The 57106-nt window shown below is 51.2% G+C and carries 58 protein-coding genes, 1 tRNA gene, 1 rRNA gene and 1 pseudogene (1 of these 61 cut by a window edge); 7 read left to right on the top strand and 54 right to left on the bottom strand.

The genetic code is table 11. The features are described 5' to 3' along the window. Positions 1-317, bottom strand: a 16S ribosomal RNA gene (locus tag J0X21_RS06740); the annotation flags it as partial. A gap of 465 nt (positions 318-782) precedes the next feature. Further along, complete coding sequence (locus J0X21_RS06745) at positions 783-1061, bottom strand: DUF1294 domain-containing protein (protein WP_206811430.1); 279 nt, start codon at positions 1059-1061, stop codon at positions 783-785. 469 nt (positions 1062-1530) lie between these two features. On the opposite strand from J0X21_RS06745, the gene J0X21_RS06750 reads away from it, so the two are divergent. Next, complete coding sequence (locus tag J0X21_RS06750; RefSeq protein WP_206811431.1) at positions 1531-2040, top strand: hypothetical protein; 510 nt, start codon at positions 1531-1533, stop codon at positions 2038-2040. A gap of 229 nt (positions 2041-2269) precedes the next feature. Here the strand turns inward: J0X21_RS06750 and J0X21_RS06755 are convergent, their stop codons facing one another. From J0X21_RS06755 to ilvE, 12 genes are all read right to left on the bottom strand, one after another. After that, positions 2270-3523, bottom strand: coding sequence for a glutamate-5-semialdehyde dehydrogenase (locus J0X21_RS06755; protein WP_206811432.1), 1254 nt, complete (start codon positions 3521-3523; stop codon positions 2270-2272). 25 nt (positions 3524-3548) lie between these two features. After that, positions 3549-4676 (bottom strand): glutamate 5-kinase, encoded by a 1128-nt coding sequence (gene proB, locus J0X21_RS06760; protein ID WP_206811433.1) that lies wholly within the window; start codon positions 4674-4676, stop codon positions 3549-3551. Positions 4677-4752: 76 nt separating this feature from the next. Further along, entirely contained in the window at positions 4753-5562 is an 810-nt protein-coding gene (proC, locus tag J0X21_RS06765; RefSeq protein WP_206811434.1) for a pyrroline-5-carboxylate reductase, read from the bottom strand. 411 nt (positions 5563-5973) lie between these two features. After that, complete coding sequence (gene leuB / locus J0X21_RS06770; protein ID WP_206811435.1) at positions 5974-7041, bottom strand: 3-isopropylmalate dehydrogenase; 1068 nt, start codon at positions 7039-7041, stop codon at positions 5974-5976. Then, on the bottom strand, positions 7034-7522 hold the full coding sequence (locus J0X21_RS06775; RefSeq protein ID WP_206811436.1) for a 3-isopropylmalate dehydratase small subunit: 489 nt from the start codon (positions 7520-7522) through the stop codon (positions 7034-7036). Before J0X21_RS06775 ends, leuB begins: the two co-directional genes overlap by 8 nt. Before the next feature lies 1 nt (position 7523). Continuing rightward, positions 7524-8789: a 3-isopropylmalate dehydratase large subunit gene (leuC, locus tag J0X21_RS06780; RefSeq protein WP_206811528.1), complete on the bottom strand. Its 1266-nt coding sequence runs from the start codon at positions 8787-8789 to the stop codon at positions 7524-7526. A gap of 32 nt (positions 8790-8821) precedes the next feature. Further along, the gene (locus J0X21_RS06785) at positions 8822-10339 is read right to left on the bottom strand and encodes a 2-isopropylmalate synthase (RefSeq protein ID WP_206811437.1); all 1518 of its coding nucleotides are present in this window, start codon (positions 10337-10339) and stop codon (positions 8822-8824) included. Between the two features lie 18 nt (positions 10340-10357). Beyond that, positions 10358-11362 carry a ketol-acid reductoisomerase gene (gene ilvC / locus J0X21_RS06790; RefSeq protein ID WP_206811438.1) on the bottom strand — a complete coding sequence of 335 codons (1005 nt, stop codon included), beginning with the start codon at positions 11360-11362 and terminating at the stop codon, positions 10358-10360. Between the two features lie 89 nt (positions 11363-11451). Beyond that, the gene (gene ilvN / locus J0X21_RS06795) at positions 11452-11931 is read right to left on the bottom strand and encodes an acetolactate synthase small subunit (protein ID WP_206811439.1); all 480 of its coding nucleotides are present in this window, start codon (positions 11929-11931) and stop codon (positions 11452-11454) included. 5 nt (positions 11932-11936) lie between these two features. Beyond that, positions 11937-13595 (bottom strand): biosynthetic-type acetolactate synthase large subunit, encoded by a 1659-nt coding sequence (gene ilvB, locus J0X21_RS06800; RefSeq protein WP_328812432.1) that lies wholly within the window; start codon positions 13593-13595, stop codon positions 11937-11939. 2 nt (positions 13596-13597) lie between these two features. Then, positions 13598-15265 carry a dihydroxy-acid dehydratase gene (gene ilvD / locus J0X21_RS06805; protein ID WP_206811440.1) on the bottom strand — a complete coding sequence of 556 codons (1668 nt, stop codon included), beginning with the start codon at positions 15263-15265 and terminating at the stop codon, positions 13598-13600. Between the two features lie 73 nt (positions 15266-15338). Further along, positions 15339-16217 (bottom strand): branched-chain-amino-acid transaminase, encoded by an 879-nt coding sequence (gene ilvE / locus J0X21_RS06810; RefSeq protein WP_206811441.1) that lies wholly within the window; start codon positions 16215-16217, stop codon positions 15339-15341. A gap of 386 nt (positions 16218-16603) precedes the next feature. Between ilvE and J0X21_RS06815 the strand changes: the two genes are divergently transcribed. From J0X21_RS06815 to J0X21_RS16045, 5 genes are all read left to right on the top strand, one after another. Then, positions 16604-17884 carry a homoserine dehydrogenase gene (locus J0X21_RS06815; RefSeq protein WP_236006120.1) on the top strand — a complete coding sequence of 427 codons (1281 nt, stop codon included), beginning with the start codon at positions 16604-16606 and terminating at the stop codon, positions 17882-17884. A 40-nt stretch (positions 17885-17924) separates the two neighbouring features. Then, entirely contained in the window at positions 17925-18836 is a 912-nt protein-coding gene (gene thrB, locus J0X21_RS06820; protein ID WP_206811443.1) for a homoserine kinase, read from the top strand. A 63-nt stretch (positions 18837-18899) separates the two neighbouring features. Next, positions 18900-19361, top strand: coding sequence for a type VII toxin-antitoxin system MntA family adenylyltransferase antitoxin (mntA, locus tag J0X21_RS06825; RefSeq protein WP_206811444.1), 462 nt, complete (start codon positions 18900-18902; stop codon positions 19359-19361). Further along, complete coding sequence (gene hepT / locus J0X21_RS06830; protein WP_206811445.1) at positions 19354-19785, top strand: type VII toxin-antitoxin system HepT family RNase toxin; 432 nt, start codon at positions 19354-19356, stop codon at positions 19783-19785. The genes mntA and hepT overlap by 8 nt, the downstream gene beginning before the upstream one ends. 302 nt (positions 19786-20087) lie before the next feature. Beyond that, positions 20088-20792, top strand: a complete 705-nt coding sequence (locus J0X21_RS16045; RefSeq protein ID WP_328812485.1) for a Fic family protein — start codon at positions 20088-20090, stop codon at positions 20790-20792. Positions 20793-20961: 169 nt separating this feature from the next. Here J0X21_RS16045 and cydC read toward each other — a convergent pair whose 3' ends face one another. The 36 genes and pseudogenes from cydC to J0X21_RS07010 form a co-directional block, all read right to left on the bottom strand. After that, entirely contained in the window at positions 20962-22704 is a 1743-nt protein-coding gene (gene cydC / locus J0X21_RS06840; protein WP_206811447.1) for a thiol reductant ABC exporter subunit CydC, read from the bottom strand. Next, positions 22705-24474, bottom strand: a complete 1770-nt coding sequence (gene cydD / locus J0X21_RS06845; protein WP_206811448.1) for a thiol reductant ABC exporter subunit CydD — start codon at positions 24472-24474, stop codon at positions 22705-22707. It lies immediately after the preceding gene. A gap of 17 nt (positions 24475-24491) precedes the next feature. Continuing rightward, on the bottom strand, positions 24492-25496 hold the full coding sequence (gene cydB, locus J0X21_RS06850; protein WP_206811449.1) for a cytochrome d ubiquinol oxidase subunit II: 1005 nt from the start codon (positions 25494-25496) through the stop codon (positions 24492-24494). Beyond that, positions 25487-26866 carry a cytochrome ubiquinol oxidase subunit I gene (locus J0X21_RS06855; RefSeq protein WP_206811450.1) on the bottom strand — a complete coding sequence of 460 codons (1380 nt, stop codon included), beginning with the start codon at positions 26864-26866 and terminating at the stop codon, positions 25487-25489. The genes cydB and J0X21_RS06855 overlap by 10 nt, the downstream gene beginning before the upstream one ends. Positions 26867-27089: 223 nt before the next feature. After that, positions 27090-27491, bottom strand: a complete 402-nt coding sequence (locus tag J0X21_RS06860; RefSeq protein WP_206811451.1) for an RrF2 family transcriptional regulator — start codon at positions 27489-27491, stop codon at positions 27090-27092. A 127-nt stretch (positions 27492-27618) separates the two neighbouring features. Further along, positions 27619-29094 carry a GGDEF domain-containing protein gene (locus J0X21_RS06865; protein ID WP_206811452.1) on the bottom strand — a complete coding sequence of 492 codons (1476 nt, stop codon included), beginning with the start codon at positions 29092-29094 and terminating at the stop codon, positions 27619-27621. A 117-nt stretch (positions 29095-29211) separates the two neighbouring features. Further along, a complete protein-coding gene (locus J0X21_RS16185; RefSeq protein WP_407947632.1) occupies positions 29212-29400 on the bottom strand; it encodes a helix-turn-helix domain-containing protein in 189 nt (62 codons plus the stop codon). A gap of 218 nt (positions 29401-29618) precedes the next feature. Further along, positions 29619-29888 carry a hypothetical protein gene (locus tag J0X21_RS06875; RefSeq protein WP_206811454.1) on the bottom strand — a complete coding sequence of 90 codons (270 nt, stop codon included), beginning with the start codon at positions 29886-29888 and terminating at the stop codon, positions 29619-29621. 68 nt (positions 29889-29956) lie between these two features. Further along, positions 29957-30118: a hypothetical protein gene (locus J0X21_RS06880; protein WP_206811455.1), complete on the bottom strand. Its 162-nt coding sequence runs from the start codon at positions 30116-30118 to the stop codon at positions 29957-29959. After that, positions 30111-30311, bottom strand: a complete 201-nt coding sequence (locus tag J0X21_RS06885) for a DUF362 domain-containing protein (protein ID WP_206811456.1) — start codon at positions 30309-30311, stop codon at positions 30111-30113. The genes J0X21_RS06880 and J0X21_RS06885 overlap by 8 nt, the downstream gene beginning before the upstream one ends. A 339-nt stretch (positions 30312-30650) precedes the next feature. Then, on the bottom strand, positions 30651-30845 hold the full coding sequence (locus J0X21_RS06890) for an FmdB family zinc ribbon protein (protein WP_206811457.1): 195 nt from the start codon (positions 30843-30845) through the stop codon (positions 30651-30653). 13 nt (positions 30846-30858) lie between these two features. Continuing rightward, positions 30859-32217 carry a radical SAM/SPASM domain-containing protein gene (locus J0X21_RS06895; protein ID WP_206811458.1) on the bottom strand — a complete coding sequence of 453 codons (1359 nt, stop codon included), beginning with the start codon at positions 32215-32217 and terminating at the stop codon, positions 30859-30861. A gap of 351 nt (positions 32218-32568) precedes the next feature. Next, the gene (locus tag J0X21_RS06900) at positions 32569-33210 is read right to left on the bottom strand and encodes a methyltransferase domain-containing protein (protein WP_328812487.1); all 642 of its coding nucleotides are present in this window, start codon (positions 33208-33210) and stop codon (positions 32569-32571) included. Positions 33211-33429: 219 nt separating this feature from the next. Beyond that, positions 33430-34404, bottom strand: coding sequence for an NAD(P)/FAD-dependent oxidoreductase (locus J0X21_RS06905; RefSeq protein ID WP_206811459.1), 975 nt, complete (start codon positions 34402-34404; stop codon positions 33430-33432). A gap of 10 nt (positions 34405-34414) precedes the next feature. Continuing rightward, a complete protein-coding gene (locus J0X21_RS06910) occupies positions 34415-34561 on the bottom strand; it encodes a hypothetical protein (RefSeq protein WP_206811460.1) in 147 nt (48 codons plus the stop codon). A gap of 167 nt (positions 34562-34728) precedes the next feature. Then, positions 34729-35706 (bottom strand): thioredoxin-disulfide reductase, encoded by a 978-nt coding sequence (gene trxB, locus J0X21_RS06915; RefSeq protein ID WP_236006128.1) that lies wholly within the window; start codon positions 35704-35706, stop codon positions 34729-34731. An 18-nt stretch (positions 35707-35724) separates the two neighbouring features. Beyond that, positions 35725-36063 (bottom strand): annotated as a pseudogene (locus tag J0X21_RS15635) (thioredoxin family protein); the annotation flags it as partial. Positions 36064-36306: 243 nt separating this feature from the next. Continuing rightward, a complete protein-coding gene (locus J0X21_RS06920) occupies positions 36307-37173 on the bottom strand; it encodes a CoB--CoM heterodisulfide reductase iron-sulfur subunit B family protein (RefSeq protein WP_206811462.1) in 867 nt (288 codons plus the stop codon). Next, positions 37170-37754 (bottom strand): 4Fe-4S dicluster domain-containing protein, encoded by a 585-nt coding sequence (locus tag J0X21_RS06925; RefSeq protein WP_206811463.1) that lies wholly within the window; start codon positions 37752-37754, stop codon positions 37170-37172. Before J0X21_RS06925 ends, J0X21_RS06920 begins: the two co-directional genes overlap by 4 nt. Then, positions 37726-38139, bottom strand: coding sequence for a 4Fe-4S dicluster domain-containing protein (locus tag J0X21_RS06930; RefSeq protein WP_206811464.1), 414 nt, complete (start codon positions 38137-38139; stop codon positions 37726-37728). Before J0X21_RS06930 ends, J0X21_RS06925 begins: the two co-directional genes overlap by 29 nt. A gap of 69 nt (positions 38140-38208) precedes the next feature. Next, entirely contained in the window at positions 38209-39222 is a 1014-nt protein-coding gene (locus J0X21_RS16050) for a CoB--CoM heterodisulfide reductase iron-sulfur subunit A family protein (protein WP_206811465.1), read from the bottom strand. A gap of 13 nt (positions 39223-39235) precedes the next feature. Then, positions 39236-40165, bottom strand: coding sequence for a CoB--CoM heterodisulfide reductase iron-sulfur subunit B family protein (locus tag J0X21_RS06940; RefSeq protein WP_206811466.1), 930 nt, complete (start codon positions 40163-40165; stop codon positions 39236-39238). Next, complete coding sequence (locus tag J0X21_RS06945; protein WP_206811467.1) at positions 40152-40862, bottom strand: 4Fe-4S dicluster domain-containing protein; 711 nt, start codon at positions 40860-40862, stop codon at positions 40152-40154. The genes J0X21_RS06940 and J0X21_RS06945 overlap by 14 nt, the downstream gene beginning before the upstream one ends. Positions 40863-40874: 12 nt before the next feature. Then, positions 40875-41117, bottom strand: coding sequence for a hypothetical protein (locus J0X21_RS06950; RefSeq protein WP_206811468.1), 243 nt, complete (start codon positions 41115-41117; stop codon positions 40875-40877). A gap of 168 nt (positions 41118-41285) precedes the next feature. After that, positions 41286-41564 carry a hypothetical protein gene (locus J0X21_RS06955; protein ID WP_206811469.1) on the bottom strand — a complete coding sequence of 93 codons (279 nt, stop codon included), beginning with the start codon at positions 41562-41564 and terminating at the stop codon, positions 41286-41288. Positions 41565-41863: 299 nt separating this feature from the next. Continuing rightward, positions 41864-42142 carry a metal-sensitive transcriptional regulator gene (locus J0X21_RS06960; protein ID WP_206811470.1) on the bottom strand — a complete coding sequence of 93 codons (279 nt, stop codon included), beginning with the start codon at positions 42140-42142 and terminating at the stop codon, positions 41864-41866. Positions 42143-42150: 8 nt separating this feature from the next. Further along, positions 42151-42732, bottom strand: coding sequence for a lytic transglycosylase domain-containing protein (locus J0X21_RS06965; RefSeq protein ID WP_206811471.1), 582 nt, complete (start codon positions 42730-42732; stop codon positions 42151-42153). Between the two features lie 96 nt (positions 42733-42828). Next, entirely contained in the window at positions 42829-43440 is a 612-nt protein-coding gene (gene coaE, locus J0X21_RS06970) for a dephospho-CoA kinase (protein WP_206811472.1), read from the bottom strand. A gap of 22 nt (positions 43441-43462) precedes the next feature. Further along, the gene (gene ytaF / locus J0X21_RS06975; RefSeq protein ID WP_206811473.1) at positions 43463-44110 is read right to left on the bottom strand and encodes a sporulation membrane protein YtaF; all 648 of its coding nucleotides are present in this window, start codon (positions 44108-44110) and stop codon (positions 43463-43465) included. A 62-nt stretch (positions 44111-44172) separates the two neighbouring features. Next, positions 44173-46032 (bottom strand): ABC-F family ATP-binding cassette domain-containing protein, encoded by a 1860-nt coding sequence (locus J0X21_RS06980; RefSeq protein WP_206811474.1) that lies wholly within the window; start codon positions 46030-46032, stop codon positions 44173-44175. A gap of 65 nt (positions 46033-46097) precedes the next feature. Continuing rightward, positions 46098-46919, bottom strand: coding sequence for a bifunctional DNA-formamidopyrimidine glycosylase/DNA-(apurinic or apyrimidinic site) lyase (mutM, locus tag J0X21_RS06985; protein WP_206811475.1), 822 nt, complete (start codon positions 46917-46919; stop codon positions 46098-46100). Further along, complete coding sequence (gene polA / locus J0X21_RS06990) at positions 46897-49701, bottom strand: DNA polymerase I (RefSeq protein WP_206811476.1); 2805 nt, start codon at positions 49699-49701, stop codon at positions 46897-46899. Before polA ends, mutM begins: the two co-directional genes overlap by 23 nt. Positions 49702-49920: 219 nt before the next feature. Beyond that, entirely contained in the window at positions 49921-51027 is a 1107-nt protein-coding gene (locus tag J0X21_RS06995) for a BMP family lipoprotein (RefSeq protein WP_206811477.1), read from the bottom strand. A gap of 92 nt (positions 51028-51119) precedes the next feature. Continuing rightward, positions 51120-52067 (bottom strand): ABC transporter permease, encoded by a 948-nt coding sequence (locus tag J0X21_RS07000; RefSeq protein ID WP_206811478.1) that lies wholly within the window; start codon positions 52065-52067, stop codon positions 51120-51122. 2 nt (positions 52068-52069) lie between these two features. Further along, positions 52070-53137 carry an ABC transporter permease gene (locus J0X21_RS07005; RefSeq protein ID WP_206811479.1) on the bottom strand — a complete coding sequence of 356 codons (1068 nt, stop codon included), beginning with the start codon at positions 53135-53137 and terminating at the stop codon, positions 52070-52072. Beyond that, positions 53134-54657 (bottom strand): ABC transporter ATP-binding protein, encoded by a 1524-nt coding sequence (locus J0X21_RS07010; RefSeq protein ID WP_206811480.1) that lies wholly within the window; start codon positions 54655-54657, stop codon positions 53134-53136. The genes J0X21_RS07005 and J0X21_RS07010 overlap by 4 nt, the downstream gene beginning before the upstream one ends. A 161-nt stretch (positions 54658-54818) precedes the next feature. On the opposite strand from J0X21_RS07010, the gene J0X21_RS07015 reads away from it, so the two are divergent. Further along, positions 54819-55049, top strand: a complete 231-nt coding sequence (locus tag J0X21_RS07015) for a DUF378 domain-containing protein (protein WP_206811481.1) — start codon at positions 54819-54821, stop codon at positions 55047-55049. 182 nt (positions 55050-55231) lie between these two features. Here J0X21_RS07015 and J0X21_RS07020 read toward each other — a convergent pair. The 4 genes from J0X21_RS07020 to accD all read right to left on the bottom strand — a co-directional run. Next, positions 55232-55318, bottom strand: a tRNA-Leu gene (locus J0X21_RS07020). 77 nt (positions 55319-55395) lie between these two features. Next, positions 55396-55587, bottom strand: a complete 192-nt coding sequence (locus J0X21_RS07025; RefSeq protein ID WP_206811482.1) for a hypothetical protein — start codon at positions 55585-55587, stop codon at positions 55396-55398. 32 nt (positions 55588-55619) lie between these two features. Next, positions 55620-56585 carry an acetyl-CoA carboxylase carboxyltransferase subunit alpha gene (locus J0X21_RS07030; RefSeq protein ID WP_206811483.1) on the bottom strand — a complete coding sequence of 322 codons (966 nt, stop codon included), beginning with the start codon at positions 56583-56585 and terminating at the stop codon, positions 55620-55622. After that, positions 56569-57106, bottom strand: partial view of an acetyl-CoA carboxylase, carboxyltransferase subunit beta gene (gene accD / locus J0X21_RS07035; RefSeq protein ID WP_206811484.1) — the 3' portion only. The gene runs 371 nt beyond the window's last position; only the last 538 of its 909 coding nucleotides appear in the window; its start codon lies beyond the right edge, outside the window; its stop codon occupies positions 56569-56571. The genes J0X21_RS07030 and accD overlap by 17 nt, the downstream gene beginning before the upstream one ends.

The raw sequence follows: 57106 nt of genomic DNA on the forward strand, positions 1-57106 counted from the left end.
CCACCTTTCCTTAGCTTGAGATGCCTCAAGCTAAGCTCATCCGGTATTAGCCCCCGTTTCCAGGGGTTGTCCCGGTCTTATGGGTAGGTTACCCACGCGTTACTCACCCGTCCGCCACTGCCAACCGAAGTCCGAAGTCCGATGCTCGATGTCCGAATTCAAGTATCTTTTTGGGTCTTAAACTTACCAATTACCCAATATTCTTACTTAATTCGGATTTCGGACCTCGGACTTCGGACATCGATCAGCCGTTCGACTTGCATGTGTTAGGCACGCCGCCAGCGTTCGTCCTGAGCCAGGATCAAACTCTCCGTAAAATTTACGAAGAACACGAGGTTCTGAGTGTCGAATGCGCCAGGACGGCAAGCATTCGACGAGCACTTCCCTCGTATCTCGATGCATTTTAAGAGATTTTGATTCGCTCAAAATCATTTTTCTCAGTTACGGCTGATTGCTCAGCTTTTACTGACGAGTTCCATTGGCGTCTTGTTGTTTAGTTTTCAAAGATCAAACTAATACTTTAAGTTTATCCCCGATTGGGTTTGTCGCCTCAACCGGAGACGAATGTTATCTTACCATCAAGATTATTGAACGTCAATAACTTATTATATTCCTGTTTTGGAAGAAATATTCCATATAATATCTTTCAATAACAACTTGAAACAGATCTTTTAAGTCTTACTTATTAATAAGAACCAATCCTAGAATGCATAAAGCCGAACCGATGATTTTGTTTCCTCCAAAGCCTTCTTTATAGAAAAGCACACCAATTGGAATCAGCATCAGTGCCAGGGCAATTTCCATGTCAAAACGGCCACGGCTACATTCAATGCAATGGCCAAAGGAACACCCACGGTAAACTTCGCATGCTGTGTCTTATGCCGGAACAGCTGCATGCCGAAAAATACTCCTACTCCTCCCATAGCGCATGCAAGACTGAGTAAGGTGCTTTCACGTATGCGCCACCGGTTATGGCGGGCTTTATACTTATCCAGGCCAACCACCGTCATCGTCAATATGTTCCATAGCAAATAGATGCTTATGATCATTTGATATCTCATTTTGAAAGATCACCTATGCTTTTTGCTCGTGCTATTATGCGGGTTCCAACCCAAATGCATGCCGGTATGTCTCAGACAAAATTTCAATCATCCAGAGAGAAATTCACAGCATCATTGATTTGGTCGATCTGCTCGAGGGGTATTGCCTCTTTGACCAAGAATTTATAGAAGTGTTTCAGTCACTGGGAGATATAGAGGTCGCCCTTCTTGTTAAAAGGCTGCCCAAAGATATGATAGGCCAAGACCTCCATCATACCGAGAATGAAAAAGAATGGCATAACAGACTTAGACAATTTTTGGGAGGCATTGATTCCAGCCGAAAAGAAAAGATTATGAAAATGTGTTCATCATTTGCTTAGAACTGGCTCATACTAATATAGGTTAGCCGTGTATCCGCTCAGAGCACAACCCACCTTTTGTATTCCTTATATCCCCTAAAATCAAATGGAAAAAAGGAGCGTGGTTCAGCGTGCAGGGAAAGAAATTGACGATTATCGTGGTTCTGACACTGTCTTTGGCGTTAGGTGCCAGCGGCATCGCTTGGGCGAACTCAAATTCTTCTCCTGACCAAAGCATCAACGACCAGGTAAAAACACACCAGTTTGAACACAAACGCATGCCCAAACATGGTCAGAAAGGAAATTGGAGCGACCTGCAATCTATTTTGGGTGTAGATTCGGCCACCCTTAAACAGGAACTGAAAAGCGGCAAATCTTTAGCCGAAATCGCTCAGGCCAAAGGGATATCGCCAACAGATCTCGCCGCCAAAATGCAAGCTTCAGCCGAAGCGAGAATTGAGCAAGCCTTAAAGGACGGTAAGATTACCCCCGAAATGGCTGACAAAATTAAAGCCAACCTCAAAACTCGCATTGAAAAGGCTATTAACTATAAGCATGATCCCAACCAGCAAAAAGGGGAATGCGCCCGGAAGAAAAACGCCTTTGACCAAAGTAAGACCACTGAGCAACCCCGTCAATAATTTACCCAAAGTATACGGCTAACTACTAAAGAAAACTCGGCTTGCGCCCGTTACTGCCGGTGGCAATAACGCACTTGTTTGCCATCGGCGAAGGCGCAAGCCCGTTAGTCCGTGAAGGACTAACGCACTTGTTTAGTTGCACTTATGCCACCAGAGATTTAACTTTCTGATTGGCATGAAGAAACTCCCGCCAGGCGGGAGTTTCTCACTTAATAGTGATTTCACTTCTCTACTTGACGATCTGCCCGTCCCCATAGACCATATACTTCACCGTCGTCAATTCACGCAGGCCCATCGGTCCGCGGGCGTGAAGCTTCTGGGTGCTGATCCCTATCTCCGCGCCAAAGCCAAACCTACCCCCATCAGTAAAGCGGGTCGAGGCGTTGACGTAGACCGCAGCGGCATCGATTTCGCGCAGAAAACGCTGCGCTTTCGAATAATTTTCCGTGATGATGGTCTCGGAATGTTTCGTGCTGTAGCGGTAGATATGATCTAAGGCCTCGTCCAGATCCTTGACTACCTTGACACTGATAATGAGATCCAGGTATTCCGTGGCCCAGTCTTCTTCCGCAGCCTCCCTGGCGTAAGGCAAAATCTCGCGTGTCCTGGCACACCCGCGAATCTCCACTTTGTGCTTGACTAATTCCTCCCCGATTAATGGAAGGAATGCTTGCGCAACCGGTTCATCCACTAATAACGTCTCCAGGGCATTGCACACTCCCGGTTTTTGGGTTTTGGCATTGATGACGATTGGTATGGCTTTGGCAAAATCGGCATCCCGGTCCACATAAGCATGACATACGCCCGTCCCCGTCTCAATCACCGGCACGGTCGCCAGCTGCACGACGGTCTGGATCAGCCCCGCTCCGCCGCGCGGGATAATGACATCGACATACCCGTTCATGCGCATGAGCTGGTTAACCCACTCCCGGTCCGTCTCCATCACCAGTTGAATCGAACCTTGAGGCAGGCCGCTTTGTTCCGCAGCTTCAGCAATCACGCGGGCTAACACTTTATTGCTCTCAATGGCTTCCGACCCGCCGCGCAAGATCACCGCATTCCCGGATTTAAGGCAGAGCGCTGCCGCATCCACCGTGACGTTGGGCCTGGCTTCATAGATCATGGCCACCACGCCTAGAGGCACTCGCGTCTGCTGGATTCTTAATCCATTGGGCCTGGTCCAGAACTCCCCTTCTCCTACAGGGTCAGGCAAAGACACGACTTCCTTTAAAGCTTGGCTCATGTCCTTGATGCCCTCCGGTGTGAGACGCAGGCGGTTAACCAGGCTTTTCTTCAAGCCTTTCTCTTCGGCTGCTTTCACATCCCGGGCATTCGCCTCTAAGATTTCCTGTTCATGTACAAGCAACGCCTCGGCCATTGCGAGCAAAGCTCGATTCTTGCTCTCGGTCCCCGAAAATGCCAGCTTGCGCGCAGCCTGCTTGGCCCGCTCCCCAATTGTTATCAGTTCAGGAAAAAAGTCCATTTCACCTAGCCTCCCTTGAATTTAATCACCGAGCCCCCGGCTCCCCCATGAGAGTCATATTGTCCCGGTGCACCACTTCTTCTCCCTCAAGATCAGAAATAAGATTCAGCATTTGCTCCGAGTGCAGCCCTTTCACCTGTTCCACTTCCGCACTGCTTAATTCTGAGAGCCCGCGCGCAATCTCCTGTCCTTCTTTGTTAATGATCCGCACCAACTCTTTGCGGTCCCAGTTTCCTTCAACCCCTGTAATCCCCTTGGCCAAGAGGCTCTTGCCCTCTTCCGCCAAGGCCCTGACAGCCCCGTCATCTATTATAATGCTTCCTTCAGACAACCCACCGTAGGCAATCCAGCGTTTGCGCCCGATCAGACGGTGCTTGGACGGTACAAAATAGGTCCCGACCGGCTGTTGCCCCTGGAGCAGTCCGGTTAACTCCGGAGTCCGCTCTGAATTCAGCAGAAGCAGTCCAATCCCAAAGCGGGTAGCGATTTCCGCCGCCTTGATCTTGGTAATCATGCCCCCGCTTCCAAGTTGTGAGCCCACACCCCCGGCCATTCCCATCACTTCGGATACATCCTCAACTTCCTCCACCAAACGGGCTGAGGCATCTTTTTTGGGATTTGCCGTGTACAGCCCGTCCACATCCGTGAGAATCACCAGCAGGTCCGCATGAACCAGCCCGGCCACTAACGCGGACAAGCGGTCATTGTCTCCAAAACACAGTTCTTCCACAGCCACGGTGTCATTTTCATTGATAATCGGCACCACATGAAAGCGGAGCAGCCTTTCCAGTGTGTTCTGGGCATTGCGGTAACGTGAGGCATCGGACAAATCCGTACGCGTTATAAGTACCTGAGCACACACCAGTCCATGTTTTTCAAAATGCTGGGCATATTTTTCGATTAAAACTCCCTGGCCCACCGCAGCCGCCGCCTGTTTGCCCGCTACATCACGCGGCCTGGAAGTAAGACCCAATTGTCCCATCCCTGCGGCCACCGCCCCGGAACTGACTAGGACACACTCCACCCCCCGCTTGTTGAACTCTACAATCAGCTCGACAATCTCAACCAAGGCCGCATCATTCAAACCGCCCTGGGGGTGATTAAGACCGCTGCTTCCAATCTTTAGCACAAGCCGTTTAATATCGGACTTCAAACCGGAATACTCCCTTTCCTTAGGAAATTACTTTTGCTTTACTTTAGGAAATTACTTTCTTTACTTCTGAAATCTCCTACCTTGCGTACTCCCTTTCCATTTCCTCGGCCCGTTTAGCCGCGGCGTCTGCGGCCTTGAGCATAATCTCCTCCAAACCGGCTTTTTCAAACACTCGCAAAGCCGCAAATGTCGTGCCGTTGGGCGAGGTCACTTCCTCCCGCAGGCGTGCAGGCGTCTTTCCGCTGGAAGCCATCATTTGCCCAGCTCCGATGATGGTCTGGCGCACCAGAACTTCCGCTTCTTCTTCGGTTAATCCCAGCTCGACTCCCGCCTTCATCAAAAGCTCAGTAAAAAGGTAATAATAGGCCGAACCGCTGCCACTGATCGCAGTTACTGCATTCATCTTGTGCTCTTCCAGCCAGAGCACCTTGCCTACAGTCGCAAATATCCCGGCCGCCGCTTCAGCCTGCTCATCACTGACCAGGCTCCCCTTAGCCATTCCGGTAACGGATTGAAGGACTGCCGTGGCCGTGTTGGGCATGATTCTAACAACCGCCGCCCCCGGCAGGTAGTTTTCAATGACTTGTAAAGAAATGCCCGCAGCCACACTGATAAATAGTTTCCCCTTATAATTAACCATTTGAATCTCGCTTAAAACATCCAAAATGTCTTTCGGCTTCACCGCAATAATGATGATTTCGGATTCCTCAATGACTTGCTCCAGAGTGGCAGGAATTGCACCGTATGTCTGATGCAAAATCTGTAGACGCTCTTGATTAATGTCAGTCATCCTGATTTCAGGGCTCTGGCTGTTCGTCAGTCCTTTCACAACAGCTTCCGCCAGATTGCCCGCTCCAACAAACCCTATTTTTTGCTTCACTTTCATTCCCCCATAATAATTGTCCTACTTAAGCATATTCAATCAAAATAATTTGGACCTACCTAAGAATAAAAACCGGAAAGATGCGGATAGCCAAAAAAGACTTCTCCCATCCTCATAAGGACGAAAGAAGTCTTTCGCGGTACCACCTTAATTGCCACTCAAAAGCGGCCGGCTCACGCCACAGCTTAATCAACCGGTTAAGCGTAGTCTCCCGTTAACGGCGGGAACTCCGTCCGACTCATCATCGGCATCTCACGGCTGGGTTGCGGTCTCACTGCCTGGAAAACTCCCACCATCTGTTTCCCTCTCTGGAAGCAAGAACTACCGCCGGGCCGGTCATTGAATTGTTATTTTGTAGTATTGTAGGTAAGGTATTCTGACTCCTCGTATACTGAATTCTGACTCCTATTTGCTCTATCTGCTGCCTAGTGCCTCCAGCACCTTATCCCCCATCTCGACCGTGCCTAAGACTTTGTCCCCGGGCTGGGCCAGGTCGCCGGTGCGGAAGCCGTCATTCAGGACTTTCTCTACGGCTTGCTCAATGGCCTGCGCTTCTTGCTCCAAGCTAAAGGTGTAGCGAAGCATGAGGGCTCCGGAGAGAATCGTGGCCAGCGGATTGGCCAGGTTCTTGCCCGCGATATCCGGAGCGGAACCGTGGGCTGGCTCATACAAGCCTTTCTGCCCATTGAGGCTGGCAGAGGCCAGCATGCCGATGGAGCCGCCGAGCATGGAAGCCAGGTCCGTAAGAATATCCCCAAACATGTTCTCCGTCACGATGACATCAAATTGTTTGGGATAGCGTACGAGCTGCATCGCGGCATTGTCAACATACATATGGGTGAGCTCGACATCCGGATAGTCCTTGGCAACCTCAAGGGTTACTTCACGCCAGAAGCGGGAAGTTTCAATGACATTGGCCTTGTCAACCGAGCACAGCTTCTTGCTCCGTTTGCGCGCCGTTTCGAAGCCGAAGCGAACAATGCGATTGATTTCATCCTCGTTATAAACCATGACGTCATAGGCCGAGCGCGGGTTGTCCTTGCGGCCTTTTTCCCCGAAATAAAGCCCGCCGGTCAACTCCCGGATCACGACCATATCCACATTTTCGATCACTTCCTGCTTGAGGGTCGAAGCATGAACCAAAGCGGGAAGCATGCGGACCGGGCGAATATTAGCGTAGAGTTCCAAATGTTTTCTTAAGGGTAAAAGAGCGGCTACTTCCGGACGTTGGGCTGTCGGCAGAGTGTCCCATTTCGGTCCCCCAATGGCCCCAAGCAGAACCGCATCCGCCTCAAGGCAAGCCTTGAGTGTTTCATCCGGCAAAGCTTTGCCCACCGCATCAATGGCTGCGCCTCCGACCAAATGCTCTTCAAATTCGAGCTTTACCGGAGAGTCCTTGATTACGGCCTGCACCACCCGCATGGCCTGGGGTACAATTTCACGGCCAATGCCGTCACCGGGTAAAACCACCACTTTAGGCATTCTTCTTCCTCCCCCGCACATATGGTATCAAGCCGCCCGTATTAATCAGCTCCTGCATAAACGGTGGGAAGGGACGGGCTTGAAAACTGGTTTTTTGAGTGAGATTTTCAACTTTGCCGCTCTCAAGATCGACCGTAACCTCGTCCCCGGCATTAATTCCGGCCACCGCTTCCGGGCACTCCAGGATTGGTAGCCCGATATTCAAAGCATTGCGGTAAAAAATCCGGGCATAAGACTCTGCAATCACCACTTTGACCTTGGCGGCCTTGATCGCGATAGGAGCATGCTCCCGGGAAGAGCCGCAGCCGAAGTTTTTCCCAGCGACTAAAATATCTCCCTCCTGCACTTTCTCGGCAAAAGTCACATCTCCGTCTTCCATGCAATGCTTCGCCAAGTGCTCCGGATCAGAATTATTGAGGTAACGGGCTGGGATAATCACATCCGTATCAATATCATGGCCGAATTTCCAAGCTTTACCCATCTTAGACCACCTCCTCAGGATGCGCTATTTGCCCGCGGATTGCGGAAGCAGCAGCCACAGCCGGATTAGCCAGGTAAACTTCGCTTTCCGGATGGCCCATTCTGCCGACAAAATTGCGGTTGGTAGTTGCCAGAGCGCGCTCCCCTTTGGCCAAAATTCCCATGTGTCCGCCGAGGCACGGTCCGCAGGTCGGAGTGCTGACAGCCACTCCGGCTTCGATAAAGGTGTCGATCAACCCTTCGTGCATAGCCTGGCGGTAAATTTCCTGGGTTCCGGGGAACACCAAGGTGCGCACATGCGGATGCACCTTATGGCCGCGCAGAATTTGGGCGGCCATACGCAGGTCTTCCATGCGTCCGTTGGTACAGGAGCCGATCACGACCTGGTCGATCTTGACCCCGCTCGCTTCCTGGACTGATTTCGTATTTTCAGGCAAATGCGGGAACGCCACTTGGAGCGGAATATCGGCGACATCGAATTCAAACACTTGCGCATACTTAGCGTCCGGATCACTGGTATAAACAGTATACGGGCGCTTGGAGCGTCCCTCTAAATAAGCGAACGTCTTCTCATCCGGAGCAATAATCCCGTTTTTGGCCCCGGCTTCAATCGCCATATTGCACATGGTAAAGCGGCCGTCCATGGAGAGGGCGGAAATCCCTTCCCCGGTAAATTCCATGGCTTGGTAGCGGGCGCCGTCCACTCCGATCTTGCCGATTACATATAAGATTAAGTCCTTGCCGCTCACCCACGGTTGGAACTTGGTTCCGTGGAAGACAAATTTAATGGACTCCGGCACCCGGAACCACGCTTCCCCGGTGGCTAATCCCGCCGCCAAGTCTGTGCTCCCGACACCGGTGGCAAATGCGCCCAGGGCACCGTAGGTGCATGTATGGGAATCGGCCCCAATAATCAAATCTCCGGGCAAAGTAAGCCCTTGCTCAGGCAAAAGGCAGTGTTCAATCCCGACCTTGCCCACATCATAGAAGTGCTCAATCTCATGTCGGCGCGCAAACTCACGCACCTGCTTGCTTTGTTCAGCCGAGGCAATGTCCTTATTCGGGGTAAAGTGATCCAGCACCAGGGCCACTTTGCTCCGGTCAAACACACTGTCCACTTCGAACTTGACAAATTCCTTGACCGCGACCGGGGCCGTGACATCATTCGCCAATACCATATCGAGTTTGGCGGTGATGAGCTGCCCAGGCACCACTTCCTCCAGCCCTGCATGTTGTGCCAGAATTTTTTCCGTAATGGTCATGGACATCCCTATCATCTCCCTTCTCCCAAAATCTCTTCTTACTTCGCGAGATCAATCCATCCTCTTTCGATAGCCCGGTTCACAGCCTGGAGATAGGCTTTGACACTGCCTTCAATAATATCCGTACTCACACCCCGGCCCCCGACCAGGTGTTCCCCGAACTGAACCGCAACCGTCACTTCTCCCTGGGCGTCTTCCCCGCCGTCAATCGCCTGCAGGGAGTAGTGCATCAGCTTGCCTTTGGTGCCCAAGACTTTATCGATCGCTTTGAAGGCGGCATCCACCGGACCGTCCCCGCAGGCAGCATCCTTATACTCCTGCTCCCGGTACTTTAGGGCAACCGTAGCCGTAGGCACCATGTTGGTCCCGCTGGACACCTGAAAATAATCCAACACGACTTGCTCCTCAGCCCCTGGTGCTTCCACCAAAGAGAACAAGTCCGCCGTTGTGACTTCCCGTTTCCGTTCAGCCAAGACCTTAAAGCGGTTGAACATCTCCTCGAACTTGCGGTCATCCAGTTCCAGCCCGAGTTCGGCCAAGCGCTGGCGCACCGCGTGGCGGCCTGAGTGTTTGCCCAGAACGATCGAGTCCACATCCAGCCCGATAGAAGCGGGAGACATAATCTCATAGGTCTGGCGCTCTTTTAAGACCCCATCCTGATGGATGCCGGATTCATGGGCAAAGGCATTTTTCCCGACGATCGCTTTATTATGCTGCACCATCATCCCGGTCAAACGGGCGACCAACTGGCTGGTGCGGGCAATCTCGGTCGTGACAATCCCGGTCTCAAACCGGTAGCGGTCACGCCGGGTCTTTAAGGCCATCACCAGTTCTTCAAGCGCAGCATTCCCGGCCCGCTCTCCGATCCCGTTAATCGTACATTCAAGCTGCTGCACCCCGACGTTTAGGGCCGCCAGGGAGTTGGCTACAGCCAGCCCCAAGTCGTTATGGCAGTGGACGCTCACTTTGACTTTTTCAATGCCATCGGTCTTATCCATGACGGCTTTGACAAAAGCGGCGAACTCATCCGGAGTTGCATAACCCACAGTATCCGGAATATTTAAGACCGTGGCCCCCGCCTCAATCACCTTCGAGAAAATCCGGGCCAGAAAGTCCAACTCACTACGCGAGGCGTCTTCCGCACTAAACTCCACATCGCTCACCTTCGACTTAGCCAGGCGCACCGCTTGCACGGCTTGCTCCAAGACTTCCTCAGGCGACTTTTGCAGTTTGGCCCGCATGTGAATGGGGGACGTGGCAATGAAGGTGTGAATGCGCGGATACTCAGCCACCTTAATGGCTTCCCAGGCCCGCTCAATATCCAGCTCCTGGGTGCGGGCAAGGGCGGCGATCCCAACCGTGCGAACCTCTTTGGCAATCCGGCTCACACTTTGGAAATCACCGGGGGAAGCAATGGGAAATCCGGCTTCCAGGACGTTTACCCCCAATTTAGCTAATTGAAAGGCAATCTGCAATTTTTCCTCAACGTTCAGCGCCACGCCCGGAGACTGCTCCCCGTCTCTTAAAGTGGTATCGAAAATCTCTATCCGGCGCATCCTCTACCCCCAACTATTTTAGTCTTCTTTCGGCTTCGGCAGCCAGCTCATCATGCTCCGCAGTTCTTTGCCGACTCTTTCGATGAGTTGGTTTTCTTCCCTACGGGCGACTGCATTAAAGTTCGGGCGGTTGGCTTGGTTTTCCAAAAGCCAGGCTTTGGCAAATTCCCCGTTTTGAATCTCAGCCAGCACTTTCTTCATCTCTTTGCGGGTTTCTTCCGTGATAATGCGTTTACCGGTCACCTGATCCCCGTATTGGGCGGTGTCGGACACAGAATAACGCATGCGGGTGAGCCCGCCTTCATACATCAAATCAACGATTAGTTTCAATTCGTGCAGGCACTCGAAATAAGCGATCTCCGGCTGATACCCGGCTTCCACCAAGGTCTCAAACCCGGCTTTCACCAGTTCGCTGGTGCCGCCGCACAGAACAGCTTGCTCCCCGAAGAGGTCGGTTTCTGTCTCTTCCGCAAAGGTGGTCTCCAGAACCCCGGCACGGGTGGCACCGATTCCTTTAGCATGAGCGAGGGCCATTTCTTTGGCCCGGCCGCTGGCATCTTGATGAACGGCGATCAAAGCCGGAACCCCTGCACCCTCGGTATAAGTGCGGCGTACCAGGTGTCCGGGTCCTTTGGGAGCAACCATGTAAACATCGACATCTTTCGGAGCAACGATTTGTGCAAAATGAATATTAAAGCCGTGGGAGAACACCAGCGCATTGCCGGCGGCCAGATTCGGCTTGATTTCCGCTTCATAAACTGCCGCTTGCCTTTCATCCGGCAGGAGAATCTGAATCACATCCGCTTTGGCAGCAGCGTCAGCCACTGTCATCACTTCAAAGCCTGCTTCCTGAGCCAGAGCCCAGCGCCTGCTTCCCGGACGCAGCCCGATCACGACGTTAAGGCCGGAATCCTTTAAGTTTTGGGCTTGGGCATGCCCTTGGCTACCGTACCCCATCACTGCGATCGTTTTGCCGCTGAAAAGTTCGAGGTTCGCATCGGATTCATAATACATTTTTGCCATTGAAATCCTCATCTCCCTATTTGTAATGCTCTAAGTATAACACGCTTGGGCTTTTAGCCCAAGCCTTCTTACACCAAAAATTAACTCTCTTAGTTGTCCGATCTCGTGATCGCAATTTTGCCGGTGCGCACCAGCTCCATCAGTCCGTACGGGCGGACGGTGCGCACGAAAGCGTCGATTTTTTCCCCGTCTCCGGTCAGCTCGACCGTAATATTGGTGCGGCCCATGTCCACAACCCGGCCCCGGAATACATCCACGGTCTGGAGCACTTCCAGGCGGGTCTCATTATTCACTTTAACCCGGATCAGGGCCAGTTCCCGGTCGACAATCGCTTCTCCGGTGAGATCGGTGACTTTATGCACGACCACCAGCTTATGCAGCTGCTTGCTCACTTGCTCGATCACCTGGTCATCCCCGTCCACCACAATGGTCATGCGGGAAATTCCCGGGTCTTCCGTCTGGCAGACGGACAAGCTTTCGATATTATACGCCCGGCGGGCAAACAACCCGGCGACCCGGGTCAAAACGCCGGGATGGTTTTCGACGAGCACGGCTAACGTATGCAGCATCTTTTCTACCTCCCCAGCATTTCCGTAATTTCTTTGCCCGGCGGCACCATCGGGAGCACATCCTCATCCGGGGAAATCATGAACTCCACCAGCACCGGTCCGCGATAATCCCGGGCTTCGGTCAAGGCCCCTTCCACCTGGGAAACGTCTGTGACCCGAATCCCTTTAAGGCCGTAAGCCTCTGCCACCTTGATAAAGTCCGGGTTGGCGTGCAGCTGGATTTGGCTGAAGCGCTCATCATAGAACATCTTTTGCCACTGGCGGACCATGCCTAAAACCCCGTTGTTCATGAGGGCGATTTTTATCGGAAGCTTATGCTGGATGATGGTCGCCAGCTCTTGAATGGTCATTTGCAGGGAGCCGTCCCCGGTGACTAAAAACACCGTTTTATCCGGCTGCGCGATCTGCGCGCCCACAGAAGCCGGGAGCCCGAAGCCCATCGTCCCTAAGCCTCCGCTCGTGATAAAATGGCGGGGACGAGCCACGGGATAAAACTGAGCCGCCCACATCTGGTGCTGGCCCACATCCGTACAGAGGATCGCATCTTCTCCGGCAATTTTCCCAATCTTTTCAATCACCATTTGCGGGGTTAGACGGTCCGTGTCATACCGGAGCGGATAGTCTTTCTGCCACTGCCTCAGCTGGTTCCACCATTCGGGTTTATCCTGCTTTTGCACCAAGCTCATTAAGTCTTCGAGCACCAGCTTGGCATCGCCCACCAGCGGGATATGGGTGCGCACCACCTTGCCGATTTCTGCCGGGTCCACATCAATGTGCACGATTTTAGCCTTGGTTGCAAACTTATGGCCCAAACCGCTGGTCACCCGGTCATCAAAACGGACACCGACCGCAATCAGCAAGTCACAGTCATCCACCGCATAGTTGGCCGTAACCGTCCCGTGCATCCCGACCATCCCTAGAAGATTCGGGTGCCCCGCAGGCAGGCTCCCAATCCCCATCAAAGTCGTGACTACCGGCAGGGAAGTCGCTTCCACCAGTTCTTTTAAGGCCGTCTGTGCTCCGGAGTTAATCACCCCGCCGCCCGCATACAATACAGGTCTCTGGCTTTGAGCAATGGCCTTGGCGGTTTCCTCAATCTGTCCGGCATTTCCCTTGCCAAACACTTTATAACTCTTCAGTTTCGGCACCGCCGGAGCTGCCACCACATCCCGGGCCGCGAGTACATCCTTGGGCAGGTCGATTAAGACCGGGCCCGGGCGCCCGCTGGCGGCGATATAAAAGGCCTCTTTCACAATCCGCGGCAGCTCACGCGGGTCTCTTACCAAATAAGAATGCTTGGTAATCGGCATGGTAATGCCTGTAATATCCGCTTCCTGGAAGGAATCCGACCCAAGCAAACCGGTTGAAACCTGTCCGGTCAGGACCACGATTGGAACGGAATCCATATAGGCATTGGCGATCCCGGTCACGAGGTTGGTCGCACCCGGTCCGGAGGTGCCAAGGCAGACTCCGACTCGATTGCCGGCCCGGGCATAAGCATCGGCCGCATGCACCGCCCCTTGCTCATGGCGCACCCCGATATGCCGGATCTTGCTGTCCAAGAGCGCGTCATACAAAGCCAAGAGCACGCCTCCGGGATATCCGAAAATCAATTCAACCCCTTCATCCTCCAGGGCTTTAAGCAAAACTTCCGCACCGGTCACGCCTACTCCTCCTTCCCGGATCTAAAGGCCGCACCTTTGGATGCCGACTGCACAAACTGAGCATAGCGGCCCAAATAGCCTTCACGTCTTGTTAGTTCTTTCACACCCTGGCGCCGTTTCTCTTTCTCTGCTTCCGGAAGCAGCCAGTCAATCCGTCCGGCTTTCAGGTCGATTCTCACCGTATCTCCGGTCGCTACATAAGCAATCTCCCCGCCCAAAGCCGCTTCCGGAGAAATATGCCCGATGGACAGCCCGCGGCTGGCTCCTGAAAAGCGCCCGTCTGTCAGGAGGGCTACCGAAGAATCCAGTCCCATTCCGGCGAGCATCGAAGTCGGTCCAAGCATCTCACGCATGCCGGGGCCGCCTTTCGGCCCTTCATACCGGATAATGACCACATCTCCGGCTACGATTTCTCCGTTCTGAATTGCCTGGGTCACAGCCACTTCCCCGTCAAACACCTTGGCCTTTCCTTCAAAGACCAAGTCCTGCGCGGAAAGCGCTCCCTGTTTAATCACTGCCCCCTCGGAAGCCAGGTCGCCAAACAGGATTTTGAGCCCGCCTTGCTTGGAATAAGGTTCAGCGACCGGCTTAATGACACCGGCATCGATCACTTTGGCCTCACTTAAGCGTTCACCCTGGGTCACACCGGACACAGTCAGGGCTGAAGCGTCAAACAGCCCGGCATCGATCAGCTGTTTTAAGACCGCGCTCACCCCACCGGCTTCATGCAGATCCACCAGGTGATGCGGCCCGGCCGGGCTTAACTTGCACACTTGAGGCGTGTGCTCACTGATTTCGTTCACCCGGCTTAAATCCCAGTCAATTCCGCCCTCCTGGGCAATCGCCGGCAAATGCAAAATCGTATTGGTGGAGCAGCCTAAGGCCATATCCAAAGCCACCCCGTTGGCAATTGCTTTAGGGGTGATAATATCCCGCGGCCGGATATTTTGGCGCACCAGCTCCATCACCTGATACCCGGTTTCTTTGGCCAGGATCAGGCGCTCGGAGTAGACGGCCGGAACCGTGCCATTGCCGGGCAGGGCCAAACCTAAAGCTTCGGTCAGGCAGTTCATGGAATTAGCGGTAAACATCCCGGCGCAGGAACCGGCAGTCGGGCAGGCTTTTAGCTCCAGGCTCTTAAGCCAGCTTTCATCCGCCAGGTTGGCGTGGACTTTGCCCACACCTTCAAAGACCGTGCTTAAGCTCACGGCTTTCCCTTCGAATTTCCCGGGAAGCATCGGTCCGCCGCTGACCACAATCGCGGGTAAATTCAGGCGCATCGCCGCCATCAGCATCCCTGGAACAATTTTGTCACAGCTCGGAATTAAGACCAGGGCATCGAGCTGGTGCCCTCTGGCCATCACTTCGATCGAATCGGCAATCAGTTCGCGGCTGGCCAGGGAAAAGTGCATCCCTTCATGGCCCATGGCGATCCCGTCACACACCGCCACCGTGGAAAACTCAAACGGAGTCCCGCCGTTTTCCCGGATGCCTGCTTTCACAGCGTCCGCAATCTGGCGTAAATGCATATGCCCTGGCACCAGCTCGGTGAAGGAATTTACCACCCCGATAAACGGCTTATTAATCTCTCTGTCTGTCAGTCCCAGCGCTTTAAGCAAAGAACGGTGCGGCGCCCGGTCTATGCCCCGTTTTACAGTATCACTGTTCACAGGCTCTCCCTCTCCTCTTTATTTCTACTTTATATGCTTTTCTACTTTGTAAACAAAGTTAGTTCATTTTTGATTAAGCAAAGATTTCCGGACCGTCAATCTTGGTTACTTCCCTAAACTCTGTTAAAAGTTTCTTAAAGACTTCTCCCGGAACTCCCTTGCCAACGATACGTCCATCCATTTTCACGACCGGAATCAGCTCAGCCGCCGTGCCGGTAAGGAAAATCTCATCTGCGGTGTAGAGGTCATGTCGGGTAAAGAGTTCTTCACGCACTTCCATTCCCTGCTTGCGGGCAATCTCTATCACGGTGTTGCGCGTAATTCCTTCGAGAATTCCAACGAAAATCGGAGGAGTATATAAGACTCCATTGCGCACCATGAAGATGTTGTCCCCCGTGCATTCAGCCACATAGCCCTCTTGATTCAGCATAATGGCTTCCATCACTCCGGCCTCTCTCGCTTCGATCTTCGCCAGAATATTATTAAGGTAGTTCAGGGATTTGATGCGCGGGTTCAGGGAATCCGGGTTATTGCGGCGAATGGCCACGGTTTTTACTTCCAGCCCCTCATCGTACATGCTGGGCGGATACAGTTTAATTTGATCGGCGATGCAGAAAGTGGCAGCCTTCGGGCAATTATTGGGGTCTAGGCCCAAATCCCCTTTGCCCCGGGATACAACCAGCCGGATATAGGCATCGCGAAGGTTATTGCGCCTTAAGGTTTCGAGCACGATTTCCTGCATCTCTTCCACCGGCATGCCAATGTCCATGCGGATGGACTGGGCCGACTCGTACAGGCGCTTTAAGTGTTCCGGAAGTTTGAACACCCGCCCGTGATAGGCGCGAATCCCTTCAAAAATTCCATCCCCGTAAAGGAAGCCGTGGTCAAAAATTGATACTTTCGCCTCCTCTTCCGGTACATACGCGCCATTGCAATAGATGATAAGCCCCATAACTAAAAACCCCTTTCCAAAATTTTTGCCCTAACACAAAAACCCAGGCGTAGCTCCGATGAACGTGGAACCTTCCGCATGGGTTTTTTCTACCCACGGTGTAATCCAAACGATTTGGACCCTGTGTTATAATACATCACTTAATTTAAGTCTAGTGTATATGATACAGAATACAGTGTCAACCACTTCTCAGGAAAAAGTTCCAAATCGCTCAAAGCCTTAAATTTCAAAATATGCTAACATATAAAGCTAAATCATACCCATCATACTAAACTCATGCTAAATGACTGCTAACTATGTAACCCTCTTGTCAAAGAACAAGCATCCCTGCTATAATGTCCACTATAAAAAAACATTTGTACACGTCCAAAGGAGCGGAAAAGCAGATGATTAACATCGGAATCTTAGGATTGGGCACGGTTGGAACCGGCGTCATTCAAATTTTACAACAAAATGCCGAAGATATACAAACCCGCACGGAAAGTAAAATCCGGGTGAAAAAAGTGCTGGTCCGCGACCTGACAGCACCGCGCCAGATCAGCGGTGATTTTGAAATGACAGATAACGCTGAAGATATTCTCAGTGACCCGGAAATTGATATTGTGGTGGAAGTGATCGGCGGTATCGAGCCTGCCCGCACGTATATATTAAAAGCCTTAGCCAATCAGAAAAATGTCATCACAGCCAATAAAGACCTATTGGCTGAACACGGTCAGGAACTCCTCACCGCCGCCAAAGAAGCGGGCAAGGATCTGTACTTTGAAGCCAGTGTCGCCGGGGGCATCCCGATTATTGCCGCCCTCAAGCAGTCTTTAGCGGCCAACCGCCTCACGGCCCTCGTGGGCATCATCAACGGCACGACCAACTATATCCTAACCGCCATGTCCGAACAGGGACGGGATTACGCCGAGGTTCTGGCCGAAGCCCAAAAACTTGGCTATGCCGAAGCCAATCCCGCCTCGGATGTGGAAGGCCTGGACGCTGCCCGCAAACTGGCCATTTTGGCTTCAATCGCCTTTAACTCGCGCGTCACCTTAGATGATGTTTATGTAGAAGGAATTTCGAAGATCACCCGCGAAGATATAGAGTACGCCAATGAACTGGGATGCACCATCAAACTCCTGGCTATTGCCAAACACCAGGACGAAGGAATCGAAATGCGCGTGCACCCGGCTATCATCCCCAAAACCCATCCCTTGGCTTCGGTCAACGGGGTTTTCAACGCCATTTTTGTCGTGGGAGACGCCGTCGGGGAAACCATGTTCTACGGGCGCGGGGCCGGTTCCCTGCCCACCGGCAGTGCGGTGGTTTCCGATATCATGCAAGTGGTGCGGAACATTCAATCCAATTCCACTTCCGCCATCAATTGCACCTGTTATCAGGACTTGCCCATCAAGGAAACAGACAGCTTCACTACTGCTTTTTATATCCGGCTGCTGGTTAAAGACGAACCCCGGGTGCTCGCCACCCTCGCTTTGCTCTTTGCGGAAGCGGAAATCAGCTTTGCTTCCATTATCCAAAAACCGCGCGGCCATCAGGAAGCCGAAATCGTCCTAGTCACCCACCCCTGCCGTGAGGGCAAGCTTCAGGAAGCCCTGGAGTCTGTGCGTGCTTACAGCAAAGTCTTAAACGTGCAGAATATGATTCGGTTTGAGGATGGGCGCTAATTCTGACTCCTATTTAGTAATATTTCTGGAGGATTTTATCATGAAAGTCGAGGTACGCGTCCCGGCGACATCTGCAAATTTAGGCCCTGGCTTTGACTGCCTGGGCCTTGCTCTCTCTTTATATAATACCATCACGGTTGAAACCGAGGCATCAGCCAACTCCCTAAAAATCAAGTGTACCGGACCCTATGCCGAAGGCATCACAACCGATGAAAGCAACCTCGTCTGGAAAACCATGCTTCATCTCTGGCACAGCATCAACTTCCCTATTCCATCCGTAACCCTTACCCTAGACATTCACATTCCTCCGGCCCGGGGCTTAGGCAGCAGTTCCACAGCCATCGTCGGGGGTCTTCTCGCCGCCAATGCCGTAGCCGGTAACCTCTTAACCCAGAACGAACTCCTGCAAATGGCCAATGCCTTAGAGGGACACCCGGACAACGTCGCACCCGCGCTCTTTGGGGGAGTGACTCTTTCCGTTCCCACAGAAAACGGGGTTCACACCCGTATTCTCGCTCGCTCACCTAAGCTAACTGCGATTGCTGTGGTTCCGGAAATTCTGGTCAAAACAGAAAAAGCCCGGGCCGTACTCAAACCTGAGGTTTCACGCAAAGATGCCGTTTTTAATATCGCCCATGTCGGCCTCATTGTTGAAGCCTTTCTCACAGAAAACTATGAACTTCTGCACGAAGGGATGCGGGACAAGCTCCATCAGGACCAACGGGCCGCCCTTATTCCTGGCATGCACACGGCCATCGCTGCTGCCCTGGAAGCTGGAGCTTATGGGGCTGCGCTCAGCGGGTCCGGCCCGACTCTCATTGCTCTTAGCCCAGCGGTTCAAGCTTCCCGAATCGCCGCGGGGATGCGGCAATCACTGACTAAAAAAGCCCTTGATGTCAGGGTGTATACTTTGGAAGTCGATGCCAACGGGGCAAGTATTGCCATCCCTTAAACTGCATGTTATTATTATAGGTAATATTTGGTATTAATATTATGCTTTAAAGGATGATCCAAATTGAGATTTGATAACAAACCCCTTAATTTTACTTTAATTAGGGAAAGACTCGATATTCTGCCTCTATCCCTGTCCCACTTCAATCGAAAGATCTCTGCCATCATCCTATTTGGTTCATTAGCCACAGGCAAAGAAACTCCGCTAAGTGATGTAGATCTGGCAGTTTTATACGGAAACCACCTTAACGACAATGAGCTCATTAACACTCACCGTGAAGTTTACAGCATCGTGTCGGATGTACTAGAATCGGATGATATTGATTTAATCAATCTCAACACCGCTCCCCTATCAATGCAGTATGGAGCTATTAAAAGTGCGAAGATCCTCTTACTTAATAACCGTGAAGAATACATCGATTTTTGGGACCGAACAGTTAAGTATTACCTCGATTTCAAACCTCTATTGGACGAGTGCAACCAAACACTTTTGGAAACGCTCACGAGGAGGATCGTTCATGGATGAAAAGCTGGCCTTTCAAATGCGTCAGATTACAAAATACCTCGGACGCTTAAAAGAAGTAGCAAAAACTCCTAAGGAAAAATTTTTGTCTAATTCTCTTCTACAAAGTGCTACAGAGCGTTATCTTCAGCTCTGCATCGAATCGTGTATTAATGTAGGAAACCGTTTAATTTCTATGCTCCAGATTGATCTGCAACTCGATGCTCCCAGAACCTATGCCGATGTATTTCAGGAATTAGAAAGGCATCAGATCACTCAGGGGCTAGAGCCTGCAATGCTCGAAATGACCAAGTTTCGAAACCGATTGGTGCATATATATTGGGACATATCACCGGAGTTTATATACGACATCCTTCAGACTAACCTTAAAGATATTGACCGTTTTCTTGGACAAGTGGCTCAGTATATTTCTAAGAATAAGCATTAATTCGAAAACCTCTCCAATATTTAATTAAGATTACAACACTTCTTAACCCAATGAAATTAATCCCCATACCCCTCCGGACGACTCTTAAGCCATTTCCAAAGCTAGGCCTAAATCATCTGCAAAATTACCTTCGGAAAAGTAATCATTCGAACATTCGAACATTCGAACATTCGAACATTCGAATCATTCGTACCCTTATTGCTCCTGACTTCCCCTATGATAGATAAAAAAGGTAATTTATGGTATAATTTTTCATGGTTCATTAGCCCCTAAGGGAGAAGAATAATAAATATTTGGAAGCGGTGATATACATGTTATTCCATTACGACTATAAAATCCAGACTCCTGCCCTAGAACCAAATAGAAAGCTGGCGCTGTTCCAGGCAAAGAAGATGCTGCCGGAGTATGTATTCGATACGTCGCAGATGGAGAACAATCCGCTAACCTTCCCCGAAGTCCAGACTTTAATGGACGGTATAACCATTGGCGGTCACAAAATAAGCGACGTGCAGCAGGTTCTTAATATCAAGGACAGCTGGCACATGCTCCTGAAGATTGTTGCCAAAGAGGAGTTCCGGGTATCAAAGGAAATGTTCCACGCAGTGAACAACCTGATCGCCAGGGAGGAATCTCTCGAATGGGGAAAGTTCCGCACCGGCTCCGTAGGGATTGCCGGAACGGAAAAGTATAAGTCTCCCGCTTGGCAAGAACTTGACCTCATTTTTGATTCCGAGCTCCCGGTTATCCTGGGCGACTTCCATCCGGTAGAGCAGGCTATACGGTTGTTTCTTTGGGCGGCTTATAATCAGTTCTACTGGGACGGAAACAAGCGCACGGCTCGTCTTATGGCAAGCGGCATTTTGATCAACGCTGGCTACGGCGTGTTTAATATCCGGGTAAAGGACATTTTGGAATTCAACACCTTAATGCTTGGCTACTATGAAACGGCCCAGGCAGACGATATTGTAAAATTTCTGGTTGAAAAGTGCATTCGCTACTATGACTAATCTTCTCCACTTTCGCAACCAAGACGGCCGGGTCACCCGGCCTTATTTCGTCTTCGTGCACCATAATCTCCCGGCCTGTTACCTCACGTGCCTTCTCAATCACTTCCCGCACGGAGTACCCGCTCCCTGTGCCCACATTGAAAATCCCACTTAGCTCGAGCAGATAATTTTATAGCCCTCTTTCCACCATGCGCCGGTAAAGTCCGTTTTTCTGCCATAGTTCCCCGGGTGTGCCCTCTTCAACCACAGAACCTTCCTGTAAAACCAAGATCCGGTCCGTCTCCGGGAGCCCAAGCACATGGTGCGTGATCATGATGATCGTCTTCCCGGCGAAAAGCTCAAATATTTCCTGTAAGACTGCCTTTTCCTGCTCCGCATCAAGACCGGACGTGGCTTCGTCCAAGACCAGAATCGGGGCATCCCTTAACAGCGCCCGGGCAATGGCCAAGCGCTGGCGCTGCCCACCCGAAAGCTTAAATCCCTCTTCCCCCACATAAGTATCATACCCCTCGGGCAGGCCGGCAATGAACTCATGGAGTTTGGCCTTCATCGCCGCCCGTTCCAATTCGGCCTGATCAGCCGTTAGTTTCGCCAAAAGCAGGTTTTCCCGGATCGTGGCGTGAAAGAGGTGGGTGTCCTGACTCACGACACTGAACAACTTCCGCACCTCATCCGGCGCAAACTCGCGTAAATCCTGGCCGTTTAAGGTAATCCTGCCCCGTTCGTAATCCCAGAAGCGGAGAAGCAGATGGACCATGGTGCTCTTCCCCGCTCCACTGGGGCCGATAAGGGCAATTTTGCTCCCCGGCGGCAACGTACAGCTCACATCCGTTAACACCCAGGGTTGCTCAGGGGCATAGCGAAAATAAAGCTCTTCAAACACAAGGCTGGGAGCGCCCCCAAAAGCATTGATTTTTTTCTGCGCGCCAGCCTCAGATTCGGACCCTTGCCGATCGCTTGCTTCCGCTCCCATAATCTCGGCCAGGCGTTCCGCTGCCGCCTTGCTCTCCCGCAAATGCTGGCCCCACCCCGGAAGGGGCAAGACCGCCTCAAAGGCACTCACGGTACCCAACGCGAGCATGGCCACATAAACGCCATTTAGTTTCCCGCTGCCGACGAGCGGTATGGCCACGACCAGAACACTCCACAGGGCCAAATTCATGAGCAGACCGTTCAGCGCTGAACCAAGACCAACATAGCGGGCTCCTCTGGTTTCCAAGTTCAGGATTTCCCGGTTTAAGAGCCTTAACAAAGCCTGTTGCGCTTCCATTTCCCCATAAACGAGCACATCCCCCAGACCGCGGAAAAGTTCAGCCAAACGGCTCTGGTAAGTGCCTTTCAAAGTGACCAGCCGGCGCGCCGTATTTTGCAGCACGAGGTCCACCAGCAACGGCAAACCCAATCCGGCCAAGAGAAAAAAGAAGATGAACACCCCTGCCAGGCTTGGGGCAAAGAAACTCAGGAACAGGGTGTAGACCACGAGCACGGTCAACGCGACCACAGGAGGCAACAGCACGCGTAAAAAGAAATATTGCTCCCGCTCCACGTCGGCAATAATCCGGCTGAACAAATCTCCGCTGTGGTAAGACAGGAGGCGGGCCGGAGCCAACGGTTCAAGTGCCTTGAAAAAGGCCACCCGTAACCGGGCCAAGCTGCGAAACGTAACGTCATGGGAAAAATAGCGTTCTCCGTAACGCCAAAGCCCGCGGCTGATTCCAAAAAAACGCACCCCGACAATGGCCACCATTAAATCAAGGATTGGCGGGTGCAGCGCTGCCCGGGAAATAAGATAAGCGGAGGTGGCCATAAGGCCGATATTACCGGCCACGGTACAGAAGGCAAAAAAGAGCGCCCCTGAAAGGCCCGGCAGGTTCGGCAGCAGAAGCAGGAGCAGGCGCCGTAAAGCCCCCATCTAAATCCCTCCCCTCGCCTCACGGATCAGGCGGTAGTAGAGAGCCTGGCGGGCATAAAGCTCCTGATGCCGGCCCGCTTCCACGATTTTTCCCCGATCAAGAACAAGAATGCGATCCGCCCCCTCGACGGTGGACAAGCGATGCGCGATAACCAAGACCGTGCGTCCCCGGCACAACTGCGCCAGGGCCTCCTCTATCTGCTCTTCAGCAAAAACATCCAACCCTGCCGTGGGTTCATCCAGGATGAGCAGCGGTGCATTTTTAAGAAAGGCCCGGGCCAGAGCGATCCGTTGGGCCTGACCGCCGCTGAGTCTGACCCCCCCCTCTCCCACCACGGTTTCATACCCTTGAGGGAGTCGGGCAATGAACTCCTCAGCCCCGGCCAGGCGCGCTGCCCGCCTGATCTCCTCCTCCCCGCTCGCTCTATCGCCCAAAGCAATGTTAGCCCGCACACTGGCACTGAACAGAGAAGGATGCTGGGCCACCACCGCCACGTGCCGGTACCATTCGTCCCGGGTTAAACCCGCAAGCGGCCTGCCGTTAATCAGGATTTCCCCGTCAGCGGGCTCCGCATATTTAAGCAAAAGGTTTACAACACTCGATTTCCCGGCCCCGCTCGGACCCACCAAGGCAGTCTTCTGCCCGGAACACAGGGAAAAGCTAACTCGATCTAATGCCAGCGGGCCGGGGCCGCCTTGACTCCCGGAACTCTCCCCGGCGTAGGCGAACGTGACCTGGCGGAATTCCACTTCGATCGAGTCAAGCACGAACGGGGGCTCTTCCCTGCCCTTCCCATCGGCCTGAAGCTTCGGCGATACGGATCCGTCCGCCAGGAGGGCGAAGATTTTTTCCGCCGCATTCACCCCGGACATGGCGGTATGAAAGGAACTTCCCAGTTGACGCAAAGGCAGGTATACTTCCGGGATAATCTGCAGCAGGAAAAAGGCGTCCACAAAGGAAAGGCGGTTTTCCACCAAGCGCAAGCCCAGGGAAACCGCCACCAGTGCCGTGCTGATCGTGGCCAAAAATTCCAGAACCAAAGCGGAAAGAAAAGCCACCCGCAAGACGGCCAGCGTCTCAACCCGAAACTCATCACTGATCCGAGCGATAACCCGGCTTTGGTCGCGGCTGCGGCCAAAGAGCTTCAAGGTCGCCAGACCCTTTAAGACATCCAAAAAATGCCCGCTCATCCGGCTGAGCGTCTGCCACTGCTGTTTAGCTTTGTGATCAGCCATTTTACCGATAAGGATCATGAATAAAGGAATCAAAGGAACGGTCACGAGCACGATGATTCCGGAAACATAATCCACCGGAAAGATGAACAGAAGCAGCGTTAAAGGAACAATAGCCGCCAAAGCCAATTGGGGAAGATAACGGGCAAAATATTCTTCGAGCGCGTCCACCCCGGCGGTCAGGAGATTGAGCAATTCCCCTTCCTTTTCCCCGCGCACGTAAAGCGGACCCAGGGAAACCAAACGGCCAAGCAGACGGCTGCGCAGGGAGTCTTTAACCTGAACAGCCGCCCGCACCGCCCACACGGAACTCAACCATTGCCCGAGAGCCCGCACGATCATGAACAAGAGCGCCAGTTTAAGCCAGGGCCACAGCTGTGCCAAATCTTTTCCGGCCAGAAATACTCCGTCAATCGCCAAAGCCAGATACTTTGCCTGGAAAACCGTGCCCAGGCTTACCAGCCAGCCAAAGCCCAGAGCCCAAGCCAAATACCGCGCTACTCCCCTGGCCACCCCCAGCATTCTCTTGTCCAGCATTTTTCCATCCCCCGGTTTTAATAATGAAGATCTTTTTCCGTCACCCGTTTGCGGAACACCCAATAAGTCCAGCCCTGATACAGGAGGACAATCGGCACCATAATCAAGGCCACAATGGTCATGATCTTTAACGTGTAAGGACTGGAAGAAGCGTTATAGATGGTCAGACTCCAGGCCGGGTTCAGGTTGGAGATCATGACTTGGGGGAACAATCCGGCAAAAACGGCGGCGGTGAGCGTCAGGATCGTCCCGGCGTTAAACCCGAAAGCCCAGCCAGCCCGTCCCTGTTTGAGGAACAGATAGGCCAAGAGGAGGGTCAGGAAAGCGAGAACCAGAAAGACCACGGCGACCGGCTTCGTAAACAAAGCGGTTTGGAAGAAGGTCAGAACCGCCAACAGAGCCACCAACAGGATCGTGACCAACCCGGCCGTTGATGCTGCCCCTTGCGCTCTGCGGGCTATATCCCCTTCCGTCTTCAAGGCCAGGTAGAGCGCACCGTGCCAGATGAAGAGAACCAAAAACACCAGCCCGCCCACCAGCGTGTAGGGGGACAAAAGGTCGAAGAACGAGCCGGCATACTGCATTTGGGCGTTAATGGGCACCCCGCGCAACAGATTGGCTACCGCCACACCCCAGAGCAAAGCGGAAAGGAAACTCCCCAAAAAGAGCAGGCGGTCCCACAGAGTGCGCCAGGCCGGGCTGCGGTCACTGCTGCGAAACTCAAACGCCACTCCCCGCACAATTAGGGCGAACAAAATGAGGAAAAGCGCCAGATAAAAACCGCTGAAAAGGGTTGCATACCAGTTGGGGAAGGCCGCGAACATCGCACCGCCGGCGGTGATTAACCACACTTCGTTCCCATCCCAGACCGGTCCAATCGTGTTGATCAGCACCCGCCGCTCCGTCTCATTCTTGCCTAAGAAAGGAAGTAAGATCCCGACTCCGTAATCAAACCCTTCCAAGAAGAAAAAGCCGGCAAACAAGATCGCAATCAGGATGAACCACAAACTATTTAAGTCCATAAGGACGCCCCCTTTCCTGAAGTTCCCGGTGCTTGATTCAGCACGCTATCCTCCGGTCCCGCTTTAATGAATTTAACCAGCAGGTAGACATCGGCAATGGCTAATACACCGTAAATCAAGGTAAATCCGATTAACGTGGTCAGAACCGCTCCACCGGAGACGACCGGAGAAACTGCGGAAGCAGTTTTTTGCAAACCGTACACAATCCAGGGTTGACGCCCCACCTCAGCCAAATACCAACCGGCGATATTGGCGATATAAGGCACGGCAATCGTCCACAGGAGCACTTTCAGAAAGCCCCGGCGCTGTTCCAGATCGCGTTTGCGCCAATAGTACCAGCCCAGGAGCAGCATCAGGAGCAGCCAGCCCCCAGCTAAGATCATAAGACGAAAACTCCAGAAAAGAGAGGTTACCGGTGGAATATAATTGCCCGGCCCGTATTTTGCCACATCGGCCGCCTGTAAATCCTTGATTCCCTGGACCTCCTGGCTGCCGGAAATAAAGCTTAAAAGCCCGGGAATTTTTAGGGTAAAAGTATTTGTTTGCTTTTGTTCGTCAATTCCGGCAACCACGTTGAAACCGGCCGGGCTTTCGGTTTCCCAATGAGCCTCTGCCGCCGCCATTTTCATTGGCTGGGTCTGAACCAGATGCACCCCTTGGAAATGCCCGATGCCCAGAAGCAAAACCGCCGTAATTACGCCGAAGGTGAGCGCCAGTTTAACCGAACGCCGAAAAAGCTCCAGGTGGTTTTGGCGCAACAAGTGGTAAGCACTCACACCCAAGATAAAGAAGGACGCCGTCACATACCCGCTTAAGATGGTGTGGGGAAATTGATACAGGACATGGGGATTGGTCAGCAATGCGCCGAAGTCCGTCATTTCCGCCCGGCCATTGCGCAATACGTAACCAACCGGCTGCTGCATAAAGGAATTCGCAATTAAAATCCACAGGGCGGAAATATTGCTGGCTAAGGCCACCAACCAAATAAAGAGCGCGTGCAATTTCGGAGAAAACCGCTCCCACCCGAAAATCCACAGTCCCAAAAACGTCGACTCGATAAAGAAGGCCAGCAGCGCTTCCACCGCCAAAGGAGCCCCAAAAATATCCCCCACAAAGCGGGAATATTCCGACCAATTCATGCCGAATTGAAATTCCTGAACCAGCCCGGTAACCACACCCATGGCAAAATTAATGAGGAAGAGCTTGCCCCAAAACTTAGTCATTTTTTTGTACGCTTCATTCCCCGAACGAACATACATTGTTTCCATGATTGCAACCAAGATGGACAAACCCAAGGTTAACGGAACAAATAGAAAATGATAGCTTGACGTCACGGCAAACTGTAGCCTGGAAAGCAATAAACCATCCATAAATTCCCCTCCATTCAGATGAATTTCCTACTGTTTTGACAGAAATCCCGCCGGTTCAAACTGCCCTCCTTCCCGTGGCGGTACTCAGTGCTGGATTTGGTACAATTCTTGCTGCATCTGAGCCTGAACCCTGGAATTATGTACCCCTACACTTCTTCTATGAATAAGAAGTGTAAAAGTATACTCATTGGGTATAGTATTAAGCAAAAATTTTTTCCCTACCCTAGATAAGATCAGCCACCGCGTAACTTTGGAAATCGCGCCGCAGCCTGTTCTGAATTTGGGCCAGCGCCGCATGAATCTCACAGGTCGCCGACCCGTTTTTGCTGCACAAATCGGGCCTGATCAAGCAGCGGTTCAGCTCAATCGGACCCTCGACCGCCTCCAGGATATCCAGCAAGGTTATGTCCCGAGGATCTTTGGCTAAAGCGTACCCCCCTCCAACCCCCCGCACGGATGTGACGATCCCCGCTTTAATCAAAGAAGGCATAATTTTCAGGAGATAACGCATGGGAATTACTTCACTTTTAGCAATATCCTGAGCCATCACCAAGTGACTATCCCATTGCTTCGCTAAAAAGAGCACCGTCCGGAAAGCGTAGTCTGTTGCTTGATTGATTTTCACGGGCCACCCCTATTGTTTACCCAATGAGTAAAGTTTTACTGGTCACCTTAGATTATAATTATTTCAATTATTTCTGTCAACATACCTGGGTTGAATTTTTGTGATGGATTGGGTATTGATTTTCCTATTAAACTCTCTCCAAGCCGCAGATTCTGTGGCGTCCCTGCTGTTTTGCCTGATACAAGGCCTCATCAGCTTTCTGGTAGAGCGAACGGAAATCCGTATTTTCTGGAAAACGGGCGACCCCGGCACTCAGGCCAAGGTCAATGCCAAGCTTCGGCAACGAGGCTTCCACCTCCGCCAGCCAGGCTCGCACCCGGTCATAACTCACCTGAGATTCTTCCCAACGGGCAAAGACAACCACGAATTCATCCCCGCCTAAGCGCGCCACCAGATCATGCACCCTGACATGATGCGCCAGGGCTGACCCAATTTTGATCAGAAGCTGGTCCCCGGCGGGATGCCCCAAGGTATCATTTACCTGCTTAAAATGATCCAGATCCAAAACAATAAAGAGAAGTTGCTCTTGAGCCCTGGCCGCGCGGGAACACTCGGCTTCCAGACGTTCTTCCAAACCCGTGCGGTTTAAGAGCCCTGTCAAAGGATCATGGGTAGCCAGGCGTTCCAACGTAGAACGGTGCCGCAAAGTCTCCAGCGCAACCGAGATCTGCAGCACGAAGGTATTCAATGTATCTTTGTCCAGCCCATCCAATTCGTTTCTCTGATGCAGAAGGCGCAGTTCCCCGATGACCGCACCATTGCTGAAGAGCGGGTACTTGGTAAACAACATGTCTTCCGGCATCTCTCCCAACCCTTTGCGGCACACCATGTCAAAATAAGGGCATTCCCGGCATTCCCCTTCCAGGGACTCCCCCTCAAAATCACAATATCGGCCTTTCTGTTGGGCAACCCTGACCCGATCCAGGCTCAGATCGACATCTTTTAAGCGGCCAAACCCGCGAAACCAAATCTTGTCATGATCCAGAGCGTCCTCAACGATAAACAGCCCTTTGTCGACATTCAGAATCCCCATCGCCATCTCGCCCGCTTCGCTGAAAAGCTTAGCTTCATTGGCCACATTATTAAGTATATTGCTCCCACCAAGGAGTAAGTTCAAAGAAGCCTGCTGGCGCAAATAACGCTTGCGTTCTTGCTCCCGTTCAATATGGAGCGCCAAAAGCCAGGAAAAATGCTCCACCCAACGGTTCATTTCCGCCTGTTCCGCCGGATTCTGGTCCGATAACAGCACGAGGCAGGTGCCGAGCAAGAAACGGGTTCGGCGCTGGCGCAACGGAAAAGCAGAAAGGAGCCCTTCTTCATCCAGGGAGACAGCCAGTTTCGCGCCCTCGGAATCCGCAGCGGAGAACCGTGGCAGCAGGCCTTGGACTACCCCTTCCAGCTCCGGATTCCGTTCCCCCTGCCAATCCGCTTCTCGCCAGCCTTCCTCTTCCTTAAGCCAAATACCCGCCATCTTGGGCGAGTAACGGTAGCATAAACCCTTAAGAAATTCCCTCAACCCTTCCAATAGATCCGCACTCTCGTTGATCTGTCTGACCAAGTCCCAACTCCACTCGGCCTTGTGCGCAGCCTTGGCCATTGGCATGTCCTGACCCCCATCCCGCAATCATTTACCCTGAAATATTCGATGAATTTCGATTAATTCCTTGTTGGTATGAAATGTTTTAAGAGTGGCCACCTTCGCCAAAGAATAATGGAGGCATCACCAAGCGTGACCGAATGTCTCTAAGCTAGGGTTCTTTTCACCCCATTCGACCTGACCTATGTATGACTCGTTAATTTCGGCAGCCTCTGCAAGTTGTTCATGCGTAAGTCTATACTTCGTCCTTTCTTCTCTGATTCGCTGACCCAAATGTTTAAATACCATCTTCATAACCCCTTCCAATTCCATTATATGGTATAGTCATACTAACATCTTGGAAGCTGAGAACGGCTTTGTTTTCCTCCCGAAGAACTTGAAAAGATCATTACGAATTTTTTAGGCCCAGATTCTTCCGACCTTTTCTCAACTTAGAAAGTACTGCTACTTAACTGCTCACAAAAATCCGATTCAAACCAAAAAGCGACAGCCTAAAGGCTGTCGTATTTAATAAATATAAATAATCTCCCTCATTTAAACAGCCTATTCAAGACCACCAACAGTCTTCCGACCTCATCCGTGACCTGGCCTGCTGATGAGAGCAGGCATTCCCTGCTGTAGCGCTCGAAGACGAGCTTTTCCAATTCATCCAAGCAGGTCCGGACGACAGCAGCTTCCTGGATGACGGATAAGCTGTCCTGGTCAGCTTCTACCTGCTCACGCAGGCTGAACACCCGACTGTAAATTTCTTCGATCTTGGCAAGCAGGCGCAGCTTCTGTTCATCTGCCGGAATTTCCACTTGGATCCCTCCTTTTTCAGAGGATCGTACCAGTGCCGGTACCGGCACAGAAAGGGTTAGCCAAAGTTTTATTTGAGCAGCTCCTTCAGGCGGTCCCGCTCTTCTTCCAGGTCATCGCGTTTGAAGATCATATCCGGTTTTACGGAGTGAGCCGGCCAGCGTGCGATCAGATCCGCCAGTTCTGTTTCTACTTGCTGCAGTTGTTTTTCGAGTGATTCGCGGTCATCCATTGGCCTGAGCCTCCTTATCCGCACGGAAAGTAATGGCTCCATGCATGCATACTTCCATGCACTCTTCACATTCCACACATAATTCCGGTTGAACGACCGGTTGGGGGCCTACCATTTTAATCGCTTCATTGGGGCAGGCGTTGAGGCAACGCTTACAGCTGCGGCACAGTTTCTCTAAAATATAGGCGGACATGTTATCACTCCGTTTCAGTAGTCATTCAGTAGTCAGTATTCAGGAGTCAGACTTCCATGCTGCTACGCAGCACCACTGATGAATGTAACAGGCAAGCTACCTTGCGGAGCGAACCGTAGAGCAGAGGAGCGTCGTGAGCGCAGTCGACGAAGCGTGAAGCCGCGCCACGGTTCACTCCAGGTATTACCCAAAGGTTTGGCGCGGTAGCGAGTCGACAAGCGAGCAGCTCCGGCGCGTGGTGAGCGGGCAAGGTAGCTTGCCGGCATGTTACAGGGCAGGAGTCAGAATTTTGGTAGGATATTTATCCCGGAAACACCCGGTTTCCATTTAACAGCCTGCTCAGCCAAAGCTTACTCTGCCGGCGGAGGAACTGCTGCCTCCGCTCTTGCTGCCGCCAATGGTGACCGCGGTAAAGCGGGTGCCGACTTTGTCGCTGTCACACTGCGGGCAGCGCTGCTTGTCCCGCTGGCTGATGCTGCAGAATACAGAGAATTTATGGCCGCATTCCTGGCAAATCAAGTCATAACTCGGCATGCGTACACACCTCCTAGTATCCCATCTTGAGTAATTCATCTCCATAGTATTTAAGGCCCAAGGTTAGAATCTCTTTAATCGGCCGGCAATCCGGACTCTGGATTTGTCCGGTCTTAGTCTTGGCCACCGCGCCGCAGCCGCCGCCGCAGATCAGACTGACATCGCAGTCCTGGCATTTAGGAATCGTAAGCACGCTCCGCTCCTGCCACTCGCGCACATCCCGCTGACGCACACGGTAGTCGGGATAAAAGGTTCCGAGCTTATACTCATCTTGCCCGGTGGTTGCCGTACAGCCGTAAATGTCCCCGTAAAGGTCGAAGACCCACTCCGTTTTGCAGGCCGGGCAGGTGTCATAGCTTGGAAGATAAAGTTCCCCGGTCTGGACCAAGTGATGAATTCCTTTGAACTCGGGCTGGTGCAGTTTCTTTAGAATCGGGTATTTCTCTGCCAGCTCTACAAACATCGCCCAGTGCTCCGCTTGATCCAAGAGGTGCTGGGGTGCGGCATAGCATTCGAAGAGCTCGTAATTGCGCCCAATCTGCGTTTTGAAACGCTGGACCGGGAGATCCAGCCAGCCGCGCTTATCTAAGTCTTCGGCTAAAGTCACTAAATCTTCATAATTGCTTTTATCCACAACCATGCGCAGATTGATGGGGATCTGACGCTTAACTGCTTCCGTAACTCCGAGCATAATGCGCTCATAGGTGCCTTTGCCGTTGGCGGTGGAGCGGCGGACATCATGAACCGCCTGCGGCCCGTCCAGGGTAATCTGGATTTCTTTGACTTCAGCTTGCTCCAAAATATCGAGGTAATCGATCAAATCATAGCCGTTGGTCACGGCAGAAATAGCGTACCCGCCCTTGGCGGCTTTTTTCACGATATAATCTATAACGTCCTTCTGGCGTTCGGAGGCAATGAGAGCTTCCCCGCCAAACAGGGTGATGAACGGTTTTTTATTGGGGAACTGCTTCTTTAAGTGGTCAAAGAACACATCCACGACTTCTTTGCTCATAAGCTGGGTTTTCTGCTTAATTCCATTCTGATAGCAATAGGCACAGGCCAGATTGCAGCCGTACGTCGGTACAAGCAGCACCTGAGGCGCACTCTCCTGCAAAGCCTCCTGAAATTCGGGCCAACGCTGGTGCAGGCGGTCTTCCTCTTCTTTGGGAGAGTGATACATATACCCCCGCTGCAGGAGATAGTCCAAAAATTCTTTATCCTCTACAGGGTTGCCCTGCTGCAAAGCGCTTAATTTCTCATACTCCGGCTGCTGAACCAAATCGAACGCACCCGAGAGAGAATTCATGATTGCATACGGAAACCGGGGATTTTCTTTCATCGGAAGAATTAAATTGTAACGGCTAAAATGCATGTACCCCATCTCCTACATAGTGTAGTCAGTATTCAGGGCAGAATTCAGGAGCCCTGGTTTCCTGACTTTATTCTTCTAAAAAATGAAATTAGGCAAAGGAGCTTGCCGGATCATTTCAGAGTTGTTTCAAAAGAAGCTTACTTCAGATGGAGCTCGAACTCCATCTGAAGCGTAGTCAACTTATCCAGGACCATTAACCAAACGTCAAATAATGTTCTAATTCTAGGACTTATCACCCCTGGATTAGTCGTGGCATCCCGCAACGATCTGCGAAGATTTGGAGCAGCACTGAGCGACATTAAGTGCGAGACTGGTGCAGCAAGCAGAAGATGTTTGTGTGAGTGGACGCATCTATTGATTCACCCCCTTTCGTTCAAGCGGCTTGACGCCTTGAAACGTACGGCTTATCATTTCATACCCGTTTTTCAGGTAACGCCGTTCCTTATAAATATCAATCTCAGGAAAACCGGCCGCAGCTAAGGCTTCTTCATATTCCCGGACCGTGATGGCCCCGCCGAAGCAGGCAGCGATCGCATCCGGATCTTCCTTAATTTCCTGGGGCAAGGGGTTGTCAGTCATAATATCGGAGACGACAAAGCGTCCACCGGGTTTAAGTACGCGGAATATTTCATGATAAACTTTGAGCTTGTCAGGGGCGTGGTTAATGGCGCAGTTGCTTAAGACCGCGTCCAGGGAAGCGTCAGGCAGAGGAATCTGCTCCATTGACCCCTGGACGAATTCTATATTATAAATATTCTCTGTGAGAGCGCGTTCCCGAGCCAGGTCAAGCATACGCGGGGTCAGGTCCAGACCCCAGACAAAGCCTTCTGTGCCAACGGCTGCAGCAGCCAGCAAAGTTTCCCCGCCGCGTCCGCATCCTAAATCAAGCACTTTTTCCCCGGGTTTTAGGTTTAAGTGGACAATGTTCCCGCCACAGCTCAAATTCGTGTTGTTATCTTCATTGCTATAACGGGTAATTATCCGGCTCATCACAACGCTCAAACTCGTTTCCTCCACTCCGTTGTCTCTCTATCTAACCCCAACCCCCATAGGGTATGTGCTCAATCCTGAGAACTATTTTACGTGAAAGACTTATATACGTCAATGATAGACTTGGAAATTCTCAAGTAATTTTGCCTAATTTTTGCGACGGTAGTTTTCTGAACATGATCGATATAAATGATTAATCCACATTTGATTTAATAACCGGTCTCAATGGAGTAGAAGCTGGGGTACCGGAATCTCCGGCGTTTGAGGGTCAGGGGGCTGGGCTCCCGTAGCTCTCAGCGCTGCATTTGCACTCTCATCCCGTTCCAGGGCATCCAGATACTTAATTGCCTGGAGAGCGGCAGTGCCTCCTTCTCCGGCAGCTTTTACGAGTTGATAAGGCTGGCCGGTGCAGTCTCCGGCTGCAAATAGTCCCGGGATGTTGGTCTCAAGCTTGTGGTTAACCGCGATGGCCCCATCATTGAGCGTTATCCCTGAAACCAGCTGTTCAGCGGGGACGCTTTCTCTGAGGATAAAGACGCCGTCGGCTTCCAATCTCTCACTGTTTATGAGTACTCCTTCGACACCGTTAGTACCGAGAATTTCACTGACTTTCCCCTGTCTTACTTCGACTCGGGGATTAATTCTCACAATATCAGAATAGTAGGGAATGTAAAAAACATGTGAGCAAATATCTGCCATGAAATTCGCTTCAGCTTCTCCTTCGGCACTATAGGAAATAATGATCACGCTTTTGCCTTTATAAAGCGGACCGTCACAGGTAGCGCAATAGCCCAGGCCTTTTCCTAAAAGCTCGGATTCCCGCTTGAATAGTTTCTGGGTGGAGACTCCGGTTGCCAAAATGACTGCATCCGCTTCCAATGACTTGTCTTTCCCGACCAAGGTAAATGGGGGACCGGGATAAATGTTAGTCACTTTAAGAGGAACGATCTGTATCCCCAAGTGCCGCAGATGTTCAAAAAAGCGCAAGCGCAGTTCTTCACCTTTGATTCCGGGAAAACCGAGGAAATTATCTACTTGGGGGGCCTTCGCCAGTTTGGGGCTGCATTCCTCCGTACCTAAGAGGACAAAGTCCCTGTTGCGGATTTTGGCGTTGAGGGCGGCAGACATTCCTGCCGGCCCACAACCCACAATTGCCAGTTCGTAGTGTTTCTTAAGCTCCAATAGATCCGCTGTCATTCCAACCACCTCAACGGATCTTTGCCAGGACGGCATCGATCTTTTGGCATTCTGGGCAGCCTTTAATCGGCCCGCCTTCGTCACAGGTATTGCGGCAGTTGTTCAGGGACTTGCGGATTACTTCAAGTTCATCTTCACTAAAATCAATGATTGGCATGGGGAAAACCTCCTTGTTAAAAGTTAGGGTTCATCACAGAGAGTTTTCCCCATTTCTAAAGTATTCATAGCTAGATCAGTCGTTTTTTAGAACTTTGGGCTATTTGATAACGCGTACTTCATCATATGCCTAGGCTTAGTTCTAAGGTAAGAGTTAGTACATCTGCTCTAATGGCTCTTGCGGCTCGCCAGAAAGCGTTCGGCATTTACAGCTGCCACAGCCCCGTCTCCGACGGCGGTCGCTACTTGTCTTACTGTCTTGCTGCGCACGTCACCGGCCACAAAGACTCCCGGGATATCCGTACGCATCTCATCATCGGCAACCACATAACCCCAATCGTTGATTTTCAGTTGGTCCTTAAACAGATCCGTGCGCGGCTGCATCCCGATATAGACGAAAGCCCCGTTGGCATGGACGACCGTTCGCTCATGGGTTTTTACATTCTCAATCTCGATTCCGGTGAGATGCCCGTTGCCTACAATCCTGCGCGGCTCAGAATCCCAGATCACGCTAATCTTTGGATTAGCTGCGGCTTCTTCCTGAGCGGTTTTCGATGCTTGGAAGTGGTCAAACTGGTGTACGATGGTCACATGCTTGGCGTATTTAGTCAGGAAACCCGCTTCCTCAACCGCTGAGTTACCGCCGCCGACGACGATGACATTATCGGCATCTTGGTACATCGCTCCGTCACAGGTGGCACAGTAATGGACTCCTTTGCCGCGGTATTCCGGTTCTCCGTCGGCCGGCAGGCGGCGGGATTCAGCCCCGGTGGCAATGATAATGACGGGAGCGTTATAGTCCGCATCTATCGTGCTGATTTGTTTCATATCGCCCTGCAGATCCACGCTTACAACCTCTTTAAGGTCATGGATGTCTGCGCCAAAGCTCTTTGCCTGCTCAATCATGTTCTGCATTAAGTCCTTGCCGCCCACAGTCCCATTGGTACCAGGGAAGTTGGCGATGTGGAAGGTGGTCGCAGCTTGACCGCCGGCCAACCCTTGCTCCACCACGATGGTCTTAAGCCGGGAGCGGGAGGCGTAAATGGCTGCGGTCAGTCCGGCCGGGCCGCCGCCTAGGATGAGGACGTCCGCTTGGTAATGTTCTTTCTCCACCTGTTCACTCTCGATTCCCAGGAACTTCTCCATGGCGATCCGCATTTGAGACAGGCTTATATATCCGGTCAGGCGTTCCCCCACTTCCTTGCCGTTTTCAAAGAAGAGAACGGTCGGGCTCCCTTTGACACCCAGGCGCTCAGCCAGGGGGCGGTTGGCTTGGCGCATCATTTTGACGAATTTAACCTGCGGAAATTTAGCCGCCATACGCTCATAAATAGGGGCTAGTTGGTCGCAGGGAGGACAATCTTCTGAAAAGAAGTCTAAGACGAGATAGCCCTTTTGGCTTTGAAGCTCCTTTTCAAGTTCATCCATTGTCAGGTATAAGATTCGTTCACTCATATTTTTCGCTCTCCTTTGTTCTTTATCTGACATTTTAGTTTGACCCATAAAGATTTAACATATTTACGAAGGTATGGATGGGAAATTTGTGCTCTTTTATTCCCCCCCTATACCCCCTTGGGGTATTACACGTTTTCAATATATGCGATTCGCTTTCTTTTGTCAACGGTTTAAGGTTATTTTTTTCTGCTACAGAAGAAATTTTTCCTCAACGGGCTTTGAAAATGCGAAAGAGGGGGGACTATCCCTCCTCTCAGGTAATCTTCTTAAGATATTTCGTTAGGAATAAACTTAGCTGATCTTCGCCTGTACCGGGGCGGTGCTGACCACGTGCTTCCCGACTCCCAGCTGGGACGAAGGAATACCAAGGGCCATGCCGACGATTTCCGTAAGGTACATAACCGGGACTTTAGTGTCTCTGCCGGTAGCTTTGGCAACGGCACCCTGACGCAGGTCAAGATTGGACATACACATCGGGCAGGCGGTAGCGATGGTGTCCGCTCCGGCGTCTTTAGCCTGGTGCACAATGCGCCCGCTTAAGTCAACCACGACTTCGAGCCGGGTCAGGACGTGGGCCGCGCCGCAGCAGTCCGTTTTCCCGCCCCAGGACACAACGTCTGCGCCTAAGGCCTCTAACAGCTGATCCATGCTGGTCGGATTGGTCGGGTGGTCAAATTGGGTAATTTTAGCCGGACGGGTGAGCATGCAGCCGTAATAGGGCGCAATTTTCAACCCTTTGAGCGGCTTCTTGACTTTCTTGGCAATGGCGTCAATCCCGATGCGGTCTACTAACAGTTCCAGAATATTCAGGACATGCACGGAGTTATTCAGCTTCATCTCAATTACTTTTTCTACTTTTTGCTTGGTCTCAGGCTGGGCTTTGCATTCAATTTCTGCCGTGCGCAGGTGGTTGAAGCAGGCGGCACAAGGAGCCATGATATCCTTCATTCCGGCTTTTTCCGCCTGGGCCAGGTTGCGGGCAGGCAGGGCCAAGGCCAGGAGATGATCGGTCTGGTGCGCCGGAGTCGAGCCGCAGCAGTTCCAGTCCGGAACCTCTTCCAACTGGACTCCGAGCGTGTTCATGACCGCCTTGGTGGAGGCGTCATAGTTTTTGGCCGTGGAATGGAGGGAACATCCGGGAAAATATCCTGTTTTCATTTGGCATGCCCTCCTTGCATTTTCTCAACGTTTTCGAAAATCTTGGCCACATGGGCTTGCCCCTGAATCTTATGCGAAAGCATGTCTCCTACGCCCATGATTCCTTTCAGAAACATCGGGGGACCGATCGGGATTAGGGTAGCCACGTCTTTTACCAGTTGTCCCTGGCTGAACATATTTTTCACCATCAGGTTTACTTCGTGCATGCGGCCAAGGTTGCGCACTTCCCCAAGGAAAATGCTGTTCATCTTGGGGATTTTTTTCTCATTGGTCTTATACCCTTCTTCTTTGGCCATTTCTCTAAGGACATTCATAACCTCGTACAGCTCAAATCCGGCCGGACATTGCGCGCCGCATGTTCCGCACTGGATGCACATTTGAATCGCTTTACTCGACAGCAGTTGGTCTTTCATGCCGTATACGATCATTTCCAAAATAGAGTTTGGGGCATAGTCCATCACGCGTGAAAACGGACAACCACCGGAACATTTGCTGCACTGGTAGCATTCCTGAACTTTCTGGCCGCTGCGGGCCTCCACTTCCTCCAGGAAACTATGCTTCTCCCCTAAAAATACTTTCACTCGCTTCACCCTCTCCTCGGTGTTTCGCACAGTGTTCAAACTTATGATAAACCAATGACGGCTGCTGGTACTTCGGCTCAATGCCGCGGGCTAACGCTTCCTCTCTTAAGACAGCATTGATTTCGTTTAACGGAAGCCCCACCGGACAAACGGCCTGGCAGCCGGTGCAGTTTTTGCCGCAAAGCCAGATCGTGCGGCTGTTTAATACTTTGTCATCCTGACAGTCCAAAAGGGATTCAACCACTTGGCGCGGGGTCAGGTCAAATTCTTCCGTATGGGCACACCCGCCGCCGCATTTTGAGCACTGGAGGCAGGCAGTCAGCGACTTATGGATTGCCTGTTCAACTGTTGTACGCACTCCGTCTTCCACAATCCGTAAACGCATATATGGTCACTTCCTTTATCCTGATTTGCCCGCTCACTTCAAATATTTTCTAAATTCTTTCTAGCTTATCTACTTAATTAATGTCAGGGCCTCACTCGCAGCCAAGCCACCCATTGCGACTGAGGCCGCGATTTCCATCGGCTGAGTACAGCTTCCGGCGAGGAAGATGCCGGGCTTCGAGGAATTCACGGGACGGACATTGGCCTCGGTCTCTTGGAAAAAGCCGTATTCATCCGTGGCAATTCCCAGAACCTGAGCCAGTTCGCGTGAACCTTCGGGCGGCTCCATGGCCGAGGCCAGCACGACTAAATCCGCTTCCACTTCTACAGGATTGCCGATTAAGGAATCTTCCGCGCGCACGATCAGCTTTCCTTCATTTTCGATCACTTTGGCGACGCGGCCGCGGATATAACGGACATTATACTCTTCCATGGCGGAGCGGATAAATTCTTCATATCCCTTGCCCAGGGCGCGAATGTCAATATAGAAGACATAGTTCAAAGACTGAGGATTGGCTTTTTTCATCATGATAGCGTGCTTAGCGGAGTAAGAGCAGCAAATCTTGGAGCAGTAGCGGTAGCCTTTGGCCTTGTCCCGCGAACCCACGCAGTGGACGAACACCACCCGGGCTTTTCCTTGGGGCAGGCGGTTTTCCGCCGCCATTTTTTCAAACTCCAGGCTGGTCACGACGTTCTTAGAACGGCCATAGCTGTACTCGGTATAAGCAGTCGGCTCCATGTAGTGGAAACCGGCGGCGACGATAATGGCCGCCACGTTCTCACTGCGGGTGCCGGACGCGCTTTTTAACTCAACCGTGAAATCCCCGGCGCTTCCCTGGCAGGATTGCAGAGTAGTGTAGGTTAGAATCTCTACTCCGGCAGCGGATTTAACTGCATCGATCTCTTTGGCGACTAAGGCTTTGGCATCGCCCAGAACCGGGAAAGTGAAAGCCAGTTTGGCAAAGTTGCCGCCAAGCTCCGCTTCTTTTTCAATTAAAATGACTTCTCCCCCGTTTTGGGCAATTTTTTGGGCAGCGGTGATTCCAGCGATGCCGCCGCCGATGACTAAAGTCTTTTTACTCACGTTTTTTCCTCCTCTAACGACCGATACGGTCTAAGACTTCTTCAAGGCGCTGGCGTCCGCTGATATGAGCGGCAAAGGCAAGTTTCGGAACCGGCAGGCCCAGACCCAGGCCGATAAGCTGGGCAATGTGAATGACCGGGGTTTGATAATTGGCTCCCTGGCGGTAGTTCAGCTGCTGCTGCACCCGGTCGAGCTGGCTGTGACAATACGGGCATTGTACGATCAGAAGATCAGGATCTGCTTCCTGCACAGAATCCAGTTTGTGCTGAGTATGCTCCAGGGAAAGATCCTTGCCGTTGATAATTTGCGTAAATCCGGTGCCGCAGCACTCACGGTTGGCCGTATAAGGAACCACGGTCCCGCCCAATATTTCAATCAGTTCTTCCATATAAGTCGGCATTTGCGCATCATCAATCGCGGTATACTTTCCGCCGCCGAGGTAGTGGCAGCCGTAGTGGGTCGCTACTTTTACCCCTTTGAGTGGACGTTTGACATTCTTGGCAATGTCGTCCTTCAAGCGGTAGAACATTTCGGCGATGTGATAAACATTACTGGTGCCTTTGTACTCTCGGCCCATCATGTTCATCATCATGTTGACACTGGCTTTCACTTCTTCATTGTGGTTCATAAAGTGACCGAACTCATTGAGGAAGGTCCAGCAGCCGTTGCATAGTACGCAAGTGTCAAGGTTTTTCTCCTCGGCCAAGGAAAGGTTGCGCGCAACCGCAGGCATGGAAGCTGTCGGAGCGGCTACATTGGCAAAGGTCACAAACCCGCCGCAGCATGTCTGCTCGTCAGAGTCAACCGGCTCCACCCCCAGAATCTTAAGCGATTCCCAGCCGCAGGATTCGATTCCAGGGTATTTATTGCTGGCTACGCAGCTTTTGAAGAAAAAGATCTGTTCAGGTTTGGGTATTTGTGTTACTTTGTCAAGCCTCGGCATGTGCTTTCCCTCCCGGTTCGCCGTAATTATAGAAACGAAGCTTGGTTTTGATCTTGCCTACTTTGGAAGGCAGCGGTTTGGTTTTGCAGCGTTTCGCTTGTTCATCATTGCAGGTTTTGCAGTCCAGGAGTTCAACTCCCCCGATTTTCTTCATGAAAGAGGTCATCCCGCTTAAGTCAGAAATCATGTTGATCTCTGCCAAGCCCCGGTCACTCACTTTACGTTCCGGCGGCAGCCCTGCTTCCATCCGAATCTTGCTGATATCCCCAATGGTTTCCACCACTTCGGGATTACGCTCGAAAGTGGACACCGTAATTCCCTTCCTGAGATAATCTTTTTCCGCATACCCTTCCAGCTGCTTTACATCTTCCCAGCCATACCCTTCATTCATGGCGGCTAAGCGGAACATGAATACGAAGAAGGGAAAGTTGATATCCATGGGGCAGACGGAAAAGCAGCCGCTGCAGAAAAAGCACTGCCACAATTCGACGCTGGATAACACCCTTTTTAAGTTGCCGTTCACTAAATCACGGATAATTTTGCGCGGATTGTAACTGGGCGTAACGGCTGCCGCCGGGCATTGGCCGGTGCATTTGCCGCACTGCAGGCATTTTTCCGCCTCGTTCACAAATCCCATGGCAATCGGTTTAAACTTCTCGTAAAAATCGTCATCCCAGTCTTTGACTTGTTCGAGCACTCCTTGTCCCCCCTATTCCTCTTTCTTGCCCGTGAAAGCCTGTTTCATCATGGGCATCATTTGAGGCATGAACTTGAATAGATCTTCCCGTGTGTCCTTACTGGCTGTGGCAAATTTGATCATCCCCGGCATCATTTTCATCATGCGCCCCAGCGGCATTTCCAGGCTGAAAAGCTCCCGAAAATAATTCATGGTTCTTGTACCTACATCCCGGCTCGTTTCTTTGCCATAAGCCTCCAAGAAATTATCTGCCATATCCGTTTCACCTCCCATGGGAAAGTTATCCCAAGTATAAATTTAAGTTAATTAGTTCACAAAGTAAGGTATAGGGATTTTTCTCTTTAGAGGTATTCAGAATTCAGGAGTCAGAATTCAGAATGATTACAGATTGCAGCTTCCTTATACTGACTACTTGACTACTGACTACTTCCCTGCTGTTTCCTCATGCTGATACGGTTGTGCCAGGCACTGGCCGCGGCAGCCCAGGTTCAAAATCTGTTCCGGTTCCATCGGATTATAAAGCGGTCGGAAAAAGCCGCACTGGGAACAATGGTCCAGGTTAATCGCGTAATTCAAGCCCCCGCACTTTGGGCATGTTATGGCTTTCACATTAGGAGGCAACGGATCGACTTTTTCAAGCACCATGAAAAACTTCGGGCGAAATTCCGCCACGAGTTGGCCGCAGTGTGAACACTCCAGCATCTTTACCCCTCCCCCCCGCCACGGGGATATTTAATTTTCGATTTAAGAATACATCGAAACTATAGCAAGGTCAATAAGTTTTTGACTATAGATAACATCTATACATCTGTTCCTTTCTGTACAATCTAACTATTTTCGACACGTAACTCTGCGAATCTGGGTATGGGTATAGAAGGTAGAAAATATAAGAAAGAATTATCGGCTAGGCTTATTCAAACTGAAATAGTATTAGAAATAGTAAAAACCGCCAGCTACTTAAAGCGGCGGCTTAAAATGAACTCCTGACTCCTGATTACTGATTACTGATTTAGCTTCATTAACGTTTCAATCGCTTTATTTAAGACTTCTTTCCGGTCTTGCCCTTGTTCGAGGGCATCAATCATGCAGGTATTGGCATAACGCTGGGCCACCACAACCGACACCTTATGAATGGCGGAACGGATGGCGACCAGCTGCATTAGCACTTCCTCACATGATTTATCCTCTTCTATCATGCGTTCGACGGCGGCAACATGACCTCTGACGGTCTTTAGCCGGGTTAAAATCTGTTTGGTCTCATTCGGTTCACCGTTTTTCATATCTATCCTCACTTCCCTGAATAAAGCTTAATGTATCTGGCGTAACTTTTCAAGACCCGCCCAACATACTCGCGGGTTTCTTGAAAAGGGATATCTTCTTGACGGATATTTTTCGGATCAAGCAGTTTTTGTCCCAGCCATTCTTTGACATGCCCGCTGCCCCCGTTATAAGCAGCCAAAGCTAAAATCAGATCATTATTAAATTCTTTTTTCAAATTGGCTAAATACCAGGTACCATACTGAATATTTTTTTCCGGGAGCACAAGATCCTCATCTCTATAGTTTACATCTCCCATGCTTTCGGAAATCCAGCGGGCGGTGTTAGGCATCAGCTGCATTAAGCCCTTAGCTCCTTTATGGGATTCGGATTTGGGCAGAAACTTGCTTTCTTCCCGAATTACTGCCGCCACCAGCAAGGGGTCAACTCCATACTGAGCAGAAAATTTTTCTACCGTAGCCCGGTATGGATAAGGATAAAATATTTTTTGAATCGTTTCAATCTGCCCTGTTCCCCATAGGAACAAAATAATGAGCATACTTAAAACGAATATTCTTTTGATAGTCAGCAAGAAAATGCTTCTTCTTTTCATTAAAACTCCTAATTATAACCTTATCTTTCGCACAAAATTCAGGATCTCTTGGCACCCATTTAAAGCTTGATATTTAAGCCGGCGCTAATACTTTATTCACTTTTTTTGATTTAAGTCCTGCACTAATCGTTTCCATAATATTTTAAGCCGTTCTTCCGTTTCTTTCCAGGTTTTGGAGTTATCGATCACGGTTTCAGCCCTGGAGGCTTTGTCCTCTAACGGCATCTGGGCCTGAAGGCGGGCCAGGATTTCCTCCCGGCTGAGCTTGTCCCGCTGCAGAACACGCCCAATCTGGGTTTCAAGCGGAACCCACACGACCCAGACTTCATCCACGAACTTGTCCATCCCGGCCTCAAATAAAAGGGGAACATCCCAGATACAAACCTTTTCCCCTTGGTTCTTTAGAACTATTCTCTCTCGCTCCATCTCAGCTAAAACTTGTGGATGCAAAATATTTTCGAGTCGCCTGCGCCGGATCTCATCATTAAATACAATTCTGCCAAGCGCCCTCCGGTCAACGGCCCCATCCGTGCCCAGAATATCTTGGCCGAATTCGCGGGCAAGCCGGGCAATGGTTTCACTATTACCCGCCAAGAGTTGATGCACAATTTTATCCGCATCCAGCACCGGAACTCCATGGGTTTGAAACCAACCGGCCACACTGGATTTCCCGCTGCCGATCCCTCCGGTAAGCCCTATGGTATGCAAACAGTCACCCCCTGTTTATACGCTAAAAGATTTTCCCGATTCCTACTAAAATCAGAACAATACCGGGTAACAGCTGGGCCTTGTTCATAAGAGCTTCCGGTACTTTGCCGGCTAGCTGCTGCCCCAACTTTAGCATCCCCATTTGTGTAAAAGCCACGATTACAATAAGAGATATCGTCATCCCGGCCAGAGCTGCTCCAATCCCGGAAGCAAAGGCATCTACCGCCAAAGCGGTACCGAGAAGAAAGCTTTCGCGGAGGCTGATCCCGCCCGAGCGGTCCATATCGGCTAAGTCCGGGGAGCGCATCACCTGAATGATTAGCCCTAAGAACTCCAGCTGAAACAAAGGTTCCGGGTCCGAATCCTCATAGACTGGTGCTATGGCCGGTACGGTCACTGGTTCTCGACGGTCCTGGCGCAGCGCTTTAACCAACTGAAAGCTGCCTAAACCTAAAAGGATACCTGCCCCAAGATAGTGGGCCGGAAATAACTCGAGCCATAGTACCATCCAATTTCCAAATAACATCGATATTCCCATTGCCGCGACCGTGCATAAGGCAATTACCCCCATAGAGGTGATAGGAATTCTGATCCGGCGCAGGCCATACGCTAAACCTACCCCAAAACCATCCAAGCTCAAAGCAATTGCCATCAGGATCGCTGTCCCCATTATGTATCCCTCCACCCTGTAACTTCAGGATAATATATGGGTGGAAGGCTGAAATGGTGAAATCAGTTACACGCTTCAAGCCAGGCAGTCATGGTCTGATCGAGGCGGTCTTTGGTTTCTTCATATTCCTGATGAAGGGTTAGAGCTTGCTCATAATCCGAGGCTGTTTGCTCCATAGCCAGCTCAAGTTCACTGAGACGAGTTTCGAGGGCTTGAATTTCCTCTTCCAGCTGTTGGATAGATTTTTGCCTGCGTTTCGCCGCTTTCTGCTCCAGACGGGCTTGTTTTTGATCACCGTCACTTTTCTCTTGAACCTGGCTACTCTCAAGCTGAGCTTGAAATTCTTCCCGAAAACCGGTGTAATCTCCCTCATACAGACTCAATCCATCCGTTTCGAGATAGGCAATCTTATGAGCGAGTTTATTCAAAAAGTAGCGGTCATGGGAAACCATTAATACCGTCCCGTTATATTCCTGCAAAGTTTCTTCCAAGACCTCCCGGACACGGGCATCCAGATGGTTGGTCGGCTCGTCGAGCAAAAGGAAATTCCCCTGGGTGAGAAAAAGCTTGCACAACGCCAGGCGGCTTTTTTCCCCGCCGCTTAAGTACCCGACTTGTTTGTACACATCGTCCCCGCGAAAACCATAACGGGCCAGAAGTGACCGGATCTCCGGGTCTTTAAGGGAAGATGCAGTCCGAAGCTCATCCATGATGGTTAGGGCGGGATTTAAGCTTTCATGCTCCTGGGCATAGTAACTGACTTTTACGTTTGCACCCAGACGCACGTTTCCTTCCTGGACGGCGTATTCCTGGGCAATCACTTTAAGCAAGGTGGACTTGCCAACCCCGTTTTTTCCGAGCAGGGCCACCCGCTCTCCCCGCCGCAGGTGAAGGTTAACGTCATGGAAAATCCTGCGCCCGTCGAAGCTGACGCCGATTCCTTCGGCATCAAGCACCCGGTCCCCGCTGCGGTCAATGACTGTAGGCGCAAGCTTGACCTCGTTCGCACGGTTGGTGAAGGAACTGCTATATTCCGCTCCGGCTTTCAGTCTTTGGAGCATAATTTCCCGGCCGCGGGCCTGGCGGGCATTGACCCCCGCTTTGTTTCTCCGGATATATTCCTCGAGCCGGGCAATCTTTTTCCCAAGGCGCTCAGCCTCTTTGGCCTGAGTCTTCTCGGCCAAAGCCCGCTGCAGCTCATAATCGGAAAAATTCCCGCTATAGGTCTGCAGGCTGCCGTGTTCCAGGTACAAGATCTTGGAAACCAGGCGGTCAAGAAAGTAGCGGTCATGGGAGACCACCAAGACCGCACCGGTGTAATTCCTGAGGAAATTCTCCAGCCATTCCAGGGCCTCCAGATCCAAATGGTTAGTCGGTTCATCCAGAATTAGCAGAGAGGGCGCGCGCAGCAAAAGCTTGGCCAAGGCTAAACGGGTCTTTTGTCCCCCGCTCAAGTGCTCTACCGGTGTTTCGGTTTCCCGGTCAAGAGCAAGCCCGGCCAGAATCCTGCGCACCTGAGCTTCCAGAGCATACCCGCCCTCTTGTTCATACTTTTCGGTGAGCAAGGCGTACTGTTTTAATAGCCTTTCCTGCGGAAGAGCCGTGATTCTTTGTTCAAGCTCGTGAAGCTCGGCCCGCATCTGAAGCAGGTCCGAGCGCACATTGAGCATGTTCTCAAACACCTTACCCCCGCCCGCCAGCTCGGGAGCCTGGGCTAAATACCCCACTTCTCCGGATAGGATGATTTGACCGGCTTCCAAAGGGTATTCACCGAGGCAAGCTTTTAGCAAAGTGGTTTTTCCGGCTCCGTTGGGACCGATCAAACCAACTTTCTCATCTTTCTCAATGGCAAAGGTAAGATTTTGAAACAGGGGTTCCCCTGCAATATCGACACTGCAATTATGACATGATAGTATGCTCATGACTCATCCTCTTGGATTAGTAGAATGCATAGCCCGCTCACCACGCGCCAGAGCTACTCAATATTTTAGTGTTGGCAATGTTCGCAGAAGACGGTGGTGCGGCCGGCGACTTTTTTTCTGATCAGGGGCTGGCCGCAGTGAACGCAAGGTTTCCCGCCGCGGCCATAGGCTTTAAGCATTTTCTGAAATAAGCCGAGTTCACCGTTGGCATCCCGATAGTCGCGAAAAGAGGTGCCATTGGCTTGAATCCCCGCCTCTAACACGTCTCTTATGGCTTGACGGAGTGCTTTTAATTCGGCTGCGGTGAGGGAAGAAGCGGGGCGTTCCGGGTGTAAGCCGGCGCGAAACAAGGCTTCATCCACATAGATATTCCCTAAGCCTGCGACCACGGTCTGATCGAGGAGGGCGGCCTTGAGATTCTTCTTTTTGCGGGCCAGACCATCTCCTAAGCGCGCGGGTGACACTTCTTCACTCAGCGGTTCCGGACCTAGGATGCTTAAAGAAGATATATTTAAGCACTCTGCACTCGGGACAGCCTGAATCCGGCCGAATTTGCGGGTATCGTTAAAATGGAGTTCCCCCTGAGTAAGCTTAAAAACCACATGGGTGTGGCGCGCCGGTGCCAGTCCCTCCGGGTAATAGAGCAAGCGGCCGGTCATGCGCATATGGGCAACTAAAGTATAGCCGTTGTCTAGGTGAATGAGCAAATATTTCCCGCGCCGGTCTAAACTTTGAATCCGGCTTTCTTTCACGATCTCGGGAAAGGGAAGGCTTTCCCAGCTGCGTACAGCCCCAGGCCAGTACAGGGTTACCCCGGTGATTTCCAATCCGGTAATATGACCTGCCAAAGTACGGCGAATTGTCTCAACTTCCGGCAGTTCCGGCATCGTTTATTACTCCGTTTCTTCTAAAAATATACGGTTTCATTTCATACCAGTTGGGGCCGACCTTGCATTCTACAATCAGCGGAACAGCCAATGGATAGGCTTGCTCCATTTTTTCTTTCACCATGGCTGCGACTTGCTCCAGCTCCTCCGGGGCAACCTGGAGCAATAGCTCGTCATGCACCTGGAGCAGCATTTTGGAGCGCAGGCCTTTGAGCCCTGTGTCTACTCCCAGCATAGCCAGTTTCATGATGTCGGCAGCGGTGCCCTGGACCGGGCTGTTCATGGCAATCCGCTCTCCGAACTGGCGCTGAACCCGGTTCGGATGGTGAATTTCCGGGATTAAACGCAGCCGGTTGAGCAAAGTGCGCACTTGCCCCTCTGCTTTAGCCCGCTTGACCACGTCTTCCAAATATTGTTTGACTCCGTGGTAGCGGGTAAAATACTGGTCAATATAAGATTTAGCTTCTTTGCGAGGAATCCCTAAATCACGCGCCAGGCCAAAATCCGTAAGGCCATAGACTAAACCGAAGTTGACCGCTTTGGCTTTACGCCTTAAGTCCGGAGTGACCTCCGTCAGCGGAACCCCGAAAACTTCAGCCGCTGTCCGGGTGTGCACATCCTGCCCCAGGTCGAAAGACTCGCACAATAAGGGGTCTTCGGAGTAGTGGGCCAAAATGCGCAGCTCGATCTGGGAGTAATCGGCCGAAAGCATGAGCCAATTATCCTCTGTCGGCTTAAACACCTTGCGCAATTGGCGCCCGTATTCCAGCCTCATGGGAATGTTTTGGAGATTGGGCTCGGTGCTTGAGAGGCGGCCGGTCGCAGTCACGGTCTGCTGGAACGTGGTATGAATCCTGCCCTCATGCACCTGGGCAAGCAAGCCATTGACATAGGTAGACATGAGCTTGCTGAGCTGGCGGTAATCAAGGATTTTTTCAATAATCGGATGGGCCGGGCGCAGTTCTTCCAAAGTTTCGGCATCGGTGGAAAATCCTGTTTTCGTTTTTTTCACGGGCGGAAGCCCCAGTTTCTCAAAGAGAATATGCCCAAGCTGCTGGGTCGAGTTAATATTAAACTGCCCGGCTGCAAGTTCGTAAATCTCCTGTTCAAGCAAGGAAAGCGCCCCTTGAACTTTCTCCCCGAAGTCGCGCAGGCTTTGGCTGTCTACCGCAATCCCATGCCTTTCCATTCTGACTAAGACTGCGCTTAAAGGCTGCTCCATCGTGTGCAAAAGGGAAGTTAAACCGAGCCTTTCCAGTTCAAGGGTATACTTTGGCCCAATCCCGGCCAGGGCCTGGGCTTCTTCATATAGATCCGGGAAAGGCTCTTGGCCCGGAAAATAGGACCGGACCAATTCTACGGGCTCAAATTTGTTGCGCGCCGGGTTAATGAGATATGCCGCTAAACTCAGATCAAGCTTTAATCCGACAAGCTCTGCTCCTTCGGCCCGGTCAGGATTATCAGCAAGCAAAGCAGCCCTCAGGGATTTACCGTCTGCTACCGTCTTCGGCACTTGAGAATTGGCAAGAAGCTGAAACCACGCGTTGACTAGTTCCGAGGAAGCATCCTGACGGGTGAAAGCGAAAACTTCTTCCTCACCGTCCCCTGTTACTGCCCATTCCTGCCAGCGATAAGTGAGCGTACTCCCTCCCTCCAGGCGCACAGCAATAGTTACCGGCTTTGCTTCCAGCTGCCAGCGTTCCAACACACTGCGCCAGTCTTGCTCGCTTAGTTTCTTTTTTTGCCAGGGAGTAACTACAGCCTTATCCTCGATCGGTGCGGCAGACTCAGTCCCTGCTTGAGCCTCTGCTAGGCTCTCTGCTTGAACCTCTGCGAAATCAAAAAGGCTCCCTGTCTCGTTCTCTTGAAGTTGAGCTGTTTGTTTAACAGATTGACTGGCGGGAACAACGGGGCGGGCATGTTTTTCGTGCCAGAGGCGGGCAATATTACGCAAACTGTATTTATTAAGGATTTCCGCAACCGCCTCTTCGTTCGGACGCCGGCGAACGAAATCCTCCAGGGCAAATTCGATGGGCACCTCCGTCAGCATTGTGGCCAGGCGTTTGCTTAAAAGGGCCTGCTCCTCATATTGTTCCAAGGCATTCTTGATCTTCTTGCCGGATACGTTTTCTTTCTGAGCCAAGACTTCTTCTACCGTTCCGAATTCCCACAGAAGCTTAAGGGCAATCTTTTCCCCGATTCCCGGAACACCCGGGATGTTGTCGGAGCTGTCTCCCATCAAGCCCTTAAGATCAATAATCTGAGCAGGGCGAAGCTGGTAGCGTTCCCAGAGATGGTGCTCATCATAACACTCGACTTCGCTGATCCCCTTCTTCGTGAGGAAAACGTTAATCTTAGGAGAAACGAGCTGCAAGGCATCGCGGTCTCCGGTATAAATTTGTACTTCCCAACCCCTGCTCTCCGCCTTGCGGGCGACAGAGGCAATTAAGTCATCCGCTTCATACCCTTCCAATTCCAACATCGGCACTTCAAAAGCGGACAGCACATCTTTCAAGTAATCGAACTGCGGGCGCAAGCCTTCCGGAGTTTCTTTGCGCTGGGCTTTGTATTCCGCATACTGTTCAATCCTAACCGTTGCTTTGCTTTTATCAAAGGTTACGAGCCAATAATCCGGATTTTGCTCACTTAATAGCCTCAGAAGCATGGTCATAAAGCCGTGCAAAACATTTGTCGGCCTGCCGTCAGAAGTAGTCAGCATCGGCAGGGCATAAAAGGCGCGGTTGGCGAGGCTGTTTCCGTCTAAAATGATAATCCGCGGCACAGGAGGATGCTCCTTTCCCTTAACGGAGAATTAATTTACTTAGATTAAAATGGTGTACATGGCTTATTTATTTACTATATCATAGACAAGGCCTAATACAAAGAATGCTCTTCAAGAACCTGTCTTAATTCTTGGGACACAGTTTAAGGGCTGTCTCACATGAGACAGCCCTCTTGAATGAACTCATATCCACCGTATGCCACGCAACCTTAATAAATGCTATTTAATCAGGTCTCCCCGTTCACCGGAAACTTTAATCTCACCCGCTTGGATTTTCTTGAGCACCTCAGCAACTTTCGTAGTGACATCGCTGCTTAAATTCGGGTTCTTGTCCGGAATCCCGATGCCGTTGTTCTTGGAATCAAAGGTGATCGCTTTCCCGCCTTCGAACTTCCCGTCTTTTTCAGCTTTCACCATGTCATAAGCAGCGGTATCAATCTTCTTCATCGCGGAAGTCAAAATGATCGATTTTGTTCCGTCATAAATACCTTCGTTATACTGATCAACATCCACTCCGATAACCCAGGCTTCTTTGCCCGCTTTGGCCCGGGCTTTCGCCTCATTGATGGTTCCCAGGCCGACGCTGCCAGCGGCGGCGAAGATTGCTTTAACCCCGCTGTCATACATGTGGGCCGCCAGTTGTTGTCCGGCCGCGATTTCCGTAAATGTACCCTGGTAGACAACATTTTCGGGTTTTATGGTAATTTTCGTGCCGAAATTTGCATTGGCATATTTTATCCCTTGTTGGAAGCCCCAGTTGTAGCGTTGTACCGGAGGAATTTCCATACCGCCGATAAATCCGACATCCCCTTCTTTCAGTTGAAGGGCGGTTGCGACCCCGGCCAAGAAGCCCGATTCATGTTCGGCAAAGAAAATCGCAACGGTGTTCGGTTTGATGCTTTCCTTCCCGTTTTTGTCAGCGGGGCTTGCGTCAATGATGACAAATTTGCTGTCCTGATATTTGTCTTGGGCCTGATAGATAGCGGTTGAAAACTTGAACCCAGGCGTCACGATGAACTTATATCCCGCATCATGCAGGTTTCCAATTTCTTTTAAGTAATCTGCTTCCGTCGTTCCGGTCGGCTTTAAGTATTTCGTCTCGAGGCCCAGATCTTTGCCGGCCTTCTGAACCCCTTCCCAGGTTCCCTGATTAAAGGACTTATCGTCAATTGATCCGGAGTCCGTAACCATTCCGACCTTGAATGCCGTTGCAGCCGAAGCTCCTCCGCTGCCGGAGCTTCCTGGGTTGGGCGTGCTGCCGCAGCCTGCCAGCAAGGTTGCCGTCAGCACCGTTGACATGAAAATAGCCGTAAGTTTCTTGAACATCCACAAGCCTCCCTTTTAATTTGTTTTCTAAACTTTACCAATGTACCCATCGTATCACTCAAATTCTTCGAAGTCAATTGCGTAAGACTGTCTTACCGTTTGCCATGCTCGAAGGGTTCACCGGCAGCTCTCGGTGCCTGGGTCGTTTTCGAGAATATGATTAAGGCAATCAGGGTTAAAACATAAGGAAAGACCTTCAATAAGACGCCCGGTATGGATGCAAGGGCGGGCATCACCTGGGACACATTGGCTATGGTACTGGCAAAGCCGAAGAAAAAAGTCGCTCCCAGTATCCCCAAGGGCTTCCATTGTCCGAAAATCAAGGATGCCAAGGCAAGAAACCCTAGTCCGGATACACTTCCGGTAAACTCCCCGGAATAGGTTATCAGAATAATCACCCCTCCTAATCCGGCGAAAGCCCCCGATAAGATCACGGCCAGATAGCGCACGCGGAAGACATTCACTCCCGCCGAATCCGCGGCGTGCGGATGTTCCCCGCAGGCCCGCAGTCTCAGTCCAAAAGCGGTTTGATAAAGGACATACCAGCTAAGGCCTAAGATAGCGAGCACGAGCCAGGTCGAGGGATATGTCTGGGTAAAGAAGAGCTTGCCCACCACCGGCAGCGAGGACAGAACAGGGATGTCCATACGGGTCAGGCCGCTGGCAATGCGGATATTGCCGCTTCCCGTGATATTCCTGGCCAAAAATACTGTCAGGGCACCGGCCAGCATATTGATGGCCGTTCCGCTAATCACCTGGTTGGCACTCAGGTTAATACTGGCAAAGGCGTGCAAGAGAGCAAAGACAGCTCCCGAGAGCATGGCGACCATGATCCCGATCCAGACCGCTCCGTTCGGAAACGCGGGTTGCAGCTTGAATATGGCCAGAGCCCCGCCGAAAGAGCCGACAACCATCAGCCCTTCCAGTCCGATGTTTACCACCCCGCTGCGTTCTGAAAAAAGCCCTCCCAGCGCTGTAATCAGCAACGGAATCGTAAAGGCAACGGCATATGGAAAGATTTGCGTTAAGACCGTCCACATCGTTATTGCCCTCTCTTTCTAGAGCGTAATCGCTTAAGCAGCCTCTCGATTAAGACACTGGTCGCCGCAAAGTAAATGATCGTCGCAATAATCGTATCTGCAATTTCGGGCGGGATTTGGATCATCGCATTCATAAACCCTTTCCCGGAATAGAGAAGCCCAAAAAACAAAGCCGCCAACAGGGAACCCCAGGGAGAATTCGCACCCAGCAAAGCGACCGCAATTCCGTCAAATCCCTGGGCGGGCAGCACACCGATTTGGATGTTGCTGGCATTGCCGATATAGAGGGTTGCCCCTCCCAACCCCGCCAAGGCTCCGGCAATCATCATGGATAAAACAATGTTGCGGTTGACATTGATTCCGGCATATTCCGCGGCAAAGCGGTTATAGCCGACCGCTTTTAATTCATAGCCTATAACGGTTTTATTAAGGATAAATGCAATTAAAACAACGGCGGCTATCGCTAAGAACAAGCCCAGATTAATAAACGAGCCGTTGAACAACTGAGAAAGCCACCCTACTTTGAGAGATGCTGCATCCGGAATGGCTCTGGACTCCGTTTCCAGGAACTCCCCCTTGAAGTAACCCGGTACGGCATAATAGACAACCCAATATCCAATCCAATTCATCATAATCGTGGACACCACTTCATGCACATTAAAGCGCGCTTTTAAAATTCCCGGAATAAAGGCCCAAACAGCTCCTCCCACTATTGAGGCCATGATCGCAAGCGGCAGGATCATAACGGAAGGCAAGTCCAAGGTTAGGCCCACCGCCGTGGCGCAAAATCCTCCCATAAGCATCTGCCCGGCAGCCCCGATATTGAAAAGGCCCGTCTTAAAGGCAAAAGCCACGGACAAACCGGACAAAATCAGCGGAGTGGAAGTAGCCAGGGTATCCCCAAAGCGTTCTAAGCTCATGAGCCCCCCTTTGAACAGGTAGGCATACCCGGCTAACGGATCACTGCCGGTTAAAGTGATTAAGACAGCCCCTGCCAACAGTCCAAAGACAATCGCCAGAAGCGCGACCGCAACATTTTTGAAGGAGCCTTTCCCGAACTGAAGCTTCAATGACTTTCACCCTTTCTGACTCCGGCCATCATAAGTCCTACCTCATGTTCATCGGTTTCAGCCGCGTTTACCATCCCAATCAACTCTCCGTTGCTGACAATGGCTATCCGGTCAGAAACATTGAGAATTTCGTCCAGCTCCAGTGAGACCAGCAGCACCGCTTTCCCGCTGTCCCGTTGCTCCACTAAACGCTTGTGAATATATTCAATCGAACCCACATCAAGCCCCCTTGTCGGTTGAGCCGCAATTAACAAATCCGGATTCAATTCTATCTCACGCCCGACGATCGCTTTCTGCTGATTCCCTCCCGAGAGCGAGCGGGCAAGCGATTGCGCTCCTTCCCCGGCCCGGACATCAAAACGTTCCATGATCTGATCGGAATAATCCCGGATGACTTCGCGTCTAAGCAAACCATTATGCGAGAACGGGGTGCGGTCGTACACTTCCAGGACCATATTGTCTTCAATGGTATAATCGAGAACCAGCCCTCTCATTTGCCGGTCTTCCGGAATATGCGCTATCCCGGCCTCGATGCGCCGGCGAATCGGCATTTGAGTAATGTCCTTATTTTTTAACAGGATTTCTCCGGATTCAACCTTTCTCAGCCCCGTGATCGCTTCGACCAGCTCGGCCTGCCCATTTCCGTCAACCCCGGCGACACCCACGATCTCACCAGAACGCACCTCGAGGGAAAAATCCTTTAACCCCAAAACCTTGCGATGATTTAAGACTGATATGTTATGTACTTTGAGAATAACATCACCCGGATTACTTTCCGATTTGTTCACCTTGAAAGATACCTTGCGCCCGACCATCATTTCCGCCATTTGGGCTTCACTGGTCACTGCAACTTCTACCGTGCCGACCAGTTTACCTCTCCGAATCACTGTACAGCGGTCAGCTACCGCCTTGATCTCTTTTAATTTATGCGTGATCAAGATGATTGACTTGCCTTCTGCCACCAGGTTTTTCATAATCTTCATCAGTTCAAGAACCTCTTGCGGAGTCAGTACCGCCGTGGGCTCATCAAAAATCAAGACCTCGGCGTCACGATAAAGCATTTTAATAATCTCGACACGCTGCTGCATTCCGACCGAAACATTTTCAATTTTTTCATAAGGATCCACATTAAGGCCATATCGCTCAGACAAAAGCTGAATGCGCTCGGCCGCAGCTTTTAAATCAAGCCTTAATCCTTTTTTAGGTTCTATTCCTAAAACGATGTTCTCCGTTATTGTAAAATTGTGAACCAATTTGAAATGCTGATGCACCATTCCGATACCAAGGTCATTGGCAACATTCGGATTGGCAATGCGAACTTCGCGTCCTTTGATGCGGATCGACCCGCTGTCCGCCTGATACAGGCCAAAAAGAATGCCCATAAGGGTTGATTTTCCGGCGCCGTTTTCCCCCAGCAAGGCGTGAATTTCCCCTTTTTTCACTTGTAACGTGATATCATCGTTGGCGACGACACCCGGAAATTCCTTGCGAATGTTCAGCATCTCCACGACATACTCCATAGGCTTTCCCCCTTGCTTTTCCTTGTAATATTCTGCAACGGCTACCGGTTTTCCTTCGGCCTCAAAAAATGACGAAAACTTTTACCTTACCGCTCTCAAAAATGAATAATAACTAGTAAATTTACAATAATAGATATAATTTACAAAAGGAGGCTTATGTCATGAATTGGTTGTCTAGAACCGCTTTAATACTTGTCGTTATCGGAGCCATAAATTGGTTGTTAGTCGGTGTCTTTCAATGGGATCTAGTGACCGCCGTTTTTGGCGGAGACACGTTTAGGGCTTCATCCGGGTTGAGCAGGTTAATTTATACCCTGGTTGGTATAGCCGGTCTCTATTCTATTACATTTCTTTTTAATCATGGTGTAACACACACTGACGAAAAACTCTGATTAACTATTGTTAAGGGTTAACAATTTTTAAAGGGCACCTTTTACAGGTGCCTTATTTCTTTGCTCCCAAGACAGTTCTGAGATTTAAGCGGATAAAGAAAAGGACGGGTACGTTTTGGGTACGTTCCCGTCACTTGATGAGCAGCACATAAAGAAAAAAGGCCCGAAAGCCTTCATATTACTGGTGCCGAAGGCCGGGGTCGAACCGGCACGGCCGTGAAGCCATCGGTTTTTGAGACCGACGCGTCTGCCAATTCCGCCACTTCGGCAAAACTTGTGACTTAAATATAATAACATCGGGAAAAACTTTCGTCAAGCAATATTTTTAATAAATTGCATTACATTTTTATCCATTTTTATCGGTGCGCTCAAGCAGAAGCGTATTCCGGCTAACCTTAGCATCGAGTCCGAGGACTTTCTCTTCCAGCTCGTCAAAGCGCTTCTCAAGCCCGCCGACTTTGGAGTTAATATCGGCCAGTTCTCCGAATACCCGGTTAAACTGTTCTAAGATCAGTCCCTGAAAGTCCTCATGATTCATCGGATCCCACCTTCCACTTCCAAGGTTTCCGCTTATTCAAGGATTTCGCGTTCAAACACTCCGATTGATCTGATCTTGTGATAGCGCCGCTCCATCAGCTCTTCCGGTTTATAAGCCTTCAAGGCTTTTAGATGTTTGTCGATCTTCTCGGCGAGAACTTCTGCCGTTTGTTCAGGATTCCGGTGGGCTCCGCCAAGCGGCTCGGGGACGATTTCGTCCACGATTCCTAAACTGAACAGATCCTGGGAAGTAAATTTGAGGGCCGTAGCCGCTTCACGCGCCTGGCCCGGGTCTTTCCAGAGAATCGAAGCACAGCTTTCCGGGGCGATGACCGTATAAAAGGAATTCTCCAGCATGAGAATGACATTGCCCACGCCAAAAGCCAAGGCTCCGCCGCTTCCCCCTTCTCCGATGACTGTGCTGATAACCGGCACATGATAGCCTGACATGGCCATTAAACAGCGGGCAATAGCTTCAGACTGCCCTCTTTCTTCCGCACCTAAGTCACAGGCAGCTCCGGGGGTGTCGATAAACGTGAAGATCGGGCGGCCAAACTTCTCTGCCTGGTTCATAAGGCGCAGCGCTTTTCGATATCCTTCCGGATGAGGCATACCAAAGTTGCGCTGGATATTTTCTTTGGTGTCTTTTCCTTTGACATGTGCCACCACGGTGACCGGAATACCCCTAAAGACAGCAATACCGCCCACGACCGAGCGGTCATCCGCGAAGCAGCGATCCCCATGGAGTTCCAGGAAATCTTCGAACAAGAGCGGTGCATAATCATAAAAATTCGGGCGTTCCGGATGCCTGGCAATCATCACTTTTTGCCAGGGCTCCAGTTGGGTGTAGATTGTTTTTTTCAAATGCTCCAGCTTGTTCTCCAGGGTCGTGATCTCAGAGGAAAGATCGATTTGTTTTTCCCGTGAGAATTTTTGCAGTTCAGCAATTTTATTTTCCAATTCAAGCAATGGCTTTTCAAATTCAAACAGTTGCGCCATACTTCGCCCCTTCCCGATGATAGCGCAGTAAACGTGCGAGCGTCGGGCGCATCTGCGCCCGCTCGACAATCAAATCGATTGATCCGTGCAGTTGGTTAAATTCTGCGGTCTGGGCACCCGGAGGAAGCTCCTGCCGCATCGTTTGCTTAATAACCCGCGGGCCGGTAAAACCGATGAGTGCTCCGGGTTCGGCGATGATGATATCCCCCAAAGAGGCATAACTCGCCGTTACCCCGCCAAAAGTCGGGTCAGTTAGGACAGAGATATAGAGAAGCCCGGCATCTGCCAACTTGGCCAGGGCTGCACTCGTCTTAGCCATTTGATAAAGAGAGAGTATCCCTTCCTGCATACGGGCCCCGCCGGAAGTAGAGAAGATAATGACAGGCAGGCGCAGTTCCAGGGCCTTCTCAACGGCCCGGGCAATCTTTTCCCCGACTACTGAACCCATGCTGCCCATCATAAAGCCAGATTCGTTAAACACCAGAACGGTTTGGTTGCCTTCGATGGAAGCACGTCCGGTT

This window comes from Paradesulfitobacterium ferrireducens (genome assembly GCF_017310645.1).
In the GTDB taxonomy this organism is placed as follows: Bacteria; Bacillota; Desulfitobacteriia; order Desulfitobacteriales; family Desulfitobacteriaceae; genus Paradesulfitobacterium; species Paradesulfitobacterium ferrireducens.

What these genes read in the sequence shown, in the direction of transcription:
- ilvE (WP_206811441.1), bottom strand. Translation starts at nt 16,217, where the DNA reads ATGGGGCTTATCATCTATTGCAATGGCGCGTATGTACCGGAAGAGGAG.
- ilvN (WP_206811439.1), bottom strand. Translation starts at nt 11,931, where the DNA reads ATGCTGCATACGTTAGCCGTGCTCGTCGAAAACCATCCCGGCGTTTTG.
- J0X21_RS07030 (WP_206811483.1), bottom strand. Translation starts at nt 56,585, where the DNA reads ATGGCGCAACTGTTTGAATTTGAAAAGCCATTGCTTGAATTGGAAAAT.
- trxB (WP_236006128.1), bottom strand. Translation starts at nt 35,706, where the DNA reads ATGGAGAAGTTCCTGGGAATCGAGAGTGAACAGGTGGAGAAAGAACAT.
- J0X21_RS07025 (WP_206811482.1), bottom strand. Translation starts at nt 55,587, where the DNA reads ATGAATCATGAGGACTTTCAGGGACTGATCTTAGAACAGTTTAACCGG.
- ytaF (WP_206811473.1), bottom strand. Translation starts at nt 44,110, where the DNA reads ATGGGGACAGCGATCCTGATGGCAATTGCTTTGAGCTTGGATGGTTTT.
- leuB (WP_206811435.1), bottom strand. Translation starts at nt 7,041, where the DNA reads ATGCCTAAAGTGGTGGTTTTACCCGGTGACGGCATTGGCCGTGAAATT.
- J0X21_RS06755 (WP_206811432.1), bottom strand. Translation starts at nt 3,523, where the DNA reads ATGGACTTTTTTCCTGAACTGATAACAATTGGGGAGCGGGCCAAGCAG.
- J0X21_RS06885 (WP_206811456.1), bottom strand. Translation starts at nt 30,311, where the DNA reads ATGTCCGCCTATATTTTAGAGAAACTGTGCCGCAGCTGTAAGCGTTGC.
- J0X21_RS06895 (WP_206811458.1), bottom strand. Translation starts at nt 32,217, where the DNA reads ATGCATTTTAGCCGTTACAATTTAATTCTTCCGATGAAAGAAAATCCC.
- leuC (WP_206811528.1), bottom strand. Translation starts at nt 8,789, where the DNA reads ATGTCCATGACCATTACGGAAAAAATTCTGGCACAACATGCAGGGCTG.
- cydB (WP_206811449.1), bottom strand. Translation starts at nt 25,496, where the DNA reads ATGGACTTAAATAGTTTGTGGTTCATCCTGATTGCGATCTTGTTTGCC.
- J0X21_RS06855 (WP_206811450.1), bottom strand. Translation starts at nt 26,866, where the DNA reads ATGGATGGTTTATTGCTTTCCAGGCTACAGTTTGCCGTGACGTCAAGC.
- J0X21_RS06920 (WP_206811462.1), bottom strand. Translation starts at nt 37,173, where the DNA reads ATGAAAACAGGATATTTTCCCGGATGTTCCCTCCATTCCACGGCCAAA.
- hepT (WP_206811445.1), top strand. Translation starts at nt 19,354, where the DNA reads ATGGATGAAAAGCTGGCCTTTCAAATGCGTCAGATTACAAAATACCTC.
- J0X21_RS16185 (WP_407947632.1), bottom strand. Translation starts at nt 29,400, where the DNA reads ATGGAATTGGAAGGGGTTATGAAGATGGTATTTAAACATTTGGGTCAG.
- J0X21_RS06775 (WP_206811436.1), bottom strand. Translation starts at nt 7,522, where the DNA reads ATGGGTAAAGCTTGGAAATTCGGCCATGATATTGATACGGATGTGATT.
- cydC (WP_206811447.1), bottom strand. Translation starts at nt 22,704, where the DNA reads ATGGGGGCTTTACGGCGCCTGCTCCTGCTTCTGCTGCCGAACCTGCCG.
- mutM (WP_206811475.1), bottom strand. Translation starts at nt 46,919, where the DNA reads ATGCCGGAACTGCCGGAAGTTGAGACAATTCGCCGTACTTTGGCAGGT.
- J0X21_RS06995 (WP_206811477.1), bottom strand. Translation starts at nt 51,027, where the DNA reads ATGTTCAAGAAACTTACGGCTATTTTCATGTCAACGGTGCTGACGGCA.
- J0X21_RS06890 (WP_206811457.1), bottom strand. Translation starts at nt 30,845, where the DNA reads ATGCCGAGTTATGACTTGATTTGCCAGGAATGCGGCCATAAATTCTCT.
- J0X21_RS06950 (WP_206811468.1), bottom strand. Translation starts at nt 41,117, where the DNA reads ATGGCAGATAATTTCTTGGAGGCTTATGGCAAAGAAACGAGCCGGGAT.
- J0X21_RS06980 (WP_206811474.1), bottom strand. Translation starts at nt 46,032, where the DNA reads ATGAGCATACTATCATGTCATAATTGCAGTGTCGATATTGCAGGGGAA.
- ilvC (WP_206811438.1), bottom strand. Translation starts at nt 11,362, where the DNA reads ATGGCAAAAATGTATTATGAATCCGATGCGAACCTCGAACTTTTCAGC.
- J0X21_RS06930 (WP_206811464.1), bottom strand. Translation starts at nt 38,139, where the DNA reads ATGCGTTTACGGATTGTGGAAGACGGAGTGCGTACAACAGTTGAACAG.
- J0X21_RS06880 (WP_206811455.1), bottom strand. Translation starts at nt 30,118, where the DNA reads ATGGATGACCGCGAATCACTCGAAAAACAACTGCAGCAAGTAGAAACA.
- thrB (WP_206811443.1), top strand. Translation starts at nt 17,925, where the DNA reads ATGAAAGTCGAGGTACGCGTCCCGGCGACATCTGCAAATTTAGGCCCT.
- J0X21_RS06955 (WP_206811469.1), bottom strand. Translation starts at nt 41,564, where the DNA reads ATGCTGGAGTGTTCACACTGCGGCCAACTCGTGGCGGAATTTCGCCCG.
- J0X21_RS07000 (WP_206811478.1), bottom strand. Translation starts at nt 52,067, where the DNA reads ATGTGGACGGTCTTAACGCAAATCTTTCCATATGCCGTTGCCTTTACG.
- J0X21_RS06785 (WP_206811437.1), bottom strand. Translation starts at nt 10,339, where the DNA reads ATGCGCCGGATAGAGATTTTCGATACCACTTTAAGAGACGGGGAGCAG.
- J0X21_RS06910 (WP_206811460.1), bottom strand. Translation starts at nt 34,561, where the DNA reads ATGCCAATCATTGATTTTAGTGAAGATGAACTTGAAGTAATCCGCAAG.
- J0X21_RS07015 (WP_206811481.1), top strand. Translation starts at nt 54,819, where the DNA reads ATGAATTGGTTGTCTAGAACCGCTTTAATACTTGTCGTTATCGGAGCC.
- J0X21_RS06905 (WP_206811459.1), bottom strand. Translation starts at nt 34,404, where the DNA reads ATGACAGCGGATCTATTGGAGCTTAAGAAACACTACGAACTGGCAATT.
- J0X21_RS06960 (WP_206811470.1), bottom strand. Translation starts at nt 42,142, where the DNA reads ATGAAAAACGGTGAACCGAATGAGACCAAACAGATTTTAACCCGGCTA.
- J0X21_RS07010 (WP_206811480.1), bottom strand. Translation starts at nt 54,657, where the DNA reads ATGGAGTATGTCGTGGAGATGCTGAACATTCGCAAGGAATTTCCGGGT.
- J0X21_RS06865 (WP_206811452.1), bottom strand. Translation starts at nt 29,094, where the DNA reads ATGCCAATGGCCAAGGCTGCGCACAAGGCCGAGTGGAGTTGGGACTTG.
- cydD (WP_206811448.1), bottom strand. Translation starts at nt 24,474, where the DNA reads ATGCTGGACAAGAGAATGCTGGGGGTGGCCAGGGGAGTAGCGCGGTAT.
- proC (WP_206811434.1), bottom strand. Translation starts at nt 5,562, where the DNA reads ATGAAAGTGAAGCAAAAAATAGGGTTTGTTGGAGCGGGCAATCTGGCG.
- J0X21_RS06815 (WP_236006120.1), top strand. Translation starts at nt 16,604, where the DNA reads ATGATTAACATCGGAATCTTAGGATTGGGCACGGTTGGAACCGGCGTC.
- J0X21_RS06940 (WP_206811466.1), bottom strand. Translation starts at nt 40,165, where the DNA reads ATGCCGAGGCTTGACAAAGTAACACAAATACCCAAACCTGAACAGATC.
- J0X21_RS06745 (WP_206811430.1), bottom strand. Translation starts at nt 1,061, where the DNA reads ATGAGATATCAAATGATCATAAGCATCTATTTGCTATGGAACATATTG.
- J0X21_RS06965 (WP_206811471.1), bottom strand. Translation starts at nt 42,732, where the DNA reads ATGAAAAGAAGAAGCATTTTCTTGCTGACTATCAAAAGAATATTCGTT.